The sequence below is a fragment of the Nonomuraea sp. NPDC005730 genome (assembly GCF_040630865.1).
Taxonomy (GTDB): domain Bacteria; phylum Actinomycetota; class Actinomycetes; order Streptosporangiales; family Streptosporangiaceae; genus Nonomuraea.
Window position 1 is genome coordinate 389,730 of the sequence record NZ_JBEXYK010000002.1, and the last position, 57,671, is coordinate 447,400.

General features: G+C 74.3%; 45 protein-coding genes (2 of these 45 cut by a window edge). 26 read left to right on the forward strand and 19 right to left on the reverse strand.

The genetic code is table 11. From position 1 onward, the window contains the following. A protein-coding gene (locus tag ABZ444_RS04545) for an MFS transporter (protein WP_357992567.1) crosses the window boundary here: on the forward strand, positions 1-656 show its end. It extends 805 nt beyond the left edge of the window; 656 of the gene's 1,461 nt are visible here — the last part of the coding sequence; its start codon lies off the left edge, out of view; the stop codon is at positions 654-656. Here the strand turns inward: ABZ444_RS04545 and ABZ444_RS04550 are convergent. After that, positions 649-1,845, reverse strand: a complete 1,197-nt coding sequence (locus tag ABZ444_RS04550; RefSeq protein WP_357992570.1) for a TerC family protein — start codon at positions 1,843-1,845, stop codon at positions 649-651. The two genes, ABZ444_RS04545 and ABZ444_RS04550, sit on opposite strands and share 8 nt — an antisense overlap. Positions 1,846-1,860: 15 nt before the next feature. Then, entirely contained in the window at positions 1,861-3,315 is a 1,455-nt protein-coding gene (locus ABZ444_RS04555; RefSeq protein WP_357992573.1) for an LLM class flavin-dependent oxidoreductase, read from the reverse strand. Between the two features lie 207 nt (positions 3,316-3,522). Between ABZ444_RS04555 and glnII the strand changes: the two genes are divergently transcribed. After that, positions 3,523-4,542: a glutamine synthetase gene (gene glnII, locus ABZ444_RS04560; RefSeq protein ID WP_357992576.1), complete on the forward strand. Its 1,020-nt coding sequence runs from the start codon at positions 3,523-3,525 to the stop codon at positions 4,540-4,542. A gap of 53 nt (positions 4,543-4,595) precedes the next feature. Here the strand turns inward: glnII and ABZ444_RS04565 are convergent, their stop codons facing one another. The 7 genes from ABZ444_RS04565 to ABZ444_RS04595 form a co-directional block, all read right to left on the reverse strand. Beyond that, positions 4,596-6,107, reverse strand: a complete 1,512-nt coding sequence (locus ABZ444_RS04565; RefSeq protein WP_357992579.1) for an aldehyde dehydrogenase family protein — start codon at positions 6,105-6,107, stop codon at positions 4,596-4,598. A gap of 113 nt (positions 6,108-6,220) precedes the next feature. After that, positions 6,221-7,111: an aminoglycoside phosphotransferase family protein gene (locus ABZ444_RS04570; protein WP_357992582.1), complete on the reverse strand. Its 891-nt coding sequence runs from the start codon at positions 7,109-7,111 to the stop codon at positions 6,221-6,223. Between the two features lie 82 nt (positions 7,112-7,193). Further along, positions 7,194-7,457, reverse strand: a complete 264-nt coding sequence (locus ABZ444_RS04575) for a DUF1876 domain-containing protein (RefSeq protein WP_357964681.1) — start codon at positions 7,455-7,457, stop codon at positions 7,194-7,196. 59 nt (positions 7,458-7,516) lie between these two features. Then, on the reverse strand, positions 7,517-8,113 hold the full coding sequence (locus ABZ444_RS04580; protein ID WP_357992585.1) for a hypothetical protein: 597 nt from the start codon (positions 8,111-8,113) through the stop codon (positions 7,517-7,519). Positions 8,114-8,192: 79 nt separating this feature from the next. Beyond that, positions 8,193-9,119 carry a hypothetical protein gene (locus tag ABZ444_RS04585; RefSeq protein ID WP_357992587.1) on the reverse strand — a complete coding sequence of 309 codons (927 nt, stop codon included), beginning with the start codon at positions 9,117-9,119 and terminating at the stop codon, positions 8,193-8,195. A 235-nt stretch (positions 9,120-9,354) separates the two neighbouring features. Next, the gene (locus ABZ444_RS04590) at positions 9,355-12,597 is read right to left on the reverse strand and encodes an NACHT domain-containing protein (RefSeq protein ID WP_357992590.1); all 3,243 of its coding nucleotides are present in this window, start codon (positions 12,595-12,597) and stop codon (positions 9,355-9,357) included. 27 nt (positions 12,598-12,624) lie between these two features. Then, a complete protein-coding gene (locus ABZ444_RS04595; RefSeq protein WP_357992593.1) occupies positions 12,625-13,176 on the reverse strand; it encodes a cupin domain-containing protein in 552 nt (183 codons plus the stop codon). Positions 13,177-13,276: 100 nt separating this feature from the next. Here ABZ444_RS04595 and ABZ444_RS04600 point away from each other — a divergent pair, with 100 nt between their 5' ends. From ABZ444_RS04600 to ABZ444_RS04620, 5 genes are read left to right on the forward strand one after another with little or no spacing between them, the layout of a single operon-like run. Continuing rightward, positions 13,277-14,707: an SWIM zinc finger family protein gene (locus ABZ444_RS04600; RefSeq protein WP_357992596.1), complete on the forward strand. Its 1,431-nt coding sequence runs from the start codon at positions 13,277-13,279 to the stop codon at positions 14,705-14,707. Next, positions 14,704-16,041: a DUF5691 domain-containing protein gene (locus ABZ444_RS04605; RefSeq protein ID WP_357992599.1), complete on the forward strand. Its 1,338-nt coding sequence runs from the start codon at positions 14,704-14,706 to the stop codon at positions 16,039-16,041. Before ABZ444_RS04600 ends, ABZ444_RS04605 begins: the two co-directional genes overlap by 4 nt. Then, positions 16,038-17,102: an AAA family ATPase gene (locus ABZ444_RS04610; RefSeq protein WP_357992602.1), complete on the forward strand. Its 1,065-nt coding sequence runs from the start codon at positions 16,038-16,040 to the stop codon at positions 17,100-17,102. Before ABZ444_RS04605 ends, ABZ444_RS04610 begins: the two co-directional genes overlap by 4 nt. Continuing rightward, positions 17,099-19,474, forward strand: coding sequence for a DUF5682 family protein (locus tag ABZ444_RS04615; RefSeq protein WP_357992605.1), 2,376 nt, complete (start codon positions 17,099-17,101; stop codon positions 19,472-19,474). The genes ABZ444_RS04610 and ABZ444_RS04615 overlap by 4 nt, the downstream gene beginning before the upstream one ends. Positions 19,475-19,478: 4 nt before the next feature. Continuing rightward, a complete protein-coding gene (locus tag ABZ444_RS04620; RefSeq protein WP_357965849.1) occupies positions 19,479-20,618 on the forward strand; it encodes a VWA domain-containing protein in 1,140 nt (379 codons plus the stop codon). A 60-nt stretch (positions 20,619-20,678) separates the two neighbouring features. Here the strand turns inward: ABZ444_RS04620 and ABZ444_RS04625 are convergent, their stop codons facing one another. After that, on the reverse strand, positions 20,679-22,127 hold the full coding sequence (locus ABZ444_RS04625) for a DHA2 family efflux MFS transporter permease subunit (RefSeq protein WP_357992608.1): 1,449 nt from the start codon (positions 22,125-22,127) through the stop codon (positions 20,679-20,681). A gap of 98 nt (positions 22,128-22,225) precedes the next feature. On the opposite strand from ABZ444_RS04625, the gene ABZ444_RS04630 reads away from it, so the two are divergent. From ABZ444_RS04630 to ABZ444_RS04645, 4 genes are all read left to right on the forward strand, one after another. Continuing rightward, positions 22,226-22,954 carry a TetR/AcrR family transcriptional regulator C-terminal domain-containing protein gene (locus ABZ444_RS04630; RefSeq protein WP_357992611.1) on the forward strand — a complete coding sequence of 243 codons (729 nt, stop codon included), beginning with the start codon at positions 22,226-22,228 and terminating at the stop codon, positions 22,952-22,954. A gap of 62 nt (positions 22,955-23,016) precedes the next feature. Continuing rightward, positions 23,017-24,408, forward strand: a complete 1,392-nt coding sequence (locus ABZ444_RS04635) for an MFS transporter (RefSeq protein ID WP_357992614.1) — start codon at positions 23,017-23,019, stop codon at positions 24,406-24,408. A gap of 100 nt (positions 24,409-24,508) precedes the next feature. After that, positions 24,509-25,513 carry an enolase C-terminal domain-like protein gene (locus tag ABZ444_RS04640; protein WP_357992617.1) on the forward strand — a complete coding sequence of 335 codons (1,005 nt, stop codon included), beginning with the start codon at positions 24,509-24,511 and terminating at the stop codon, positions 25,511-25,513. Continuing rightward, positions 25,510-26,199: a class I SAM-dependent methyltransferase gene (locus ABZ444_RS04645; protein WP_357992620.1), complete on the forward strand. Its 690-nt coding sequence runs from the start codon at positions 25,510-25,512 to the stop codon at positions 26,197-26,199. The genes ABZ444_RS04640 and ABZ444_RS04645 overlap by 4 nt, the downstream gene beginning before the upstream one ends. Here ABZ444_RS04645 and ABZ444_RS04650 read toward each other — a convergent pair. Beyond that, a complete protein-coding gene (locus tag ABZ444_RS04650) occupies positions 26,196-27,170 on the reverse strand; it encodes a BtrH N-terminal domain-containing protein (protein ID WP_357992623.1) in 975 nt (324 codons plus the stop codon). The genes ABZ444_RS04645 and ABZ444_RS04650 overlap by 4 nt on opposite strands. 104 nt (positions 27,171-27,274) lie before the next feature. Here ABZ444_RS04650 and ABZ444_RS04655 point away from each other — a divergent pair, with 104 nt between their 5' ends. Next, the gene (locus ABZ444_RS04655; protein ID WP_357992626.1) at positions 27,275-28,156 is read left to right on the forward strand and encodes an alpha/beta hydrolase; all 882 of its coding nucleotides are present in this window, start codon (positions 27,275-27,277) and stop codon (positions 28,154-28,156) included. On the opposite strand, the gene ABZ444_RS04660 is transcribed toward ABZ444_RS04655, so the two are convergent. Together ABZ444_RS04660 and ABZ444_RS04665 are read right to left on the reverse strand one after the other, a co-directional pair. Continuing rightward, complete coding sequence (locus ABZ444_RS04660) at positions 28,142-28,414, reverse strand: hypothetical protein (RefSeq protein WP_357964656.1); 273 nt, start codon at positions 28,412-28,414, stop codon at positions 28,142-28,144. The two genes, ABZ444_RS04655 and ABZ444_RS04660, sit on opposite strands and share 15 nt — an antisense overlap. A gap of 70 nt (positions 28,415-28,484) precedes the next feature. Then, on the reverse strand, positions 28,485-29,951 hold the full coding sequence (locus ABZ444_RS04665) for an LCP family protein (protein WP_357992629.1): 1,467 nt from the start codon (positions 29,949-29,951) through the stop codon (positions 28,485-28,487). A 120-nt stretch (positions 29,952-30,071) separates the two neighbouring features. Here ABZ444_RS04665 and ABZ444_RS04670 point away from each other — a divergent pair, with 120 nt between their 5' ends. Then, positions 30,072-30,932, forward strand: a complete 861-nt coding sequence (locus ABZ444_RS04670) for an enoyl-CoA hydratase-related protein (RefSeq protein ID WP_357992631.1) — start codon at positions 30,072-30,074, stop codon at positions 30,930-30,932. A gap of 1 nt (position 30,933) precedes the next feature. After that, on the forward strand, positions 30,934-31,881 hold the full coding sequence (locus tag ABZ444_RS04675) for an alpha/beta hydrolase (RefSeq protein ID WP_357992633.1): 948 nt from the start codon (positions 30,934-30,936) through the stop codon (positions 31,879-31,881). Here the strand turns inward: ABZ444_RS04675 and ABZ444_RS04680 are convergent. Continuing rightward, positions 31,854-33,347, reverse strand: a complete 1,494-nt coding sequence (locus tag ABZ444_RS04680; protein ID WP_357992636.1) for a prolyl oligopeptidase family serine peptidase — start codon at positions 33,345-33,347, stop codon at positions 31,854-31,856. The genes ABZ444_RS04675 and ABZ444_RS04680 overlap by 28 nt on opposite strands. A gap of 107 nt (positions 33,348-33,454) precedes the next feature. On the opposite strand from ABZ444_RS04680, the gene ABZ444_RS04685 reads away from it, so the two are divergent. Together ABZ444_RS04685 and ABZ444_RS04690 are read left to right on the forward strand one after the other, a co-directional pair. After that, positions 33,455-34,564 (forward strand): exonuclease SbcCD subunit D, encoded by a 1,110-nt coding sequence (locus tag ABZ444_RS04685; RefSeq protein ID WP_357992638.1) that lies wholly within the window; start codon positions 33,455-33,457, stop codon positions 34,562-34,564. Further along, positions 34,565-38,092 carry an AAA family ATPase gene (locus tag ABZ444_RS04690; protein ID WP_357992641.1) on the forward strand — a complete coding sequence of 1,176 codons (3,528 nt, stop codon included), beginning with the start codon at positions 34,565-34,567 and terminating at the stop codon, positions 38,090-38,092. An 8-nt stretch (positions 38,093-38,100) separates the two neighbouring features. On the opposite strand, the gene ABZ444_RS04695 is transcribed toward ABZ444_RS04690, so the two are convergent. Next, positions 38,101-39,150, reverse strand: coding sequence for a LacI family DNA-binding transcriptional regulator (locus ABZ444_RS04695; protein ID WP_357992644.1), 1,050 nt, complete (start codon positions 39,148-39,150; stop codon positions 38,101-38,103). Between the two features lie 75 nt (positions 39,151-39,225). Between ABZ444_RS04695 and ABZ444_RS04700 the strand changes: the two genes are divergently transcribed. Further along, a complete protein-coding gene (locus tag ABZ444_RS04700; protein WP_357992647.1) occupies positions 39,226-39,420 on the forward strand; it encodes a hypothetical protein in 195 nt (64 codons plus the stop codon). A gap of 64 nt (positions 39,421-39,484) precedes the next feature. On the opposite strand, the gene ABZ444_RS04705 is transcribed toward ABZ444_RS04700, so the two are convergent. Further along, entirely contained in the window at positions 39,485-40,111 is a 627-nt protein-coding gene (locus ABZ444_RS04705) for an HAD family hydrolase (protein ID WP_357992806.1), read from the reverse strand. A gap of 129 nt (positions 40,112-40,240) precedes the next feature. On the opposite strand from ABZ444_RS04705, the gene ABZ444_RS04710 reads away from it, so the two are divergent. Both ABZ444_RS04710 and ABZ444_RS04715 read left to right on the forward strand, forming a co-directional pair. Then, positions 40,241-41,530, forward strand: coding sequence for an MFS transporter (locus tag ABZ444_RS04710; RefSeq protein ID WP_357992650.1), 1,290 nt, complete (start codon positions 40,241-40,243; stop codon positions 41,528-41,530). A 74-nt stretch (positions 41,531-41,604) separates the two neighbouring features. Further along, complete coding sequence (locus ABZ444_RS04715; RefSeq protein WP_357992652.1) at positions 41,605-42,921, forward strand: FAD-dependent oxidoreductase; 1,317 nt, start codon at positions 41,605-41,607, stop codon at positions 42,919-42,921. Positions 42,922-42,941: 20 nt separating this feature from the next. Here the strand turns inward: ABZ444_RS04715 and ABZ444_RS04720 are convergent, their stop codons facing one another. The 3 genes from ABZ444_RS04720 to ABZ444_RS04730 are packed head-to-tail and all read right to left on the reverse strand — an operon-like array spanning position 42,942 to position 48,576. Continuing rightward, positions 42,942-45,974: a chromosome partitioning protein ParA gene (locus tag ABZ444_RS04720; RefSeq protein ID WP_357992655.1), complete on the reverse strand. Its 3,033-nt coding sequence runs from the start codon at positions 45,972-45,974 to the stop codon at positions 42,942-42,944. A 44-nt stretch (positions 45,975-46,018) separates the two neighbouring features. After that, positions 46,019-47,380 carry a hypothetical protein gene (locus ABZ444_RS04725; RefSeq protein ID WP_357992658.1) on the reverse strand — a complete coding sequence of 454 codons (1,362 nt, stop codon included), beginning with the start codon at positions 47,378-47,380 and terminating at the stop codon, positions 46,019-46,021. After that, positions 47,377-48,576: a hypothetical protein gene (locus ABZ444_RS04730; protein WP_357992660.1), complete on the reverse strand. Its 1,200-nt coding sequence runs from the start codon at positions 48,574-48,576 to the stop codon at positions 47,377-47,379. The genes ABZ444_RS04725 and ABZ444_RS04730 overlap by 4 nt, the downstream gene beginning before the upstream one ends. A gap of 151 nt (positions 48,577-48,727) precedes the next feature. Here ABZ444_RS04730 and ABZ444_RS04735 point away from each other — a divergent pair, with 151 nt between their 5' ends. From ABZ444_RS04735 to ABZ444_RS04765, 7 genes are all read left to right on the forward strand, one after another. Then, the gene (locus tag ABZ444_RS04735) at positions 48,728-50,875 is read left to right on the forward strand and encodes a hypothetical protein (RefSeq protein WP_357992663.1); all 2,148 of its coding nucleotides are present in this window, start codon (positions 48,728-48,730) and stop codon (positions 50,873-50,875) included. Positions 50,876-50,889: 14 nt separating this feature from the next. Then, positions 50,890-51,888, forward strand: coding sequence for a MoxR family ATPase (locus ABZ444_RS04740; protein WP_357992666.1), 999 nt, complete (start codon positions 50,890-50,892; stop codon positions 51,886-51,888). After that, the gene (locus ABZ444_RS04745) at positions 51,889-52,977 is read left to right on the forward strand and encodes a DUF58 domain-containing protein (RefSeq protein WP_357992669.1); all 1,089 of its coding nucleotides are present in this window, start codon (positions 51,889-51,891) and stop codon (positions 52,975-52,977) included. Next, entirely contained in the window at positions 52,974-55,130 is a 2,157-nt protein-coding gene (locus tag ABZ444_RS04750; protein ID WP_357992672.1) for a DUF3488 and transglutaminase-like domain-containing protein, read from the forward strand. Before ABZ444_RS04745 ends, ABZ444_RS04750 begins: the two co-directional genes overlap by 4 nt. Before the next feature lie 8 nt (positions 55,131-55,138). After that, positions 55,139-56,161 (forward strand): winged helix DNA-binding domain-containing protein, encoded by a 1,023-nt coding sequence (locus ABZ444_RS04755; protein WP_357992675.1) that lies wholly within the window; start codon positions 55,139-55,141, stop codon positions 56,159-56,161. Positions 56,162-56,235: 74 nt separating this feature from the next. After that, positions 56,236-56,820: an RNA polymerase sigma factor gene (locus tag ABZ444_RS04760; protein WP_357992678.1), complete on the forward strand. Its 585-nt coding sequence runs from the start codon at positions 56,236-56,238 to the stop codon at positions 56,818-56,820. Continuing rightward, positions 56,813-57,671: the 5' portion of a hypothetical protein gene (locus ABZ444_RS04765; protein WP_357992679.1), read on the forward strand. Its footprint extends 200 nt past the window's final position; only the first 859 of its 1,059 coding nucleotides appear in the window; its start codon is at positions 56,813-56,815; its stop codon lies off the right edge, out of view. Before ABZ444_RS04760 ends, ABZ444_RS04765 begins: the two co-directional genes overlap by 8 nt.

Consider the following 57,671-nt stretch of genomic DNA (forward strand, 5'->3'; position numbering starts at 1 on the left):
CGTTGTTCCGCACGTACCCGGAGCGCTCGGTGCTGGGGGCGACGCTGATGATCTGCCAGTCGTTCCTCTACAACGCCGTGTTCTTCACCTACTCGCTGGTGCTGACGCACTTCTACGGCGTCCCGGCGGGCTCGGTGCCGCAGTACATGTTCGCCTTCGCGGCCGGGAACCTGCTCGGGCCGCTGCTGCTGGGCAGGCTGTTCGACACGGTCGGGCGCAGACAGATGATCTCGGCCACGTACATCACCTCCGGGCTGCTGCTGGCGGTCACCGGATGGCTGTTCAAGGAAGGGCTGCTGACGGCGGTCACGCAGACCGTGCTCTGGTCGGTGATCTTCTTCATCGCCTCGGCGGCGGCCAGTTCGGCGTACCTGACCGTGAGCGAGATCTTCCCGATCGAGCTGCGGGCCCAGGCCATCGCGATCTTCTTCGCGCTCGGGCAGGTCGCGGGGGCGTTCGGGCCGACGGTCTTCGCCTCGCTCATCGGCGACCAGCGCAACCCCGACCCGACCAGGCTGTTCTGGGGCTACTGCTTCGGCGCGGGGATGATGGTGGCGGCCGGGCTGGTGGAGATCGTCTTCGGGGTGAAGGCCGAGCGCACGCCGCTGGAGCACATCGCGGCCCCGCTGACCTCCCGCCAGGCCACCCCTACCTAGCCGGGTCCTGCCCGGCCTGGTGCCCGGTCAGGTGCTCGGCGTGCGCCCGCGCCACCAGGGCCGCCAGCCGCTCGTCCCGGGCGACGCCGGCCCGCTGCCGCTCCGGCAGCTCGCCCAGCCGCGCCTCGGCCGCGAGCAGGTCGCGGTAGACCTCCTCGCGCCGCTCCGGGTCCTTCTCCACCTCCAGGTAGTCCTGGGCGTGCCGGCGGACGGCCGAGACCACGTTCTGCGCCCGGCCGCGGGGGCTGGCCAGCGAGGCGGCCACGGTGACCAGCAGCACGCCGACGATCACCGACAGGGACAGCCCGGTGCTGATCTCGGTGACGTTCACCGGCTCGCCGCCGTTGACGAACGGCACGTTGTTCTCGTGCAGCGCGTGCAGCCCGAGCTTGACGCCGATGAAGGCCAGGATGACCGCCAGCCCGTAGGCGAGGTAGATGAGCCGGTCGAGCAGGCCGTCGATGAGGAAGTAGAGCTGCCGCAGCCCCAGCAGGGAGAAGGCGGTGGCGGTGAAGACGAGGTAGACGTTCTGGGTGAGGCCGAAGATGGCCGGGATGGAGTCGAGCGCGAACAGCACGTCGGTGCCGGCCAGGGCGACCATGACCAGCAACATCGGCGTCATCACCCGCCGGCCGTCCCGCACCGTGAACAGCCGGTCGCCGTCGTAGGTGTCGGTGGCGCGGAACAGCCTGCGGGCCAGGCGGACCATGATGTTGTCGGTGTGGCCCTCGCTGGCCTCGGGCCGCAGCAGGTTGCCCGCCGTGAGCAGCAGGATCAGGCTGAAGACGTAGAACACCCAGGCGAACGTCTCGATCATCGCGGCGCCGAGGAGGATGAACCCGGTCCGGGCGACCAGCGAGAAGGCGATGCCGAACAGCAGGGCCTTCTGCTGGTCGGCGCGCGGCACCCGGAAGCTCGCCATGATGACGAGGAAGACGAACAGGTTGTCGACCGACAGCGCCTTCTCGGTCACGTAACCGGCGAAGTACTCAGCGCCCGGCTCGGCGCCGCCGAACGCCCACACGCCCACGCCGAACAGCAGGGCGATCCCGACGTACAGGGCCGACCAGACGGCCGCCTCGCGCAGCGTGGGGACGTGCGCCTGCCGCACGTGGAAGAAGAAGTCGAACAGCAGCAGGCCGGCGATCCCCAGGATCGTCAGCCACCACACGGGCGCGGACACGTCCACGAACGCTCCTCGGGGCTAGAGGCGGATCTCCAAGCGGCCGACCGGCTCGGCCAGTTCCTCCTCCTCGTAGGCGAAGTGCGAGGCGAGGGCCTGCGAGAGCCGTTCGACGCCGGCCCGGACCCGGTCGATCCTGGCCGGGTCGGCGACCATCTCCGCGCACGCCCGGTCCAGGCGGGCCAGCAGCTCGGCGATGACCTCGTGCTCCTGCTCCAGCTTCTTGACCACCGGCTCCAGGGCGGGGTCGCGTTCGGTGAGGGCGGGGAAGGTGCTGCCGTGCTCGACGTCGTGGTGCACGGTCAGCAGGCGGCGGAAGGTCGCGCAGAACACGCCGAGCGTCCAGTGGTTCTGGCGCACCGCGAGCCGGTCGCCGTCCGGGTGCGGGGCCGCGGTCTCGGCGGCCACCTGTTCGACCGCGTCCCTGACCTGGCGGAGCTGGGCGCGGTAGCCGTCGTGCACGTCCACCAGGCGGCGGCCCAGCCGGGCCTGGTCGGGATCCAGGGCGGCGGGGTCGCCGCCCGTCGTCCTCGGACGGCCGGCCTCGTCCAGGTCGGGGATCGTCACCGGCCGGCGGACCGGCTCGGGCGCGGGCCGGCCGCGCTCCCTGGCCACGGCCGCCCGGACGGCGGGCGCGACCTCCTCGGCGAACACCCGCAGGTCCCGCTCGGCCTCCACCCCCGGGGCCAGCACGAAACCGCTCATGCCCGCCTCGAACACCAGCTCCGTGAGCTGCTCGGCCCACAGGGCGGCGGGACCGTCGAGGAAGCCCGCGCCGGGCAGCGGCGACAGGCTGCCGCCGAGGTTGTAGACCTTGCGGATCGCCGCCGGGTCGCGCCCGGCGTCCGCGGCGGCCGCGTCGAGGATCCTGGCCTGCGCGGTCACGGCCTCGGGCGGGCTGTGGAAGGAGGAGGTCAGCCAGCCGTCGCCCATCCGGCCGGTCAGCTCCAGCATCCGCCGCTTGGTCGCGCCGACCCAGATCCCGATCGGATGCGCCGGGAACGGGCCGGGGCGCGCGCCCGCCAGCCGGTGGTGGGCGCCGGAGAAGGTCACCGGGTCGCCCGGCGTCCACAGCGCCCGGATGACGGTGATCGCCTCGGCCAGCGCGTCGATCGACTCGCCGGGGGAGAGCCGGGGGCCGCCCATGGCGGCGATGGCGTCCCACAGCGCGCCCGCGCCGAGCCCCAGCTCCACCCGGCCGCCGCTGAGGATGTCCAGCGAGGCGGCGGCCCTGGCCAGCACGGCGGGCGGGCGCAGCGGCACGTTGGCCACGTCGGGCACCAGCCGGACGCGCTCGGTGCGCTGCGCGATCGTGGCCAGCAGGGTCCAGGAGTCGAGGAAACCCGCCTGGTAGGGGTGGTCCTGGACGCCGACCAGGTCCAGGCCGAGCCGGTCGGCGAGCTCTGCGTGCCGCAGGACCCGGTCGCCGTCCGCCGCCTCGGGCGCGAGCAGCGCGCCGAACCAGACATCCTCCATGATCATCATCCCCCGGCCTCGATCGTCGTACGGCCGCCGTCCCCCCGGACGGCCGACCTGCCCCAGCTAACCGTCTTAATTGGATTTACCCCCTAATAGCGGGACGGGTGGCGGCACGATTAACACGGCGTTCACATTCGGGCAAAAACCGGGAAATGGCCGTCCATAAGACTCGGCGTGGCTGAGAGAAATCCCGAAAGGATCACCGTGAGCTACAAGGCTGAGTACATCTGGATCGACGGCACCGAGCCCACGGCTCTGCTGCGCTCGAAGACGAAGATCCTGGCCGACGGTGCCGAGCCTCCGGTCTGGGGCTTCGACGGCTCCAGCACCAACCAGGCCAAGGGCCACGCCTCCGACCGCGTGCTCCGCCCGGTGTTCACCTGCCCCGACCCGATCCGCGGCGGCGACGCCGTGCTCGTCCTGTGCGAGGTCGAGGAGATCGACGGGCAGGCCCACTCCAGCAACACCCGCGCCCTGCTGCGCCCGATCGCCGAGCGGTACGCCGACCAGGAGTCCTGGTTCGGCATCGAGCAGGAGTACACCTTCTTCAAGGGCAGCCGCCCGCTCGGCTTCCCCGAGGGCGGCTTCCCCGCCCCGCAGGGCCACTACTACTGCGGCGTGGGCGCCGAGGCCGTGTTCGGCCGCGACATCGTCGAGCTGCACCTCGACCGCTGCCTGGCGGCCGGCCTCGCCGTCTCCGGCATCAACGCCGAGGTCATGCCCGGCCAGTGGGAGTTCCAGATCGGCCCGGCCGGCCCCCTCGAGGTCTCCGACCACATGTGGGTCGCCCGCTACCTGCTCTACCGGACGGCCGAGGAGTTCGGCGTCGAGGCCACCCTCGACGCCAAGCCCGCCCGCGGCGACTGGAACGGCGCCGGCGCGCACACCAACTTCTCCACCAAGGCGATGCGCGAGAGCTACGACGCCATCATCACCGCCTGCGAGGCGCTCGGCGAGGGCGACAAGCCCATGGAGCACGTCTCCCAGTACGGCGCCGACATCGAGCTGCGCCTGACCGGCCACCACGAGACCGCCCCGTGGAACAAGTACACCTACGGCGTGTCCAACCGCGGCGCGTCCGTGCGCATCCCGTGGCAGGTCGAGGTGGACAAGAAGGGCTACATCGAGGACCGCCGCCCGAACGCCAACGTCGACCCGTACGTGGTCACCCGCCTGCTGGTGAACACCTGCTGCGAGGCCCTGGAGAAGGCCGGCCAGGTCTGATCCGCCCGCACACGTGAGAAGCCGCCCCCGGGCCAGGGGCGGCTCTTTCCGTGTCAGATCCGGAACTCCAGGTCCGGGACGATCTCCGCCACGTCCATCTGCGCCTTCTGCAGGCGGCCCGAGAAGTCCCAGTTCATCGCCTGCCAGCGGGTGAACTGGTCGAGCACCCACATGCCCGACTGGCGGCTGCCGTTGCCCGACTTGCCGTTGCCGCCGAAGGGCAGGTGGGCCTCGGCGCCGGAGGTGGAGTTGTTGACGCTGACCATGCCGGCCGAGATGCCCTCGCGGAAGCGGAAGGCGTGCTTGGGGTTGGTCGTGTAGATCGAGCTCGACAGGCCGTAACCGGGGCGGTTGGCCAGCTCGACGGCCTCGTCCAGGGTGGAGAAGGTGGTCACGCCGACGATCGGGCCGAACGTCTCCTCCAGGAACAGCCGGTCGCCGGGCCGTACGCCGTCGACGATGACCGGGTGGTAGTAGAGGCCGCCGTCGCCGTCGAAGTCGCCGCGCGGGTTGTCCTTGGTGATCCTGCCGGTGCTGCCCGAGACGACCTCGTGGTGGGGCTGGATCCAGGTCAGGTACTCCTCGTACCGGTCGGCGAACTTCTGGTCGAGCAGCGGGCCGGCCAGCACGTCCTGCTCCGGGTCGCCGATCCTGGCCGCGCCGGCCGCCCGCGCGAACCGCTCGACGAACTCGTCGTGCACGCTCTCGTGCACGATGACCGTGCCCAGGCTGGTGCAGCGCTGGCCGGCGGTGCCGAAGCCGGCGAACAGCGCGCCCTCGACGGCCAGGTCGAGGTCGGCGTCCGGCATGATCACCATCGGGTTCTTGCCGCCGAGCTCCAGGCACGCCGACTGCAGGTGGCGCCCGGCCAGCTCGCCGACCTTCCGGCCGACCTCGCTCGACCCGGTGAAGCCGACCTTGTGCACGCTGCCCTCCTCCAGGGCCAGCTCCAGCCCCGCGAAGGTCTGCGCGCCGTCGGCGAAGACCACGTTGAGCACCCCGTCGGGCAGCCCCGAGGCGGCGAACAGCCGGTACATGGCCTCGGCGGAGGCTGCGGCGTACTCGGCGGGCTTCCACACCACGGCGTTGCCGCACAGCAGAGCGGGCACGAGATACCAGGACGGCACGGCCACGGGGAAGTTGCCCGCCGTGATCACCGCGGCCACCCCGACCGGGTTGCGGAACGTGAACAGGTTCTTGTCCGGCATCTCCGACGGAACGGTCTGCCCGTAGAGCCGGCGGCCCTCGCCCAGGAAGAAGTCGCAGGTGTCGACGATCTCCCGTACCTCGCCCAGCGCCTCGGCGTACGGCTTGCCGATCTCCCGGGTGACCAGGCGGGCCAGGCTCTCGGCGTTGGCCTCGACCAGCCGCCCGATGGAGGCGATCACCCGGCCGCGCACCGGCGGCGGCACCTTGGCCCACTCGCGCTGGGCCTCCTTGGCGGTGCGGCAGGCGGCGGCGAACGCGGCGGCGTCGGCCAGGCCGACCCGGGCCACGACCTCGCCGGGGCGGGCGGGGTTGGTCGACTCGTACACGCTCTCGCCGGTGGTGTCCTTCCCACCCACGATTGACACGATCTGACGGCTCACCGGTGGCCTCCTCGTAGTTCCTCCGGACAGACAATCATCTCGCCGGAAAAAACCCAAGAAACCCGTCAGCGTGCGATTCTGTGTGCGGTTCAGCGTGCGGGGCTGCCGAGCACCTCGCGGATCACGTGCCGGGCGTTGGCCGCCATGGCCGGGTTGCTGTCCTTGTAGTAGGGGAGCTGGATGAGCGCCATGGACAGGGCCCGGCCGCGGCCGCGTGCCCAGGTGGCGTCCTCGGCGCCGAGCGCGGCCCGGAAGACCTCCCGGGCGGCCGGCGGCAGCAGGTTCCAGGCCGGGATCAGGTCGCAGGCCGGGTCGCCCGCGCCGGCCGTGCCCCAGTCGATGACCCCGCTCAGCCGCCCGTCGCGAACCAGCAGGTTGCCCGGCATCAGGTCGGCGTGCACCCAGACGGGGCCGCCCCGCCATTCGGGCGCGCTCAGCGCGTCCTGCCAGGCGGCCGTGGCGGCGGCGGTGTCGATCATGCCGTCGAGCTCGCCGATCGCGGCCCGGGTGGCCTTGTCGAGGCGGGACAGCGGGCCGCCCCGGTAGGCGTCGGGCGCGCCGGCGGGCTCGACCTCGCGCAGCGCGGCGACGAACGCCGCCAGGTCGGCGGCCAGCGCCTCCCCGCCGGAGAGCGCCCCGGCCTCCGGATTGTCGCCGTCGAGCCACCGGCACACCGACCACGGCCAGGGGAAATCCTCGCCCGGCAGGCCCTGACCGAGCACCGAGGGGATCGGGACGGGCAGCGCGGGGGCCAGCAGCGGCAGCCACCGCCCCTCCCTGGCGACGTCGCCGACGCCCTGCCTGACGCGCGGCAGGCGGACGGCCAGGTCGTCGCCGAGCCGGAAGACCGCGTTGACGGTGCCGGAGGAGGGGAAGCGGCGCAGCGGGAGACCGGCCCACCGCGGGAACTGCGCGGCCAGCAGCCGCCGGACGAGGGCCTCGTCGATGTCGGCCTCGTCCGCGTGCATCCTGCCGCCCATGCGCATCCCCTTCGGTCCGTACGATCCGCGGGGGCCATGTCAGCGGACCGGGGGCGGGCGCGTCAAGTCGTTACTTCCGCCCTCACCAGGACCTGGTCGGCACCGGGCCGCCGTCGCCGAGCTCGTGCCGGGCGTCACTGGACAGCCGGCCGGCCAGGTCGGCCAGCGCCCGCGCGACGGCCAGCTCGTCCCCGACCTCGGGCATGGACGGGTCGGCGGGGTTGCGGCGGGCGTGTCCCGAGCCCTCGACCCGCGTGCCGTCCGGGACGGTCAGGACCGCCCGCGCCGAGGTGTCGTCGCCGTCCTCGGCGAGACTGATCCGGACCGTCCACTCCTTGGCTTCCATGGCGCGCCTCCTCCCGCGTACGGCTGCCCGGACACACGGCGGTAAACCGGACGGCCCGGCTACGGGCGGCGCGGGCGGCGCCACCGGTCGTCGGCGCGGATCCAGGCCGCGTCCCAGTCGGCGTACCTGCGCCGGTCCAGCAGCCGGCGCAGCGCCGCGACGGCCCCCAGGACCAGCAGGAAGGCCAGCACCTGGACGAACGCCGCCATGCCCACGCCGCGCAGGACCACGTCGGTGCGGCTCGGCGGCGTCGTGGGGTCGCCCGCACGGTCGATCCACAGGGGGACGGTCGCGCCCGCCCGCGTGCCGGCCGGGACCTGGACCTGCCCGGTCCTGGCCACCCCCGCCGGGGTGGTCCAGCTCGCCGGGACCATGGTGGTCGCCGCCTCGCCGAACGACGGCCGCACGGGCCGCGGCTCCCGCAGCGTCGTCGCGGTCACCTGCTGCCGGAAGCCGGGGCCCACGCGGGCCTCGCGCAGGCCGCCCTCGTAGGTGACCCGGCCGGCCAGCACTGCCGGCCAGACGCTCAGCAGCACGAGGAGCACCGCCACCGCCAGCCCGGCGCTCTCCAGCCGGTCGGAGCGGCGGCGCAACGGGTTGCGGTCCGGCCGGTGCCTGCGGATCCGCAACAACGCGGCGTTCATGACGGCCCTCATCGCGCACCTCCCACGGTCACCTTCTCCTCCTTCCCGCAGAAACGGCCGGTAGCCCGCGCGCGGGCAGCCGCCGCGCCGGTCAGCTCCAGGGCGCCGTCGGGTACCAGATGAGGTCGCGGCGGGCCAGGATCCGGACGTCCCAGTACAGAAGGGTGAAGACGCCGGCCACCACCAGCGCCGCGCCGGTGATGAGGGCCAGCCGGGCCGGGGTGGCGGTCAGCCAGCGGTGCGCGCGGCCCCCGGTGGCCAGGGCGAGCAGCACGAACAGGACCGACATGACGACGATGTTGCCGGCCGACTGCAGCATGAACGCCAGCGCGCCGTACAGGGGGTTGTGGCTCTCGGCGGCGTCCCGGAAGAGTTGGCGGAACAGCGGGAACGGGCGGCCGATCAGGAAGCCGCCGATCAGCGCGCCCATGACGGCCATGCGGGCCCTCGGATGGCGGGCCAGCGGGTCGGGCAGGTAGCCGAGCGCGGCCAGGCCCAGGTAGAGGAAGGCCAGCCCGATCAGCCCGAACGTGACCATCGCCTGGACCAGGCCGGGGGACAGGGTGCCCGGCGCGGGCCTGGCCGTGGCGAACTGCGGCATGGCGGTGCCGACGATCCCCACCACGACGCCGTACGCGCCGGACACGGCCAGCGCGCCGGCCGCCAGCCAGCCGAGCGGGCGCAGCGTCCCGCGGATCCGTTCGCCGACCGACGGCCTGGCCCCGACCAGGGGCGCGACCGCGCCGAGCGCGGCGATGTTGCAGGCGGTGAACGAGCCCGCCAGGCCGGAGGCGAAGGCGAACACGATGCCGGAGAGCGTCCCGGCGATGGGGGTGGCGTCGGCGTCGCGGCCGAGCATCGTGTCGGCGACCGTCGAGCCGATCGTCTGGTCCACGAACTCGGCCGACCACACGACGGTCAGCAGGAATCCCGCCAGGGCGCTGAGCAGCAGCACGAGTCCGCGGCGGCGGGCGGGGGCGGGTTCGACGGCGGTGGTCGCGGCGAGGGGCAGGGTCATGGTGGTTCCCCTTCTCGTCCAGCGGGAGGCGGCGCCCGCGCACGGGCGGAGGCCGGGCGTCCCGGGGGGGGTGAACGTGTACACGCCGTGCAAGTTCTGTGACGACGGCCTGGACGGTGAGCAGGGCAGGGCGCCAGGCCGGACATGCCGGTTGATGGGAACTCCGAACGGGATATAGCCACGTTTAGCACGAAATTCCGAGTAGATAAAGCGATCTTTCACCGGCCGCCGGCCGTCACACCCTCCTGATCCGCACGCCGTCCCCGTTGACGACCCGCTGCGAGTGCCCGAGCCGGACGGTGAGCCCCGCCATCCCGGCCAGCGGGCTCACGTCGAGGTCGTGGGGCATGAGGAACAGGCTCAGGCTGCGGAGCTGAGGGAGCGCGGCGAGCGGCGAGAGGTCGGTCACGCCGGGGCACAGGGCCAGGGTGAGGGAGGAGAGCCGCGTCTGCCCGCGCAGCGGGGTGAGGTCCGTCAGGGCGGGGCAGTGGCGCAGGCGCAGGCGGGTCAGGGAGAACCGGTCGACCGGCGCGAGGTCGAGCCCGCCGACCCCGTCGAGGGACACCTCCGTGACGGCCGGGCAGGACCGGGCGGCGGCGTCGAGGCAGGCGCCGGCCTCCGCGAGGTCGTCCAGCCACAACCGCTGCAGCCGCCGCATCCCGGACAGGACCGTGCCGGGCAGCGGCAGGCCCTCGCGCCTGACGTGCAGCGACTCCAGCTCGTCCTGCCGGGCGAGCGGCGCGTGCCAGGAGTCCCGATCGTCGTCCAGCAGGTCGAGGGAGAGCTTGTTCAGGCGGGGCAGCCGGTCGAGGAAGGACGGATCGTCGAGCCGGACTCCCCACAACCCCAGGTCGCGCAGATGTCGCGACTTGTCCAGGCAGGCCACGTCCACGGCGTGCGGCTCGCTGTAGAAGTACAGTCCGAGATGGGTCAGCCGGGGCAGCGACTCCACCCCGTCCAGGGACCGGATCGGGGCGTCCTGCACGCTCAGCGACTCCGTCTGCGGCAGGTCGCGGAGGAACCGCAGGTCGGCGAGGGGAGTGGGCACGGTGACGCGCACGTCTGTCGCCTTCAGCAGGCAGGCGCTGCGGAGATGGCGGGCGCCGGTGAAGGTGACGTCCTCCATGTCGGCCAGGACGCGCCGGGCGTAGACGTCGGCGTCGAAGTACTCCCAGCCCTGGCGAAGCTGCTCCCGTACCTGCCACCGCGGGTCGGACGCGTAGCCGGCCAGGCGGTCCAGGGCCGCCGGGCCGTTGATCAGGAACGTCGTGCGGACCGTCCACGCCGCGCGCTGCACCGGCAGGCCCGTCAGGTCGCGGGGCAGGCGGCGCAGGATCTCCTCGCCCGCCGCCGCCAGCAGGGTCGCCTCCTCCTCCGTACGCGGCGGGATCACCTGCGCCAGACAAGCCTCGACCCGGTCGCGCAGCCCGGCCGGGATCTCCTGGACGGTCTCCAGGCAGGCGGCCACCAGCAGCCGCAGCCGGCGGGCGTGCTTGCCGCCCTGGTCGGCGCGGTCCAGCAGGCCGCTCAGCAACTCCCCGCGCAGCCGGCCGTTCGCGTGCCCGGCGGCCATCACCACGACCTCGCGCCACTGGTCCAGGTGGGCCCGCTCGACCGCGGCCTCGACGTCCTCGTCCTCCACGAGCTGCCCGGCGGCCAGGTACTCCTGCACGGTCCGGTGCGCGAAGTCGATCCGGCCGGGCACCGGCTCGCGCAGCACGCCGCTCCTGCGCAGCAGGTGTTCCAGCACGTCGGAGGCGGTGTGCGAGACGCGGGTCATCGAGGCGAGCTTCTGCTCGACCCGGCGCAGCGCGGTCGCCTTCGACAGCTCGGAACGGCCCATCGACACCAGCCGCCAGGCCAGGTCGCGCAGGATCCACACCTTCTGGCCCGGGTCGAGGGACACGTCGTCGTCGATCCGCCGCTCGGCGTCGCGGCGTTCCAGCAGCAGGCTGAGCACGGCGTCGTAGAAGCCCATCCGGCTGCGCGGGAGCTGGGTGCGGCGGTCGAGGTTGAGCGCGCACAACATGGCGGCCAGCAACGGGGTCGAGGCGACCACGCCGAGGTGCGGATTGGACTCCATGCGGGCCAGCAGGGCGACCTCGTAGCCCTCCAGCTCGCCGGGCTCGCACGGCAGGCTCGGGCAGTCGCGGATCGCCACGTGCCACTGGCGGATCAGCTCCCGCTGGTCGTCGGGCGTCATCGGCTCCAGCGTCGAGGCCGCGAACCCCTCGTCGGCCAGCCAGCGGGCGTCGGCGGCGGTCGGACGGGAGGTCACCACGACCCGCAGCCCCGGATAGGCCGCCAGCAGCCGCGACAACCACTCCCGAACGGCCGGCCGGTGCCGGACGAGCAGCTCGTCCACCCCGTCGACCAGCAGCAGCCCGCGCCCTGAGTCCAGCACGCGCTCCACCCAGCCGCGCGGCATGCGCCCGGCGACCTCCCGGGCGACGTCGTCGAGGAAGGCGGCGGGGGCGGGCAGCCGTCCCGACGAATGGCTCCTCAGCTTGATCATCAGCGGCACGCAGCCGTTCCAGGTGGCCAGGTCGCCCGAGAAGCCGCCGCGCGCGGCGGTCACCGCGAGCCAGCGCAGCAACGTGCTCTTGCCCGAACCCGCGTCGCCGCGCAGCAGCGTGAGCCGGGCGCGGCCGAGCGCCGACTCGATGCGCTCGGTGCCGCGCTCGGCGGGGTGACCGCCGGTGAGCGCGGCGATCGACAGCCGCTCCGGCGCGCGCGGCCCGCGCTCGCCGGAGGAGACGTTGAGGCTGATGTAGGCCATGCTCAGTGACGTGCGCGGGCGGTAGGTCTCCACCCGGACGCCGAACAGCTCGACCTCGTCGAGGGTGCGGCTGGCGAAACCGAGGTAGAGGCGTTCGAACGCGGCGTCGTCCTGGCTGCCCTCCGGGGCCTCCAGCGTGCGCTGCGGCATCCTGGCGAGCAGCCGTTCCACGCCCTCGGCCAGGCCGCTGAGCCTGCCCAGCGTCTCGGTGGCGGCGCGCGGCACGTACTGGGGGAGCTGCCGCATCAGGCCGACCAGGCAGTCGACGGACTCGGCGAGCAGGACGGCGTACAGGCGGTCCTCGGCCTCCCCGAGGCGCGGTTCGGGGAGGGCGGCCAGGACGCGCCCGGCCAGCTTGGCCGGGTCGGCGTCGGACGCGAACAGCGCCTCGTCCGACAGGTCGGCGGCACGCAGCGCGGCCACGGTCTCCAGCAGGACGGCGGCCCGCGCGGACTCGTCCAGCCCGCGGAACTCCTGCTCGATGAGCCGCGACAGCCGGCCCTCGACGGCCAGCGCGATGCCCTGGAGCTGGTTGTCGATCTTCCGGGGCGCCAGCCGGTCGCGAAAGCCGCTCTGGACCAGGTCCTTCAGCTCACTCGTCCGGTCTTTGCGCGCGGCCCGGACGGCCAGCCATTCGCGCATGGCGCGCTCGGCGACGCTCTTCCCAGCGGCGGTCAGGGCCGCCTCGATGCCCGGCATGCCTTCTATATAAGACGATCTTTACGATCACGCGGTGAAATCGGCGAAGTCGAACCCCGGCGACACGACGCAGCTCACCAGCACCGCCTCGTCACCGGCCGGGCGCGCGGACTGCCACACGCCGCCGGGCACGATCGCCTGCGGCACCTGCCCCCGCTCGACCAGCGACCCCAGGACGACGTCGCGGTCTCCCACGGTCAGGCTCAGCGGGCCGCCCCGGTGCCACAACCACACCTCGTCCGACCTGACGACGTGCGGGACGGACTCCTCGCCCGGCTGGAGCAGGAAGTAGATGCCGGTGGCGCTCGCGCGCGGGCCCGGGTAACCGTCGGGCCGGACCGTGACGGGCGAGCGCCAGGTCTCGCGGTACCAGCCGCCCTCCGGATGGGGCAGCAGGTCGAGCGCGGCGGCCACGGGCGGGCGCTCGGCGAAGCCGACGGGCCCGCCGGTGACGTCGCGCCGCAGGAAACGGGTGCCGTCGAGGACGGCCTGGCCGTCGAGCGCGGCGGCCAGCGCCAGGGCGGCGGCCTCGTCGGCGACCTCGGTGGGCGCGCCGTCGGGATAGATCCTCAGCTCCACACGGCCGATCTTACGAGGGTCCGCGGTGCGCGGGGACCACGTCCGGCGGACGGGCCGCCCGCCGCGCGAACTGTCGGTCGCCCTGGCTAGTCTGCGGCAGGTGATCGAACGGTGGAGCCGTGATCAGGTGCTCGCCCTCGCCCCCGACGCGCCGTCCAGGAAGGCGGCTCAGGGGGTGGCCGCGGCGGGCAAGTGGTCCTCGCGCGGCACGACGGGCAGCGTCCTCTACGGCGAGTGCGAGGGCAGCGGGTCCAAGCCCTATCTGGCGTGCGTCGACCTGACCGAGCCCGCCTACCGGTGCAGCTGCCCCAGCCGCAAGTTCCCCTGCAAGCACGCGCTGGGCCTGCTGCTGCTGTGGTCGGCCGACGGCGTGCCCGCCGAGGAGGCCGCGCCGCAGTGGGTCACCGAGTGGCTCGACGGCCGCGCCGAGCGCGCCGCCAGGTCCGCGGCCCGCGTCGAGACCGCTCGCGACGATGCCGCCGCGACCGGGAGCGGGACTGGGACCGTGACCGGCGCCGGGACCGGCGCCGGGACCGGCGCCGGGACTGGCGCCGGGACTGGCGCCGGGACTGGCGCCGGGACTGGCGCAGGGGCGGCAGGGGCGGCCGGGGCGGGGAAGGCGGAGTCGGTGCGGCAGGCGCGGGTGGGGGCCGGGCTGGCGGAGCTGGAGCGCTGGCTGGCCGACCAGATCCGCCAGGGCCTCGCGTCCTCCGCCGAGCACGACTGGGACGGCCTGGCCAAGCGCCTCATCGACGCCCAGGCCCCCGGAGTCGCGGGCCTGGTGTCCCGGCTGACCCAGGTGCGCGCCGACGACGACTGGCCCGGCCGGCTCCTGGAGGAATACGCCCTGATCAACCTCCTCGCCGTCGCCTACCGCCGCCGCGCCGAGCTGCCCGCCCCCCTTGCCGAGACCGTCCGCATCCGCACCGGTTTCCCGGTCACCCGGGAAGAGGTGCTGGCCGGGCCGGTGGTGCGCGACCACTGGCACGTGCTCAGCAGCCGCGACGACGAGCACGACCGGCTGACCGCCCGCCGCGTCTGGCTCAAGGGCCGCGCCACCGGCCGGGCGGCGCTGATCCTCTCCTTCGCCCCGCCCGGCCAGACCCTCGACGCCTCGCTGGTCACGGGCACCACCATCGACGCCGACCTCGCCTTCTACCCGGGAGCCGCCCCCCTCCGCGCCCTCGTCGCCACCCGCCACCCCACCGACCCCCTTCCGGGCGGGGGCGCCATGTCGGCCGGGGTGCCGGCCGGGGTGCCGGCCGGGGTGCCGGCCGGCGAGGCGCTGGAGGAGGTGGCGCGGGTACTGGCCGACGATCCCTGGACCGAGTCGTGGCCGGTGGTGCTGGCCGGCGTCGTCCCGGGCCGCACGGCGGTCGGCGGGCTGCCGCTGCACCCTCGGGCCCGCGACCCCTGGCGGCTGATCGCCGTCTCGGGCGGCCGTCCCGTCACGCTGGCCGCCGAATGGACCCCGCAGGGCCTGCGCCCGCTCACCACCTACGACGACGAAGGAACGGCGGTGCTCCTGTGACCTGGGACGACCTGGCCTCCACCGCCCTGGTCGGCACCGACCGCCGGCCCTACCAGGGAGACCTGCTGGCGGCCGCCGCCGTCGAGACGGCCCGGCGGCGCGCGGGCCGCGGCCCGGTCGAGGCCGCGCCGCCGGCCCCCGCCCCCGCCGAGGAGCTGCCCGCCGTGGGCAGGCGCGCGGCCGGGCGGCTGGTCCGGATCATGGGCGGCGACTACGACCGCCTGCTGCCCGAATGGCTGGCCGCGGCCGCCGCGACCGGCCGCAGGGTGCCCTGCGACGTGCTGCCCGACCTGCTCGAAAGAGGCAGGCGCGACCGCTCGATCCGCGCCCATCTGGGCGTCCTGGCCGGGCAGCGCGGCCGCTGGCTGGCCGGCCTCAACCAGGCGTGGGGCTACCTGCTGGCGGAGCCCACCGGCGAGACCTGGGAGCTCGGCGGCCCCGCCGACCGCCGCGCCCACCTGCGCGCCCTGCGCGCCGCCGACCCCGCCGCGGCCAGGGAGCTGCTGGAGAGCACCTGGGAGCGGGAGACGCCCGACGACCGGGCCGAGTTCGTCGAGCTGCTGGCCGACGGGCTCGCCATGGGCGACGAGCCGTTCCTGGAGGCCGCGCTCGACGACCGCCGCCGGGAGGTCCGCCAGGCCGCCGCCAACCTGCTGACCCGGCTGCCCGGCTCCCGCCTGTCCAGGCGCATGGCCGAGCGGGCGCGGGCCTGCGTGTCGATCTCCGGCTCGGCCATCGCCGTCGAGGCGCCCCTGGAGTGCGACCGGGCGATGGAGCGCGACGGCGTGCGTCCCAAACCGCCGCGCGGCATCGGCGAGCGGGCCTGGTGGCTGCAGCAGATCCTGGCCCGCGCCCCGCTGGGCTTCTGGGGCCGGCCGCCGTCCAGGCTGCTGAAGATGCGCATCCCCGACTGGGACGCCGAGGTGAAGGCCGCCTGGGTCCGGGCCGCGGTGCTGCAGAAGGACCCCGAGTGGGCGCGCGCGATGTTCGGCTGGGACCCGATCGCCGACCTGCTCGAAGCGCTCCCGCCCGCCGAGCAGCAGGAGCTCGCCGCGGGCTTCGTCAACAAGCACGACCTCGACAGCCAGTTGATCATGGTTCTCGGCGGCGTCTCGTCCCACTGGCGGGAGGGCCTGGCCACGGCCGTCCTGCACAAGATCGTCAAGGTGGCGGCCGTCCAGCCGTGGAACCTCGGCGAGCTGGTCAAGCTGGCGGGCGAGCACATCGACCCCGCGCTGTTCCCGCTGGCCGAGAGCTACTCGCCGGTGGCGCCGATCCAGCAGGTCGCCGCCCTCCTGCGTTTCCGTGCCGACATGTACAAGGAGCTCGCATGACCGTCCTGCGTCCCCACGCCGAAGACCAGTACGCCGAGGAGCTGGCCTACCTGGCCAAGGACGACGACCGCCCGCGTCCCCCCGGCTGGAAGTTGTCGCCGTGGGCGGTGACCCGCTACATCCTGGGCGACGACGACCGCGTCACCCCCAAATACGTCGGCGCCCGCCGCATCGTCGAGGTCGCCGTGGCCACGCTCGCCACCGACCGCGCGCTGCTGCTGCTCGGCGTGCCCGGCACGGCCAAGACGTGGTTGTCGGAGCATCTGGCCGCCGCCGTCAGCGGCGACTCGACGCTGCTCGTCCAGGGCACCGCGGGCACCGCCGAGGAGGCCGTCCGGTACGGCTGGAACTACGCCAGGCTGCTGGCCGAGGGCCCCTCGTTCGAGGCGCTGACCCCCTCGCCGGTGATGCGGGCCATGGCCGAGGGGCGGATCGCCCGCGTCGAGGAGCTGACCCGCATGCCCTCCGACGTCCAGGACGCGCTGATCACCGTCCTGTCGGAGAAGACGCTGCCGATCCCCGAGCTCAACCGCGAGGTCCAGGCCGAGCGCGGCTTCAACGTCATCGCCACCGCCAACGACCGCGACCGGGGCGTCAACGAGCTGTCCAGCGCCCTGCGCCGCCGGTTCAACACCGTCGTGCTGCCCGTGCCCGCCAGCGCCGAGGAGGAGGTGCACATCGTCGCCCGCCGCGTCACCCAGCTCGGCCGCTCGCTGGAGCTGCCGGAGACCTCCACCGGCCTGGCCGAGATCAGGCGCGTGGTGACCGTCTTCCGCGAGCTGCGCGCCGGCGTCACCGAGGACGGCCGCACCAAGGTCAAGTCGCCGAGCGGCACCCTGTCCACGGCCGAGGCGATCTCGGTGCTCACCAGCGGCATCGCGCTGGCCGCCCACTTCGGCGACGGCGTGCTGCGGCCCTCCGACGTGGCGGCCGGGATCGTGGGCGCGGTGGTGCAGGAGCCGGTCTCCGACCGGGTGGTGTGGCGCGAGTACCTGGAGACCGTGGTGCGCGAGCGTCCCGACTGGCGCGACTTCTACCGCGCCTGCCGCGAGGTGTCATGAGCGCCGTCTCCGTGCTGGGCGTGCGCCACCACGGCCCCGGCTCGGCCAGCGCGCTGCGGCGCGAGCTCGAACGCCTGCGTCCCGACGCGATCCTGGTCGAGGGGCCGCCGGAGGCCGACGCGCTGGTGGCGCTCGCCCCCGACCTGGAGCCGCCGGTCGCGCTGCTCGCGCACGTGCCCGGCGCTCCGGCCAGGGCCGCGTTCTGGCCGTTCGCGCAGTTCTCGCCCGAATGGCAGGCGATCCTGTACGGCGCCGCGGCCGGCGTCCCGGTGCGCTTCTGCGACCTGCCCGCCGCCCACTCCCTGGCCGACGACGGTGACCACGAGGACGACGGTGACGGCGACGAGGAGACCGGCGACGGGCTGCGGGCCGACCCGATCGGCGCGCTGGCCGCCGCGGCCGGGCACGACGACCCCGAACGCTGGTGGGAGGACGTCGTCGAGCACCGCGGCGACACCCCCTTCGAGGTGATCGCCGAGGCCATGGCCGCCGTGCGCGAGGGGCACCTGCCGACCGGCCGGGAGGCCAGGCGCGAGGCGTACATGCGCAGGACGCTGCGGGCCGCGATCAAGGAGGGGTTCGGCACCATCGCGGTGGTCTGCGGCGCCTGGCACGTGCCCGCGCTCAGCGGGCCGCTGCCCCCGGCCGCGGCCGACAACGCGCTGCTGCGCGGCATGCCGAAGGTGAAGGCCGAGCTGACGTGGGTGCCCTGGACGTACGGGCGGCTGGCCTCCTGGAGCGGCTACGGCGCGGGCATCACCTCGCCGGGCTGGTACCACCACCTGTTCACCGCCCCCGACCGGCCGGTCGAGCGCTGGCTCACCGAGGCCGCCGCCGTGCTGCGCGAGGAGGGGCTGCCGGTCTCCTCCGCGCACGTCATCGAGTCCGTCCGCCTGGCCGCCACCCTGGCCGGGCTGCGCGGCAGGCCGCTGGCCGGGCTGGGCGAGGTGACCGAGGCGGCCAGGGCGGTGCTGTGCGAGGGCGACGACCTGGCCGTCGAGCTGATCCGGCGGCGGATGGTCGTCGGCGACCGGCTGGGCCACGTCACCGACGGCACCCCGATGGTCCCGCTCCAGCGCGACCTGCGCGAGCAGCGGCGGCGGCTGAAGCTGCGGCCCGAGGCCCTCGACCGGGAGCTCGACCTCGACCTGCGCAAGCCGCTCGACCTGGAGCGCAGCCATCTGCTGCACCGGCTGCGGCTGCTGGAGGTGGGCTGGGGCACGCCGGGGCAGGCGCGCGGCAAGGGCACGTTCCGCGAGTCCTGGACGTTGCAGTGGCGGCCCGAGCACGACCTCGCGCTCATCGAGCACGCCGCCCTCGGCACCACCGTCGCCGCCGCGGCCGCGCGGCGCGCCCGCGACCTGGCCGGGGCCACGTCGGCGGCGCTCGCCGACCTGACCACGCTGGTGGAGCAGTGCCTGCTGGCCGACCTGCCGCAGGCGCTGCCCGGCGTGCTCGCCGCGCTGTCGGCCAAGGCCGCGCTGGACACCGACGTCACGCACCTGATGGCGGCGCTGCCCGCGATGGTCCGCGCCCACCGGTACGGCGACGTGCGCGGCACCTCGGCCGAGGGGCTGGCGGTGATCGTGCGTTCGATGCTCGACCGGATCTGCGTCGGGCTGCCGGTCGCGGTCACCGCGCTCGACGACGACGCGGCGGCCGGGCTGCTCAAGCACGTCGACGCCGTGCACGCCGCCGTCGCCCTGCTCGCCGAACCCCCCACCGGCCCGCCGCCCCCCACGGCACCCCCCGAGGCGGCCCCCGAGGCGGCCCTCGCGACGGCCGACGCGGACGGCGGGGGCGATGCGGCGGAGGCGGCCGATGTCGACGGCGGGGGCGATGCGGCGGAGGCGGCCGACGAGGGCGGGGCGGGCGGTTCGCCGCGTGCCCGGTGGCTGGGCACCTTGCGGGGCATCGCCGACCGGCAGGACCTGCACGGGCTCATCGAGGGCCGGCTCACCCGCGTCCTGCTCGACTGCGGCGAGCTTGCCGACGCGGGCGACCGCATGGCCAGGGCCATGTCCCGGGGGCAGACCCCGGTCAGGGCGGCGGCCTGGGTCGAGGGGTTCCTGGCCGGCGGCGGCCTGCTCCTGGTGCACGACCCGCGCCTGCTGGGCCTGGTCGACGCCTGGCTGACCGCGCTGCCCGCCGACCAGTTCACCGACGTGCTGCCGCTGCTGCGCCGCACGTTCGGCGGCTTCGCCGTGCCGGAGCGGCGGGCCGTCGGCGAGCGGGTGCGCGCGGCGGGCCGCGCGGGCGGCACCGGCGGCACCGGCGGCACCGGCGGCGCGGACCAGTCGCACATCGACGAGCGGCGCGCGGCGGGAGCCGTGGCGACCGTGCTGGCGATCATCGGGAGAGACCGTGGATGAGCGCATGCGCAGGTGGCGGCTGGTGCTCGGGGGCGGCGACGCCGACGGCACCGGCTGCGCCCTGCAAGGTGCCGACGCGCAGATGGACGCGGCCCTGGCCGCCGTCTACGACCACGACGGCCGCGAGGGGCAGAGCCGGCGCGAGGGCGGCCTCGGGGCGTCCGCGCCGCGGGTGGCCCGCTGGCTGGGCGACATCCGCACGTACTTCCCGTCCACGGTCGTCCAGGTCATGCAGAAGGACGCGATCGAGCGGCTGAACCTCACCAGGCTCCTGCTCGAACCGGAGATGCTGGAGGCCGTGGAGCCCGACGTGCACCTGGTCGGCACGCTGCTCGCGCTCAACCGGGTGATGCCCGCGCAGGCCCGCGAGTCGGCCAGGGCGGTGGTGCGCAAGGTCGTCGAGGAGCTCGAACGCCGGCTGGCCGACCGTACGCGGGCGGCGGTGACGGGCGCGCTCGACCGTTCGGCGCGTACCCACCGGCCCAGGCGGGTGGCCGACATCGACTGGGACCGGACGATCCGGGCGAACCTCAAGAACTACCTGCCCGACCGGAACACGGTCGTCCCGTCGCGGCTCGTCGGCTACGCGCGCCGGCAGCGGTCGGTGCAGCGCGAGGTGGTGCTCTGCATCGACCAGAGCGGTTCGATGGCGGCCTCGGTGGTGTATTCGAGCGTGTTCGGGGCGGTTCTGGCCTCGATGCGGTCGCTGAAGACGTCGCTGGTGGTGTTCGACACGGCGGTGGTCGACCTGACCGAGCAGTTGCACGACCCGGTCGAGCTGCTGTTCGGCACCCAGCTCGGCGGCGGCACCGACATCAACCGGGCGATCGCCTACTCACAGGGTCTTATCACCCGCCCGGCCGACTCCGTCTTCGTCCTGGTCAGCGACCTGTACGAGGGCGGCGTGCGCGAGGAGATGCTGCGCCGGGTGGCGGCGATGACCCAGGCCGGCGTGCAGGTGATCGTGCTGCTCGCGCTCTCCGACGAGGGCGCGCCCTTCTACGACCACGACAACGCCGCCGCGCTGGCCGCGATGGGCGTGCCCGCGTTCGCCTGCACCCCCGACGCCTTCCCCGACCTGATGGCCGCCGCCATCGAACGCCGTGACATCGCGCGGTGGGCCGAACGCCACGTCAGCACCTGACCGGGGCACGCGAACGGCCGCGGCTCCACCCCCGCCGGGGAGCCGCGGCCGGGTCGGTGCTCAGTGGCCGGCCTGTTCGGGGCGGGCCCTGCGCGGCATGAGGAACGACAGGGCGAAGGTCACGGCCAGCAGCCCGACCTCGACCCAGACGGTCACCTGCATCGCCGAGCCGAAGCTCCACTCGTCCTTGAGCAGGTTGAAGAAGAGCGTGCCGAGCACGGCGGTGCCGAGCGCGCCGCCGAGCTGCTGGACGGCGGTCATCGTGCCCGAGGCCGACCCCGACTCGTGCGGCTCGACGCCGGCCAGCACGATGTCGAAGAACGGCGCCATGGTCAGGCCCATGCCGATGCCGACCAGCGCCAGCCCGGGAGCGAGCTGCCAGACGCCGACGTCGGTGCCGGCCAGCTGGATGGTCACCCCGAGCACGGCCGCGCCGGCGGCCATGACGACCACGCCGATCTGCAGCAGCCCGCGGCCCAGCTTCTCCTGCAGCCCGGACATGGCCAGGCCGAAGCCGAGCACGCCGCCGACCGCCTGGGGAAGGCTGGCCAGGCCCGCCTTGAGCGGGCTGAAGTGCAGGCCGGCCTGCATGTAGATGCTGAAGACCAGGCTGAGGCCGATCATGCCGGAGAAGAACGCCAGACCGGCCACCAGGCCGCCGGAGAAGGCCCGCTTGCGGAACAGGCTGGGCGTGACCAGCGGGTCCTTGCCGGACGCGGCGCGGCGCGACTCGTACCGGCCGAACAGGGCGAAGACCACCAGCGAGGCGGCCATCGAGACGAACGTCCAGGCGGGCCAGTCGAGCTCGCGGCCCTGGATCAGCGGGTAGATCAGCAGGAATCCGGCGACCGAGACCAGGCCGACGCCGACCAGGTCGAGCCTGGTGGCGTTGGAGAGGCGGTACTCGGGCAGGAAGCGGATGCCGGCCAGCGCGGCGGCCAGGCCGATCGGCAGGTTGATCAGGAAGATCATGCGCCAGCCGGTGCCGAAGAAGTCGGCGTCGACCAGCCAGCCGGCCAGCACGGGGCCGCCCACCGACGAGATCGTCATGACGGGCCCGAACATGCCGAACGCCTTGCCGATCTCCTGCGGCGGGAACATCTCCTTGATCAGCCCCAGCCCCTGCGGCAACATCACGGCGCCGAACAGGCCCTGCAGCACGCGGCTGGCGATGAGCATCTCGGGGCTGCCCGCCACTCCGCACAGCAACGAGGCGGCGGTGAAGCCGAAGGCGCCGATGAGGAACATGCGCTTGCGGCCGAACAGGTCGCCGAGCCGCCCGCCGGTGACCAGGCCGACGGCCATGGCCAGCGTGTAGCCGGCGCCGAGCCACTGCACGAGGCTGTCGCTGCCGCCCAGGTCGGCGCGGATGGTGGGGGCGGCGATCGTGGTGATCAGCGCGTCGAGCAGGTCCATCACCTCGGCGGCCAGGATCACGAAAAGGGCGGCCCAGCGCCACCGGTAGGGCGCGACGGCCTCCGTGGCCTGCCCCGCATTGGTCACTGTCACAGGAACTCCTTCAGAACGCCGTTCTTATCTACGAACACTGTTCGTTACGAACACCGTTTTAGTGGCGAACGGTGTTCGTGTCAAGTACAGTGTTCGCCATGGGGAGCAAGGAAGAAGCCGTGCCGGTGCCGCCGTGGCGCAAGTCCCGCAAGCAACCGCAGATCAGGCGGCAGCTCAGCCAGGACCTCATCGTCGAGACCGGGCTGCGCGTCCTCGACGCCGAAGGGTTCGACGCGCTCAGCATGAGACGCGTCGCCCAGGAGCTCGACACCGGCCCCGCCTCGCTGTACGCGCACGTGGCCAACAAGGAGGAGCTGCTCGAGCTGGTCTACGACCGGGTCCTCGGCGAGATCCGGCTGCCCGAGCGCGACCCCGGCCAGTGGAAGGGCCAGCTCAGGTCGTACGCGCTGGAGGTCTACCGGGTGCTGAACAAGCACGCCGACGTCGCCAGGGCGGCCCTGGCGAACATCCCCACGGGCGGCAACTCGCTGCGCACCGGCGAGTTCGTCTACGGGCTGCTGCTGGAGGCCGGCATGCCGCCGCGCGAGGCCGCCCTGTGCCTCGACCGCCTGTCCCTCTACCTCATCGGCGACGCCTACGAGGGTTCGGTGCACGTCAGCCGGATGCGCGCCGCGGACATGTCCTCGCCGCAGGAGTACTTCGCCTCCTTCGTCGGCCAGATCGCCGACTACTACCGCGCCCTGCCGCGCGACCGTTTCCCGTACCTGGTCGAGCACATCGACGACCTGATCGCCGCCGACGGCGAGGAACGTTTCCGCTACGGCCTCGAACTGCTGCTCGACGGCATCGAGTCGCGCATGCCTTAGGCCCAATTGCCTAGGCCCCGCGCCCGATGTGCCGGCCCGGGGTTCCTCGTAGCTTTGCGGTCATGACTACGACTGTTGATCCGATCGAGGACGTCGCCCCGGCCCCGGCCGGGGTGTTGTCCGCGCAGTACCGGGCGCTCAGCGTCGGCCTGGTCGCGCTCGTCATGCTGGTGGCCTTCGAGGCGATGGCGGTGGCGACCGCGATGCCGATCGTGGCCGGCGACCTGGGCGGCATGGGCCTGTACAACCTGGCCTTCAGCGCCACCCTGGCGGCCAGCGTGATCGCGACCGTGCTCGGCGGCAGGTGGAGCGACGTGCGGGGGCCGGTGCAGCCGATCGCCGTCGGCGTGGTCACCTTCGTGGCCGGGCTGCTGGTCGCCGGGCTCGCGCCCACGATGGAGGTGCTGGTCGCCGGGCGGTTCGTCCAGGGGCTGGGCGCCGGACTGATCCAGGTCTCCCTGTACGTGCTGGTCGCCCGGGTCTTCCCGGGGGCCATGCATCCCAAGGTGTTCGCGTTGTTCTCGGCCGCCTGGGTGGTGCCCTCCATGATCGGCCCGGCCATCGCCGGGTTCGTCGTGGAGAACGTGAGCTGGCGATGGATCTTCCTCGGCGTCTCCGCGCTGGTCATCCCCGCGGCCCTGCTGCTGTGGCGCGGCACCGCGGGCCGTTCGGCCGAGCGCGGTTCCGCCGAACCCGCCCCCGGCCTCGGCCGCAAGCTCGTCTGGGCCACGCTGACCGCCGTCGCCGCCGCCCTCATCCAGTACGGCAGCGCCGCGAAGCTGGCCGGCCTGCCGCTGCTCGTGGCCGGCGTCGTCCTGCTGGCCGTGGCGCTGCCCAAGCTGCTGCTGCCCGGCTCGCTGCGCGCCGCCCGCGGCCTGCCGACCGCTCCCGTGCTGCGCGGCCTGGCCTACGGCTCGCTCATGGCCGCCGAGGTGCTCATCCCGCTCATGCTGATCCAAGAGCGCGGCCTGACCGCCACCGGCGCCGGCGTCGTCCTCACGGTGGGCGCGCTCGGCTGGTCCACCGGCTCCTGGATCAAGGGCCGCGGCACGATCAGCCACATGGCCGCCATCCGCGGCGGCGCCGCGATGATCGCCGTCGGCATCTCGCTGGTGTCGCTCGTGCTCGTCGACTTCCTGCCGATCGCGGTCGCCTACGTCGCCATGGCCATCTCCGGCCTCGGCATCGGCGCGCTGCACCCCACGGTGTCCGTGCTGGTGCTGGAGATGTCCAAGGAGGGCGAGGAAGGGCAGAACAGCGCGGCCGTGGGCGTCGGCGAGTCGGTGTTCACCGTCGTGGCCGTCGCGGTCAGCGGCGCCCTGTTCACCGCCACGGGCGAGAACTACGCCGTGGGGCTCGGATTCACCGTCGTGCTCGCCGTCCTGGCCGTCGTGCTGGCCCCCCGTTTTGTGCAGTCCGCCAAGGCAGGCACTATGGAAGGGACCGCGTCATAGTGATGAGAACGTCATAGTGCTGAGAACGCTGCCAAACGCATCGGCGTGGATGGCCTTCACCAGGCGCGACGACTCTCTCGTCATGGCTTAAGGGGGGTTCATGCCGCGAGTGCGGGAGCTGGAGGTCTTCCGGCTGGTCCTGCCGTACGGCGCGAGGTCGGAGAGCCTGCTCGTCAAGCTCACCGACCACGGCGGCATGACCGGCTGGGGCGAGGCCGTCTCGCCGGAGCCCAAAGCCTGGTCGCGGCTGGAGGAGTCGCTGGCCGCGCTGCTGATCGGCGTCGACTGGGAGCACCCCGACGCCGTGCCGAGCGGCGATCCGGCCGTCGACATGGCCTGCTGGGACCTGTGGACCAGGATGCGCGGCGTGCCGCTCGCGCACGCGATCGGCGGCACCCGCACCTCGGTGATGGCCACCGTGCGGCTGGCGCCCGACCCGTCCGTCGAGAGCCTGGTCGCCCGCGTCAACCAGCAGGTCTGCGCCGGCTACGGGCACGTCACCCTCGACATCAGGCCCGGCTGGGACGTCGAGCCCGTACGCGCGGTGCGGCGGGCCTACCCCGCCCTGACCCTGGCCGTCGACGGCGGCAACGCCTACACCGACCTCGGCCAGCTCGTCGCCCTCGACTCCTATGGCCTGGAGGTCATCGAGCGGCCCTTCCCGCTCGGCGACGTCCACGCGCACGCCGCGCTCCAGGACGAGGTGGCCGCCTCGGTCGCCGTCGAGGTGCGCTCGACCGCCGAGCTGGACGACTACCTGACCCTGCGCGCCGCCAGGGTGCTCCTGCTGCGCCCCACCGCCTTCCCGTCGTTGTCGGAGGCCCGGCGGGCGCACGACCGGGCCGCCGCCGCCGGCTGGGACATCCAGTGCGCGGGCGGCCAGGGAGCAGGCCTGGCCAGGGCGGCCACGGTGGCGATCGCGAGCCTGCCCGGCTGCACGCTGCCGTGCGACGTCACCCAGCCGCCGAAGCAGAACCAGATCGTCACGCCGCTGGTCGGCGCGAACGCGGGCGTCATCGCCGTCCCGCTCACCCAGCCCGGCCTGGGCCACACGATCGACGAGAGCCGCCTCGGCCGCCTGGCCAAGGAATCCTTCCACGCATGACCGACCCGCAGCACCGCCCCGGGAAGCCGATGACCGAGCGCGACCCCGACGCCGACGCCAGGCGGCTGGCCGCCCGATCGCTGGCCGCCGACGACCCGACCGGCTGGTTCGAGCACCTCTACGCCGAGTCGGCGACCGGCGACGCGATCGTGCCCTGGGACTCGCGCACCCCGCACTTCCTGCTCGCGGAGTGGACCGCCGGACGCGGCCACGGCGGCGGGCGGGCGCTCGTGGTGGGCGCGGGCCTGGGCGACGACGCCGAGCACGTGGCGGCCCTCGGGCACGCGACGGTCGCCTTCGACGTGAGCGCGTCGGCCGTGCGCCTGGCCCGCGAGCGTTTCCCGGACAGCCCGGTCGACTACGTCACCGCCGACCTGCTCGACCCGCCCGCCGCCTGGCGGCACGCCTTCGACCTGGTGGTGGAGATCATGACCGTGCAGGCCCTCCCGGAGGAGCTGCACGCCCGCGCCACCGAGAGCGTCGCCGGGTTCGTCCGCCCCGGGGGCACGTTGCTGGTGATCGCCTCCGGCCGCGAGGACGGCGGGCCGGTCGGCGCCCCGCCGTGGCCGCTGACCGCGACGGAGATCGCGGCGTTCGCGACCGGCGGGCTGACGGCGGAGCGGATCGAGGACCTGCGCGACGGCGGACGCCACCGCTGGCGCGCCACCTTCCGCCGCCCCCGCTAAGCCGCCTCGTACAACGTCTCCATGGCCAGCCGCTCGCGCACGGCCAGGTCGTACAGCAGCGCCCCGGCCTGGTCGAGCGGCTGCTGCCGGCCGGTCTCCCCGGCCTGGGCCAGCAGGTCGGCCACCTCGCTCCACTTGGGCGCCAGCGCCATGTACGCCTGGCAGGCCGTCTCCAGGGCCTTGCCGGGCGCGATCGTCTGGGCCTCGGCCAGGAACTCGGTGTAGAGGTTGCGGAAGAACGCGCCGCCCGTGCCGCCCCGCTCCATGAGGTTGGCCGTACGCGTGAGCTGCGCGGTCGGCCCGCGTTCCAGCCAGGTGGGGATGAGCGCGGCGGCCTGCTCGATGCCCCGGTAGCCGACGTTCCTCATCGCCGGGTTGAGGAAGGCGGCGGCGGTGGACCGGACGGCCGCCCTGATGGCGTGCGGCAGGTCGGGCTCGGCGCACGGCCCCAGCGTGTACGACAGGTTGTGCGCCGTCATCGGCCCGGTCGCCGCGCGGGCCCGTTCGAGCGAGTCGAGCGGGACCCGGTTGCGGGTGCCCTGCTGGGCGGTGTCCACGAGGTGGGCGTGGCCCTCGTCGTAGCCGACCATCGCCACGTAGTGGCCGCCGAAGTGGTAGGGCGTCCGCACGTAGTCGAGGTGGAAGCAGTCGAGCCGGATCCCGACCGGGACGCCCTCGTCGAGGTGCCGGCGGACGTTCGACCAGGCCGTGATGGGCGAGGAGGTCTCCTGCGTGTCCAGCGTGAACCCGAGCGCGGCGGCCAGCTTCTCGGTGAGCGCGTGCGGCTTGACCCGCCCGCCGATCAGCGGGACGTCCAGCGAGCCGCTGTCCCAGTAGATGAAGCTCAGCCCCTCGCCCAGCCCGAACAGCATCGCCTCCGACAGCTCCACGCCCGCGTGCCGCAGCAGCGTGCCGGCGGTGGTCGTCTCACAGTGACGCCCTTCGAAGGGCGGGACCAGGTCGATGAGCACAAGCCCAGTGTGCAGGATGACCTGCGGATTCACCCGCCGGCCGGCCCGGCGTGCCACGGAAAACCGGTGGAGACACCCCGAGGTGCGCACGAGATGATGGGCGCATGAACGCCTTGGTCGCACGTCCTGCCCGCACGGGCACCGAACGGCTGCCCGATGGCCGCCTCCTGGGCTGGGCCGAGTGGGGGCCGCCGGACGGGAGGCCGGTCCTGCTGTCCCCGGGGGCCGCCACCAGCCGCCGGCTCGGCATGGGCGCGGCGGCGCCCGACGACCTCGGCGTGCGCCTGATCTCCCTGGACCGGCCCGGACTGGGCGCCTCCACCCCCGCGCCGGGCCGCACGTTCGCCGGCTTCGCCGCCGACGTCGAGGTCTTCGCCGGGCTGCGCGGCCTCGGGCGTCCGGCCATGGTGGGCAACTCGCAGGGCGCCCCGTTCGCGCTCGCCTGCGCCGCCGCCGGTGTGACCGGCGCGCTGGCCCTGGTCTCGGCCGCCGACGAGGTGGCCGCCCCCCGCTTCGCCGGCGTGCTGCCCGCCGAGCTGCGGCAGTTGACGGACCTGTCCACGCACGACCCGGAGGCCGCCGAGCGGGTCTTCGCGGGCTTTACCCCGCAGGCGATGTGGGACCTGGTGATGGGCGGCAGCCCGGCCTGCGACCTGGCCGTCTACCAGCGGCCCGAGTTCGCCGCCGGATACCGCGAGGCGCTGGGGGAGGCGTTCGCGCAGGGGCCGGCCGGTTACGCCCGCGACACCGTCCTGGCGATGGGCCGCTGGGGCATCGACCTGTCGTCGATCACGGTGCCGGTCGACGTCTGGTACGGCGAGCACGACGCCACCCACTCGCCCGACCAGGGGGAGGGCCTGACCACCCGCATCCCGGGAGCCGTGCGGCACGTCGTGCCCGGCGCCGGCGGCGCCCTGCTGTGGACGCACCCCCACCGGATCCTGCGCGCCCTCCTGGACCGCCTTCCCGCCTCAGCCCACCGGTGAGTCCTGAGCGAAGGTGATCACCATGTAGCGGCCGTTGGAGTAGCTGACCACCGGCCGGCCGAGCAGCTCGCCGACCTTGCGGGCGACCCCCTGGAACACCTCCACCAGCTCGGCGCTGTCGGCGCTCACCCGGAACCGGCCGTTCTCGGCGAGCTGCTGGGCCACGAGGGGCACGAAGCCGGCCTCGGCCCGTACTCTCTCCTCGGCGTCGAGAGGGGTGTGCCGGACGGCGGGTGAGCTGCCGAGGGGGTGGGACATCGCGAATCTCCTCCAGATTTGCCGGTCCACCCAGCATGCCATCCGCGACCGAGTCATCAGGGCGTCCGGCTCAACCCGCGCCGCATCCCTCGGTGAGCCCCTTGGTCGGCGGCGCGGAGGGCTGGGTGGACGGCTTGCCGGACTTCCTGGGCGACGAACCCTCCGTCGCCGACGGGCTCGCCGACGGGCTCGCCGAGGCGGCGACGGCGGACGTGGCCGCGGCCGAGTCGCGCACGGCCTTGGCGGTCAGCCGGCGGATCTTGTCCCAGTCGGGGTAGCCGGTGCGGATCAGCGGCGGCACGAACTGCAGGCTCGTCACCTTCGCGTTCTTGACCCTGAGCGCGAGCGGCACCAGGTTCGTCAGCATCGAGCGCGGGATGTCGGTCCTGATCAGCTCCTTGGCGGCCAGCGCGATCCGGTTGAAGCGGGCCAGCACGGTCGCCGGGTCGGCCTGGTCCAGCAGCGCGCCGAGCACGCAGCGCTGCCGCCGCATCCTGGTGTAGTCGTCGCTGTAGGTGCGGGAGCGGGCGTACCACATCGCGTCGGCGCCCTTGAGCTTCCTGGTGCCGGCCTTGACCAGGCCCTCGTTGTACTTGCCGAACACCACGTCCTGCTCGACGGTGAGCGTGATGCCGCCGATGGCGTCGATGAGCCGGGCGAAGCCCCACATGTTGACCAGGGCGTACCAGTCGATCTTCAGGTCGAGGGTGTAGCCGATGGTGTCCATGAGCACCTGCGGGCCCTGCTGCCGGCGGCCGCCGAAGATCTCCGGGTGGGCGTCGGCGTACTCCCAGACGCTGTTGAGCAGGTCGCTGCGGCCGCCGCCGGGGTCGGGCGGCAGGCGGAAGCCGTCCGGGAAACGCTGGGCCATGGGCGTGCCGGGGCGGAAGCGCACGTTCTCCAGGTTGCGCGGCAGGCTGACCAGCACGGTGTTGCCGGACTTCACGTCGATGCTGGCCACGTTCATGCTGTCGGTGCGCACGCCGGTGCGGTTGTCGTCGGCGTCGCCGCCGAGGAGCAGGATGTTGACCCGCTCCCGCCCGGCCCACGGGTCCTGCGGCGGCTCCTGCCCGGCCGGTACGGCCGGTTCGGCCGGTTCGGGGCCGGTGAAGATGTCGCCGAGGGTCTTCTGGTACGTCCACACGTTCTGCGCGACCAGCCCGAACGGCACCACCACGGCGACGGCGAGCAGCCCCGCGAGGGTGCCGGCCAGGATCTGGCCGTTCTGCGGCAGCCGCCCGGGACGCAGTACCACGAAGGAGTGCACGATCACCGCGAACCAGGCGACGCCCAGCGCCGCGGCGCCGACGACGATCGCGGTCAGCCACGAGTCCTGGGTCAGCGAGCCCAGCAGGTTGTCGGTCGTCAGCGCCAGCGCCAGCAGCGCCAGCAGGCCGGCGAAGTAGCACGACAGCAGGATCAGGCCGGCCGTGCGCCGGCCGGCACGCAGATGCGCGGCCCCGGGCGCCAGCGCCGAGAGCGCCAGCCAGCCGAGGACCGCTCCCGCGCTCACCGGTTCCTTACCCTGCACGGCCATCCCCGTTCCCCGAACTCCACCGTAACCCGCAGGTACGGACAGCGCGGGCAGCCTACGCATCGAATGCGAAATATGTCTTTATCGGAGGGTGAACATCGGTAACCGAATAAGATTCGGGTCATGGCCTTCTCCGAGATCGAGTACCACGTGGCCGATCGCGTCGCCACCATCACACTGTCTCGCCCCGAGCGGCTCAACGCGTTCACCTTGACCATGCGCGCCGAGCTGATCAGCGCGTTCGACCTCGTCGACGCCGACGACGACGTGCGCGCGGTGGTGGTCACGGGAGCCGGGCGGGCCTTCTGCGCGGGGGCCGACCTGGGCGGCGGTGGTGGCACGTTCGGCCACCGGGAGGGGGCCGAGCTGGTCGAGGGCGCGCCGCGCGACGGCGGCGGCACGGTCGCGCTGCGGATCGCCGCCTCGCTCAAGCCCGTCATCGCCGCGATCAACGGCCCGGCGGTGGGCGTGGGCGTCACGATGACGCTGCCCATGGACGTCCGGCTGGCCGCCGAGAGCGCCAGGTTCGGGTTCGTGTTCGCCCGGCGCGGCATCGTCACGGAGGCGGCGTCGAGCTGGTTCCTGCCCCGGGTGGTCGGCATCTCCCGGGCCATGGAGTGGGCCGTGACCGGCCGGGTCTTCCCCGCCGCCGAGGCACTGGAGGGCCGCCTGGTGTCGCGGGTGCTGCCGGACGAGGAGCTGCTGCCCGCCGCGTACGCGCTGGGCCGCGAGATCGCCGACAACACCTCGGCCGTCTCCGTCGCCGCCGTGCGCAGGCTGATGTGGTCGGGCCTGTCGGCGGCCTCGCCGTGGGAGGCGCACGCCGCCGACTCCAGGCTCATGGCCGAGCTCGGGGGCGCGGCCGACACGGTGGAGGGGGTGACGGCGTTCCTGGAGAAGCGCCCGGCCGACTTCCCGATGAAGGTGAGCACCGACCTTCCATCCGGCGTCCCCACATGGCCGGACAATCCATATTCTGTCTGATATGTACGAGATCACCGTTCTCCCCATGCAGCCCGACTTCGAGGGCGAGGTCGTCGCGACCCTGATCTCCAGGAAGACCGGTTCGCGCAGGGCGGTGCTCTACGTCCACGGGTTCACCGACTACTTCTTCCAGGACCATCTGGCCGACCACTACGTCCAGCGCGGCATCGACTTCTACGCCCTCGACCTGCGCAAGTACGGCCGCTCCCTGCTCCCGCACCAGACCAGGGGGCTGATCAGGAGCGTCACCGACTACTTCCCCGAGATCGACGAGGCAGTCCGCCTCATCCGCCGCGACCACGACGAGCTGACCGTCAACGCCCACTCCACCGGCGGCCTGATCGCCGCGCTGTGGGCCGACCGGGCCCGCGGCCGGGGCCTGGTGCAGGGACTCGTGCTCAACAGCCCGTTCCTCGACCTCAACGTGCCGGCCCCGCTCCGGCTGGCCGCCGACCTGCTCAAGACCCCGATGTCCTACGTCCGGCGCCCGCTGCCCCTGGGCATCAGCACCGCCTACGGCCAGAGCCTGCACCGCACCGAACAGGGCGAATGGGACTATGACCTGGAGCTCAAGCCGCTGGTCGGGTTCTCCGTGCACGCCATGTGGCTGGCCGCCATCCGGCGGGCCCAGCGGCGGCTGCACCGCGGGCTGGCGGTGGACGTGCCGGTGCTCGTCCTCGCCTCCTCCACCGGCCTGCGGGTACGCGACTTCGTGCCCGAGGCGCGCTCGGCCGACATCGTGCTCGACCCGGAGCACATGGCCCGCTGGGCCACCTCGATCGGCCCCCACGTCACCTGCGTGCGGATCCAGGACGGCGTGCACGACCTGGTGCTGTCGGCCGAGCCCGCGCGCAAGCAGGTCTTCGCCGAGCTCGACCGCTGGATGAACGCCTACCAGGGCACTTCCTACCGGGGCACTTCCTACCAGGGGAACGAGAACAGGCCGTAGTAGGCCGCCGCCACCAGGAGCAGCCCGGTGCCGCCGAGCACGCCGCCGATCGCCACGTACTGCCACCGGGTGGGCTGCATGCCCTCCCGCAACGCCGACACGTACGCGGCCACCGCCGTGACCTCCTGGACCAGCATGAGCGCGGCCAGCACGCGGACCACCAGCCAGCCCGCCAGCACGGCCGGCCAGGCGCCCGCCTGGTTCACCGAGAACAGCACCAGCAGCATGATGAACGCCACGACCGAGGCCAGCAGGCCCAGGCCCGTCCACGCCATCCTGCGCAGCCTGCGCCTGATCGGCGGCCACAGCCGGGCGTTGGTCTCGACCGGCGGCCTGCCGTGGCCGCGCAGCCGGACGACCATCGCCGCCACCGGGCCCGCCACGTACCCGACGGCGGCCAGGCAGACGGTCAGCCCGAGCATCGTGCCCCCCGCGTACCAGGGGGCCGCGGGCACGTCGCTGGCCTCGAACCGCTGGACCGGCGTGCTGCCCGCCATGTGCGCCGCCGGCCTGGCGGTGGCCGGCAGGCCGGTGATCCAGTTGGCCAGCGTCTCCAGGTAGCCCTTGGTGAACGGGCCGCCGTTGACCCGCATCGCGTGGTCGCCATTGCCCATGAAGCGGATCGTGTACCGGTCGTTGCCCGCCTCGGCGAGCGCCGTGACCAGCGCCTTGGTGGACTCCACGAAGGGGATCGAGGGGTCGGTCGTGCCGTAGAACGCCAGGACCGGCTGCTTGACCTGCCGTAAGGCCGGCATCGCGTCGTAACGCAGGAAGGTGAGGCCGACGCCGCCCATCGCCCTGGTCAGCAGGTCGCGGGCGCCGATGGGGGCGTGCAGCCGCAGCAGCTGCTCGTTCAGGGCCCAGGCGACCTGCCGCAGCGGCGAGACGTTCGGCGAGGAGACCAGCACCGCGAAGCCCACCGCCGCGCTCTTCGCCGCCGCGATCGGGACGACCCAGCCGCCCTCGCTGACCCCCCACAGCCCGACGCGGGAGGCGTCCACCTCCGGCCGGGTGCGCAGGTACTCCACCATGCGCAGCGCGTCGTCGGCCAGCAGCCCGAAGTCGCGGTCGCGGAAGTCGTAGCCGACCGTCCGCTTGTCGAACGCGATCGTCGCCACGCCCGCCCTGGCCAGGAACTCCGCCTGCGGCGTGAACTCCGTCCGCGACCCGTTGCCCGACCCCGACACGAACACCATCGCCGGGTGCGGGCCGGGCGAGAGCGGCACGCGTAAGGTGCCCTCCAGCCGCTGGCCCTCGGCCGGCAGCGAGATCTCCTCCCGCCGCACGGGGGCGGCCGCCACCACCGGGCGCAGCTCGTCCGCCGGTTGCGGGGGGATCGCCGCGAACGCCGGGTCCGCCTTCAGCGGCGGCGGGTCGAACGCGGGCGGCAACACGTAGCCGACCGACGCGAGAGCCACCAGCGCCAGGCCGGCGGCGACGCTCAAGGTGCCACGGCCAGTGCGCATCGGCCTCCCCATGTGCGTTGGTTTGCCCGCTGATCATCCAGCCTACTCCCGGCTTCTGTGACGGGAGGGGCCGCATTTGTCGGTGAGAGATGTTAGCTTCCTGCGACATGCGGATCCTGCACACCTCCGACTGGCACCTCGGGCGCTCCTTCCATCGGGAGAGCCTGCTCGGGGCGCAGGCCGCGTTCGTCGACCACCTGGTCGAGACGGTGCGCGCCGAGCGGGTCGACGTCGTGGCCGTCTCCGGCGACGTCTACGACCGCGCCCTGCCGCCGGTCGACGCGGTGGCCCTGCTCTCCGACGCGCTCGCCCGCCTGCGCGCCGCCGGGGCGCGGGTGGTGCTGATCAGCGGCAACCACGACTCGGCGCTGCGGCTGGGGTTCGGGTCGGCGCTGTTCGAGTCCTCGGGGGTGCACGTCCGCACCGAGCCCGCGCAGTCGTGGGAGCCGGTGCTGGTCGGCGACGTCGCCTTCTACGGCATCCCCTACCTGGAGCCCGAGCTGGTGCGCACCCCCTGGCAGCTGCCCGACCGCGGCCACACCGCCGCGATCTCCCACGCGATGAGCCGGGTCCGCGCCGACGCCGTCCGCCATCGGGCCGCCGTCGTGCTGGCCCACTGCTTCGTGACCGGCGGGCAGGCCAGCGACAGCGAGCGCGACATCAGCGTGGGCGGCGTGTCCCACGTCCCCCTGGCGGCCTTCGACGGCGTCGACTACGTCGCGCTCGGCCACCTGCACGGGCGGCAGCGCATGTCCGAGACCGTGCGCTACTCCGGCTCCCCGCTGGCCTACTCCTTCTCCGAGACCGGCCACGTCAAGGGCTGCTGGCTGGTCACGCTCGGCTCGGGCGCGGAGTTCGTGCCCGCGCCCGTGCCCCGGCCGGTCGGGCGGCTCCGCGGCGACCTCGACGACCTGCTGACCCTGCCCGCCTTCTCCTCCTACGAAGACCACTGGCTGCAGATCACCCTGACCGACGCCGTCCGTCCCAAGCAGGCCATGGACCGGCTGCGGGCCCGTTTCCCGCACGCCCTCGCCCTGTCGTTCGAGCCGGTGGGCGCGGCGCCCGCCGCCGGGCCGGTGAAGGTCAGCGGGCGGCCCGAGGCAGAGGTCGCCCTCGACTTCGTCCGCGAGGTGCGCGGCGAGCCCGCCGCGCCCGAGGAGGAAGACCTGCTGAGACAGGCGGTCGAGGCGTCGCGGGTGAAGGAGGCGATGGCGTAGATGCGGCCGCACCAGCTCTCCCTCACGGCCTTCGGGTCCTTCCCCGGCACCGAGACGGTCGACTTCGACGCCCTCACCGAGGCGGGCCTGTTCCTCATCCACGGGCCCACCGGGGCGGGCAAGACCACGATCCTCGACGCCCTCTGCTTCGCCCTCTACGGCGTCGTGCCCGGCCAGCGCAACAGCGCCCGCAGCCTGCGCTGCGACCACGCGCCCGCCGGCACCGGCCCTTCGGTGACGCTGGAGGTCACGATCCGGGGCCGTTCGCTGCGCATCCGGCGGTCGCCGTCGTGGCAGCGTCCCAAGTTGCGCGGCACCGGGTTCACCGAGGAGAAGGCCAAGGTCGTCGTCGAGGAGCGCCGCGGGGCCGCCTGGCAGGGGCTCACCACCCGGCTCGACGAGGCGGGCGACCTGGTGGGCGGGCTGCTCGGGATGAACGCCGAGCAGTTCTGCCAGGTGGTCATGTTGCCGCAGGGCGACTTCGCCAAGTTCCTGCGCGCCGACGGCGACGACCGCGCCCGGCTGCTGGAGCGGCTGTTCACCGTCAAGGTGTTCACCCACGCCGAGGCGTGGCTGGCCGAGCGGCGGCGGGCCACGGGGCGGGAGGAGCAGGAGCTGGGTCGCGAGGTGGCCTTCGCCGTCGAACGCCTGGAGGAAGCCGCCGGCCCCGTCCTCGCCTCCGCGCCGGACGGTGGTGCCGGGGAGGGGGATCCGCCCTCGGCGGCCGACGATCCGCTCGGATGGGCCGGCGCGTTGCTGGACGCGGCGCGGGCCGTCGTCCACCGGTGCGAGGAGCGGCACACCGCCGCGGGCGAGGCCGTACGTGCGGCGCGGTCCCGGTTCGAGCAGGCCGCCGCCCTCGCCGAACGCCGCCGCCGCCACGCCGAGGCCCTGACCCTGCGCCGCACCCTCGACGAGCGCGCCGACGAACGCGCCGACCTCCAGGCCGTCATCGACGACGCCGCCCGCGCCGACCGCGTGCTCCCGCTCATCACGGCCGCCGGGCAACGCGCCGAGGCCGCCGCCAAGGCCCGCGCCATGGTCGCCGACGCCCTGGCCCGCGCCCGCCCCCTCCTCGCCCGCCGCCCCGCGCCGAGCGTCGAGGGGCCGGCGGGCGGCGGGCAGCCGTCGGTGGAGGAGCTGGAGGGCCTGGAGCGGGAGCGCCGGGCCGAGCTGGCCCGGCTGTCCGAGCTGCTCACCGAGGAGGCCCGGCTGTCGGTCGTCCGGCGCGACCTGGCGCGGGTGGAGCAGGAGCTGGCCGAGCTGGTCAGCGCCGACGAGACCGTCGCCGCGCGGCTCGCCGTCCTGCCCGGCCTGGTCGCGGACGCCGAGGGCAGGCTCGCCGGGGCGCGGGTGGCCGCGGCGCGCATCCCGGCGGCCCAGGCCGTCCGCGACGCCGCCGCCGACCTGATCGACGTCGACCGGGAGCTCGCCGCGCTGGCCGGTGAGCTCGAAGCGCTGGCCCAGCGCGAGGCCGAGGTGGCGGCGGCCGAGGCCGAGCTGCCCGCCCGGCTGGCCGCGGCGGGCGCAGCCCTGGCCGAGGTGCGCGCCGAGGCGGCGGCCGTGCCCGCCGCCGCCGCCCGTCTCGACGCAGCCCGTGCGGTCCTGGAGGCCGCCCACCGCCGCGACGCCCTCGCCGCCGACCTGGAGTCGGCCGCCGCCGCCCACCAGGTCCTGGTGGACCGCGCCCAGGAGACTCGCGAACGCTGGCTCGACCTGCGTCAGGCCAGGATCGACGGCATGGCGGCCGAGCTGGCCCGCGATCTGGCCGACGGGCGTCCGTGCGCGGTCTGCGGCTCCGAGCACCACCCCGTGCCCGCGGCCCCGGCGCCCAGTGCGCCCTCGCCCGATGACGAGCACGCCGCCGAGACCGCCCACGAGGCCGCCGCCGCCGACCGGGAGGCCGCCGAACGTGCTCTGGCCTCGATCGAGTCCCGGCTCGCCGACGCCTCTGAGGCCACCGAGGGGCTGTCCGCCGACACCGCGGCCGGGCGCGTGCTCGCGGCCGAGGAGGAACTGGCCCGGCTGCGGTCGGTCGCCGATCGGGAGCCCGCCCTCGCCGACGCGCTCGACCGCCTCGAAGGCGATCGTGACCACGTCCGCGACCGGGCCAGGGAGATCGCCGAGGCGCTCGCCGCCCACCACGCCCACCGCACCCGGCTCACCGCCGAACGCACCCGCCTCCACACCCGCCTCGCCCAGACCCTGCACCCCGGGACCCTGCTCGTCGAGCGCCCGCTCACGGCAGATCCCCTTCCTGAGACCCCGGGTGGGGTCGACGGGAGGCGGGTGCTGGCCGCGGCCGAGGAGGAGTTGCGGCGGCTCGCGGCGGTGGCGGCCAAGGAGACGAGGCTGGCGGCCGAGGTCGCCGCGCTCGGCCGCGAACGTGCCGAGCTGGAGGAACGCGGACGCCGCATCGCGGCGCGGGTGGCGGCCGGGCGTACCAGACATGAGGAGCTGAGCGCGGACGCCGGGCGGCTGGGCGCACGGCTCGACGCGGCCCGGGGCGGGGACACGACCCTGACGGCCCGCCTGTCCAGGCTCAACGACGAGGCCGAGCTGCTGCGCGAGGCGCTGGAGGCCACCAGGGCGGCGGTCGCGGCGGCCGGTGAGCTCGACGCCGCGGCCGAGGCGGCCGGGCGGGCGGCGGCCGAGGCGGGGTTCGCCGACGTGCGGGAGGCCGAGGAGGCGTACCGGAGCCCGGCCGAGCGGGAGGGCAAGACGGAGCTGCTGCGGCGGCTGGACGACCAGCACGCCGCCGTCACCGCCCTGCTCGCCGACCCCGAGCTGATCGCCGCGGCCGCCGAGCCCGAGCCGGACCTGGCGGCGGCCGCGGCCGGCAGAGACGCGGCGGAGGAGGCGCACACACGGCTGGCGAGCGAGCGCGACCGGGCGGTGGCCAGGGCCGCCCGCCTCGCCGAGCTGCGCGATGAGCTGGCCGCGCGCATCGAACGGTGGCGTCCCGCGGCCGAGCGGCACCGGCTGGCCGAACGGATGGCGGCGCTGGCCTCGGGCACGTCCGGCGACAACCAGTGGAACATGAGCCTGACCTCGTTCGTGCTGGGGGAGCGGCTCAGGCAGGTGGTCGACGCCGCCAACGAGCGCCTCGACCACATGTCGTCCGGCCGCTACCTGCTCCGGCACGACCTGCGCAAGACCGCCGGATCACGGGCCCGGTCCGGCGGCGGCCTGGGCCTGAAGGTGGCCGACGCCTGGACCGGAGTCGACCGCGACCCGGCGACCCTGTCGGGCGGCGAGAGCTTCATCACCTCGCTCGCGCTCGCGCTCGGCCTGGCCGACGTGGTCACGGCGGAGGCGGGCGGCGCGGAGGTCGGCACGCTGTTCGTGGACGAGGGCTTCGGCACCCTCGACGAGGACACCCTCGACGACGTGCTCGACATCCTCGACGGGCTGCGCGACGGCGGACGCGCGGTCGGCATCGTCAGCCACGTCGGCGAGCTGCGTACCCGGATCCCCGTGCAGCTCAAGGTGGGCAAGACCCGCAGGGGCTCGACCCTGGTCGGCTAGGCGTCTGGTCAGCCAGGCGGCGGCGCGGTCGAGGCGCGCACGATCAGCTCGTACGGGAACAGCCGCCGCTCCGGCCGGGCCGCGGCCCCCGACAGCAGCAGCCGCCCGGCCGCCTCCCCGATCTCCTGCTTGGCCTGCCGGATCGTGGTGAGCCCCGCCTCCTCGGCCGCGCTGTCGGAGAACCCGACGACCGACAGCTCACCCGGCACGTCGAGGCCCAGGTCGGCGGCGGCGTCGAGGACGCCGAGGGCGAGCACGTCGGTGTTGGTCAGGATCGCCGTGGGCCGGGGGTCCAGCCGCAGCAGCGCGTGGCCGGCCTTCCTGCCCGCCTCCCGCGAGTTCCTGGCGACCTCGTAGCAGGGCACGTCGTCCCAGTCGAGGCCGGCCTGCTCGCAGGCCGTCTGGTAGCCGCCGCGCCGGGCGCGCATCGCCGCGAACACCGCACTTTCCTGGCGGGCGCGGTCGGCCCAGCCGGTGTGGCCGTCGTCGTGCAGGCCGACCATGGCCACCGCGACCCGCCGGTGCCCGAGGCCGAGCACGTGCGCGGCGGCGGCGGCCCCGGCGGCGGGCTCGTCGATGCCGACGAAGGGGTGGCCGGGCACGTACGGCTCGTCCACCACCACGACGGGCAGCTTCCTGGCCAGCACCTCGGCCAGCGCCGGATGGCCGTCGGGCAGCGAGACCACGCAGAACGCGTCGACCACCGCGTCACGCACGGTGTCGCTGCGCCGGTCGCCGTGCGGCAGCGGCAGGATGAGCAGGCCGACGCCCGCCTCCTCGGCCGCCGTGGCGAGCCCCTGGAAGAACCCGAGCGCGTACGGGTCGGCGAAGGCGTAGGCCAGCGTCTCGCTGAACAGCAGGCCGAGCGCGCCGGCGCGGCCGAGCCGGAGCGAGCGCGCCGTCGGGTTGGGGCCCGCGTAGCCGAGCTCGTCGGCCACCTCCAGGATGCGCCGCCGCAGCCCGTCGCTGAGCTGGTCGGGCCGGGAGAAGGCGTACGACACGGTGGCGCGGGACACGCCGAGCCTGTCGGCGATCGTCTGCAGGGTGACCCTTGCCATCGTCCAACCGTATCGAACGGCCTTGCCGGTGCGTTCTTAATTGATTAAGGTCTTAATTGATTAAGGAGGAGAGACATGGATGCCATGCAGGTTCTCGCGCACCGGACGGCGATGGGGTTGCGCGGCTCGCTCGACGCGGCGCTGCCGGGGGCGCCGCGCAGGCGGGACCCGGAGCGGGTCGCGGTACGGGCGCGGCTCGCGCACTCGCTACGCCGCACCGCCGACCGCCTCGACCCCACCTGCCCGCCCACCCGATACGGCGAGGTGTGACCGCCCCTTCTCGGGGCGCCCTCGGGGCCGGTCGGGAGGGGCGGGGGCCGGGCCGGTCGGGGTGTCAGGGGAGGTCGGCTATGAGGTCGGGGATCGTGGTGGGGTCGTGGAAGAGGGTGGCGCCCAGGCCGGACAGGCGTGCGGGTGGTGTCAGGCCGCCCGCGAACGCCAGGCAGCGCATCCCCGCGCTCATCGCCGCCCGCACCCCGAACGGGCTGTCCTCGATCACCACGCACCCCTCCGGCGCGGCGCCCATCGTGGCCGCGGCGTGCAGGAACAGGTCGGGGGCCGGCTTGCCGCGGGCCACGTCCTCGGCGCTGAAGACGCGGCCGTCGAAACGCCGGGCGAGGCCGGTCAGCTCCAGGCTGTTGCGGACGTTGGCGTGCCGGCCGTTGGAGGCCACGCAGTAGGGGATGTCCAGGCGGTCGAGGGCGACCTCGATGCCCTCGATGGCACGCAGCTCGGCCTCCATCGCGGCCAGGTACTCCTGGGTGATCTGGTCGTGCCAGCCGGGGGGCGTCTCGCCGACCTGCTCGTCCCAGTACTCGTTGCTGCAGCCGACGAAGCGCTCGGCGTACTCGGTCTCGTCGATCGTCCAGCCCAGGCGGCGCAGGGCGGCGGTGCCCACGCGTACCGAGATGCGCTCGCTGTCGACGAGCACCCCGTCACAGTCGAAGATGACCAGTTCCACGGCCAAGGTGCGGTCCTCCCAAAAGACGACGTTTGCGGTCGAATCTATCGGGCGGCTGTGTGACATTGCGCAGGTGGTAGCGTCGTTGTACCGCTTGACAAGATGTCAGTCCGGATAGTGAGACATGAAGTGAAGACTTCCCCCCGGGTCTCGGCGCCCAGCACGACCAGGATCGCCATGGCCAGCCTCATGGGCACCGCGATCGAGTTCTACGACTTCTACATCTACGGGACCGCCGCCGCGCTGGTGCTCAACACCGCGTTCTTCCCCGGCATGGACCCCGTGGCCGGCCGGCTGGCCGCGTTCTCGACGTTCGCGGTGGCGTTCGTCTCGCGTCCGCTCGGGTCGGCGCTGTTCGGTCACTGGGGCGACCGCGTCGGGCGCAAGTCGATGCTGGTCGTCTCGCTGCTGGTGATGGGCCTGTCCACGGTGGCGATCGGACTGCTGCCCGGGTACGCGGCCATCGGCGTGGCCGCGCCCGTGCTGCTGGTGCTGCTGCGGTTCACCCAGGGCGTCGGCCTCGGCGGCGAGTGGGGCGGCGCGGCGCTGCTGGCCACCGAGCACGCCCCACCCGGCAGACGCGGCCTGTACGCGATGTTCCCGCAGCTCGGCCCCGCGGCCGGGTTCATCGTGGCCAACGGGCTTTTCCTGATCCTCGGCGAGACGCTGACCGACGAGCAGTTCGGCGGCTGGGGCTGGCGCCTGCCGTTCGTGGCCAGCCTGCTCCTCGTGGTCGTCGGCCTGTACGTGCGGTTGCGGATCTCCGAGACGCCGGTCTTCCGGGCCGCCCTGGACCAGCGCCGCATCGCCAAGGTGCCGTTCGCCGGCCTGATGCGCCACCAGTGGCGGCGGGTGCTGCTCGCCGCCGGGGCGATGACCGTCGCCTACACGCTCTTCTACACCGCCACCACCTACTGCCTGTCCTACGGCACCGCCACCCTCGGCATCCCGAAGACCACCATGCTGACCCTGACCATGGTCGGCGTGCTGTTCATGGCGGCGGGCACGGTCGTCTCGGCGCTGGTCAGCGACCGGCTGGGCCGCCGCCGCACCCTCCTCACCGGCACGGCCGTCGCCGTCGCGTGGGGGCTGGTGATGTTCCCGCTGATGGAGACCGGGTCGGTCGTCCTGGCCGGGGTGGCGCTGGCCGGCGCGCTCGGGCTGATGGGGCTGATCTTCGGGCCGATGGGGGCGTACCTGCCCGAGTTGTTCAGGACGGAGTTCCGCTACAGCGGCGCCTCGGTCGCCTACAGCCTCGGCGGCGTGCTAGGCGGGGCGGTGCCGCCGCTGATCGCCACCAGCCTGCAGACGAGCGGCCTCGGCGTCATGGGCGTCGGCCTCTACGTCTCGGCGATGGCCCTGCTGAGCCTGCTCTGCCTGCTCGCCCTGCCGGAGACCGGCGACATCTCACTCCGGTAGTCCGGCTTTTCCTGTCACATCCGCCGGGGCTGTCTCGTCCTCCTGGTGAAGAACCTGATGAGGAGGAGCGGACGATGAGCAAGCACATTCTGATCGTCGGCGGTGGATATGTCGGGATGTACACGGCCCGCGGGCTGCGGCGGCTGATCCGGTCGGGCGAGGTGACGGTCACCGTGGTCGATCCGCGGGGGTACATGACGTACCAGCCGTTTCTGGCCGAGGCGGTCGGCGGGACGATCGAGCCCCGCCACGTCGTCGCCCCGCTCAACCGGGTGCTCAAGGGCGCCCGCGTGCTCACCGGCAACGTCACCCGCGTCGACCACGAGGCCCGCACCGCGCGGTTCCAGCCGGTCCAGGGGCCGGCCAGGACGCTCACGTACGACATCCTCGTGATGGCGGCCGGGTCGATCACCCGCGCGCTGCCCGTCCCGGGGCTGGCCGAGCACGCGGTCGGGTTCAAGAGCCTCGGCGAGGCCGTGCACCTGCGCAACCACGTCCTGGCCCAGCTCGCCGCGGCCGCCTCGACCGACGACCCGCTGGTGCGGCGCAGGGCGCTGACGTTCGTGGTGGTCGGCGGCGGGTTCTCGGGCGTCGAGGCGCTGGCCGAGATGCAGGGGCTGGCCGACGAGGCCCTGCGCTACCACGACGGGATCGCGCCCGCCGACCTGAGCTGGACCCTGGTCGAGGCGACCGGCGGCATCCTGCCCGAACTCCACCCCGGCCTCGGCCGCTGGACCGTCGACGCGCTGCGCACCCGCGGCGTGTACGTGCGGCTGGAGACCCGGCTGAACTCGGCCGAGGGCGGCGTGGCCAGGCTGTCGGACGGCACGTCGATCGAGGCCGGAACGCTGGTGTGGGCGGCCGGCGGCCGGCCCGGCCCGCTCGCCGCCGACAGCGGGCTGCCCGTGGACGAGGCCGGACGGCTGCGGGCCACCGAATACCTGACGGTGGCCGGGCTGGAGGACGCGTTCACGGCCGGCGACGGCGCGGCGGTACCCGACCTGACCCGTCCGGGCACGTTCACCGCGCCCAACGCGCAGCACGCGGTGCGCCAGGCCAAGCTGCTCGCCCGCAACCTGGCGGCCCACGTCAGAGGACGCCGGCTGAAGGCGTACCGGCACGCGTACCTGGGGTCGGTGGCCGGGCTCGGCCACCACCAGGGCGTGGCCCAGGTGCACGCGATCCGGCTGACCGGGTTCCTGGGGTGGCTGGCGCACCGGGCGTACCACCTGGCGTGGGTGCCGACGTTCAACCACAAGGCGCGGGTACTGGCGGACTGGGGGTTGTCGATGGTGTTCCGGCGCGAGGCGGTGCAGCTCACGGCCATCGAGCACGCGGGGGAGGACTTCCGCCGGGCCCTGGCGGCCGACGAACTCGGCCGCGCCGCCTGACCCGCCCTCCCCGGTGCCTGCTACACCGGCTGCTCGACCGGCTGGCCGCGGTCGACGTACGCGGCCAGCGCGCGCACCCGCTCGGCGTGCTGGTCGTGGCCGACGATCACCGGTGGCTCGTTGTACGGCATCGCGTCCGACGACCGCCGCAGCTTGACGTACTGGCCGCAGGCGTCGATGGCGTACGGCTCCATGTCGTCCTGCAGCGCCCCGATCACCGTGATGCCGTACGTCTCGCCGATCCGCCGGAACAGCGCGACCGCCTCCCTGCGGTGCTCCTTGCCCAGGTTGCGGCCGAGCTCGTCGAGCACCAGGCACAGATGGCCGCCGCCGGAGGAGGCGATGGCCGCCGCGCACACCAGCTTGACGGCCTTCTCGTCCATGAGCGCGGTGTTGGCCCGCCGGTTGTACGGCACGAACCCCTGCCCCTCGCCCCGCCGCCACTTCGGCGTCACCCGCCACTGCCAGCGCTGCTCGGGGTCGGCGGGCGCGGGCGGCACCGGGAACTCCAGCGTCGCGCCGTAGCCGCCGTAGGAGGTGTCGAGCTTCTCGAACTCCTCGGCCACCCGCGTCAGCCTCGCCTTGATGGCCGCCGTCAGCGCCGCCCGGTGGACGGCCGTGGACTGCGCCGCCTCCTCGGCGCCCCGGGCCGCCGCCGCCAGGTCGCGCTGCCGGGAGACGACCTGCGCCTCGATCTGCCGCCGCTGGTGCTTCTCGTACTCCTCCTGGCCGCGCAGGTAGGAGGCCAGCGCCCCGCACACCGCCGCGAACGTCGCCTGCTCGCGCGCCGTGCTGCCGCCCCGCTCCGACAGCAGGAACGCCAGCTCCTCCGGGATCTCGGCGTCCTCCTCGGGGAAGGTGTCGCGCAACGCCTGGTCGAAGTGGCGTTCGGCGACGCGCCACCACTCCTCGGCCGCGCGCGGGCGCTGCTCCTCCGGCAGCGCCGCGATCCACTCGCGGGCGGTCTCCACCGTGCCGCCCCAGTCGGCGGCCAGCGCGTCGAGCCTGAGCGCCTCGCGCTCGGCGGTGACCTTGGCCTCCTGCTCGCGAGCCTGCGCCCGCTCGCTCTCGTGCCGCTGCCGCCGCCCGTCGAGCCGCTCGATCTCCATGTCCCGGGTACGGGCCCGGAAGTCGAGCGCGCCCGCCTGCCGCTCGGCCTCGGCGACCTTCGGCGCCAGCTCCTCGATCGCCGCGTTGAGCCCGACGAGCCGGTCACGCCGCTCGGCCAGCCTGGCCTCCAGCTCCGCCAGCCGCACCCCGGCCCGCGCGCCCTCCAGCCGCCGCTGCGCCTCGGCGACGGCCTCCTCGGCCTCGCGCACCACCGCCGCGGCGTGCTCCTGGGCGTCTTCGGCGCGGTTGAGCCGCTGGCCGGCGGCCTTGATGCGGGCCTCCCGCCCGGTCGCCACCCCGTCGAACGCCCCCACCACGCTCACCCCGGCCGCGCTGACCAGCACGGACCCCGGCAGCTCGGCCAGGGCGCGGGCCGCCTCGCCGAGCCGCGCGGCGTCGACGATGACGGCGTGCTCGTGCGGCCAGCCGCGCAGGCCGGCGCCGGGAAGGGCGGCGTCGCGGGCCTGCTCGGCCACGTCGAGGGCGTCGAGCAGGCCGGTCGCCCCGACCCCCGCCGCCGACAGCGCGTCGAGCTGGGCCGCGGCCGGGCCGCCCTCCGCGTCGTCGAGCGCCGCCCGCGCCGAGGACACCTCCTGGTCGGCCACGCCGAGCGCCTTGAGTGCCTCGTTGAGCCGGAGCCCGGCCTGCCGCAGCTCGCCCTCGGCGGCGGGCACGTCACGCCCGTCGGCGAACCTGCGGGTCTCCTCCAGTGCCGGGATCGCGGCACGCAGCTCGTCGGCGGAGTTCTCGGCCACCGCGCGGTCGGCGTCGAGCTTGGTGCCACGGGCCTGCAGGGCGGCCAGCTCCTTGCGTGCCTGGGACACCTGGCGGTCGAAGGTGTCCTCGCGCAGCGTGGCGATCTCGGCCTTGACCAGCGCGATCTCCTCGGTCGCCGACTCGCCCGCGGCGCGGTGGCGGTCGAGGTCGGCGGCCAGCAGCTCGTCTTTGGCGGCGGCGTCGGCGAGCTTGCGCGCCTGCCTGCCGCGCCAGCAGCGCAACGCCTCGGCCAGGCGTACCCGGGCCTGGTCGCGGCGGTCGAACGTGCCGAGCAGCGCCTTCGACTCCACCTCGAACTCGGCCAGCCGGTCGGCCGCCTGCGCCGCCCGCACCCGCTTGGCGTGCTCGTCGCGCCGGGCCTCGCGCTCCTGCTCCAGCTCGGCGTCGAGGCCGGTGAGCGCCGCGATGGCCTCGAAGACGCGCTCGGGGGAGATCTCGTTGAGCGGCTGGGAGAGCAGGTTGGTGGCGACCTTGCTGCGCACGGACGTGGACAGGAACGACACGCACCTGACCCGGTCGCCGTAGAGCACCTTGGTCAGGTCGCGGGCCACGACGTCGCGCTTGCCCGCCGACCTCGGCAGCGACGCCCAGATCTCGTCGGCCCGCGCCACCCGCTCGGCCTCGGACGGCGAGGCGGCCAGATGGACGCCCTCCCGCCAGCGGATCTCCAGGTGCGGAGCCTCCTGGTTGACCTTGAGCCACACGGTGATCGCGCCGCCCGAGGTGTCGGGCACCTCGAACAGCTCCCCGCTGTCCTCCTCGCCCTCATCGGTCAGGGTGAGGTCGGCAGCGGCGACCGGCTCGGCCGGGACCGGGGCAGGCGGCGGGGCGAAGGAGTCCATGCCGGGCGGGCCGAAGACGCCCACGATGTAGCCGTGGTCGGCGCTGGCCCACTGGCGGGCGCCCGCGCCGCTGGCCAGCTCGGCGTTGAAGAGCAGCTCGGAGACCGCCTTGGCGCCCGAGGCGAACCGCCACTGCTCGTCGCCGAGCAGCGCCGTGATGGAGGCGATGAACGACGACTTGCCCGCGCCGTTGGAGTCTTTGGGGCCCGCGCCCGCGACGACGATGAGCGTGCCGGGGACCGTGGGCACCGGATGGGTCGAGAGCCGTGAGATGTTGACCGCCTGCACGGCGATCAGCACCCGGTCTCCGACGACGTTCTCCATCTGCGACACCCGAACCCCCGTAACCCTTCCATCTGTCCTGACGTTCAACGCGCCGACCTGCGGGCGCGTACGGCCGCCGCGAGCGGCGTGTGCGGGCCGGCGGCGAGGATCAGCTCCTCCTGCAACCGCCGCCGGGCCGCCGGCGTGAGCCGGTGGAACTGCGGGCCAGGGACGTAGCCGCCCGCCTCCTCGCCGGCCTTCACCTGGGCCAGCAGGCCGGCGTGCCGCAGCGTGCGCAGCGCCGACTCCAGCTCGCCGATCGGGACCTGGGTGTGGCGGCGCAGCTCCTCGACCGGGGTGGGGTGCGGCGACAGCCAGGAGTCCTCCGGCAGCAGGCCCTCGGCCCTGGGGATCGCGACCGAGTGCACCAGCACCAGCGTCAGCACCGCCCGCTCGCTCACGCCGAGCCCCGCGCCCCCCGCGACCGCCGGCGGGCGATCCGCCGCCTCCGCGCCCGCCGCCTCCACGCCCGCCGCCTCCGCGCCCGCCGTCTCCAGGGCCGCCTCCGGCTCGGGGGCGGGGGACGGGGGCTGGACCAGGGCGGCCGTGTGGGCCTCGTCGTAGCCGGAGGTCCAGCGTTCGCGCAGCTGGATGAGGGCACGGCCGCGGCGGGCCAGCATCTCGCCCAGCGTGTGGCGCAGCGCCGGATCGCGCAACGCGGCGAAGCGGCCCTCGGCGACCGGCTCGGCGGCGTGCTCGACCACCATGAACGCGGCCACCAGCTCGGCCCGCCGCCGCTCGTCGTAGGCGCCCAGCAGGTCGTCGAACTCCGCCACGCCTAGCTCGGCCCGCCCTCCCGCGCCGGGCAGCGGCAGGACCGCGGCGGCCACGATGTCGGCGTCGCCCACCACCGTGAGCTCCGGCCGCTCGGGCTCGGGCAGGCGGCGGACCAGCTCCTGCAACTGGGCGTGCGACTCCACCGGCCACAGCGCGCAGCGCGGCCCGAGCGTCACCACCCCGTCGTCGAGGACGATCCACGCCGAGTCGTGCAGCCGCCGCAGCGCGCCCCGCGCCCAGTTGCGCATCAGGTCGTCGGTACGCCCGATCAGCGCCCGGTAGGTGTCGAGCACCAGCTCGACGGGCGCCGGGTCGCCGGGCCACGGGTCGACGGAGAGATCGTTCCAGCAGCACTTGAGCGTGGCCGCCAGCACCCGCCGCGTCTCGCCGGCCCGCTCCACCGGGACGGCGGCGACCTGGTACTCCTCCAGCAGCGACGGCGTCATCCCGTCGGGCCACACCGGCAGCGCGTGCCCGGTGGAGTCGGGCCGGGTCAGGCGGGTCATCCCGGCGGGCGCGGGCACGCCCGCCCCCAGCCGCAGCGGCCCGCCGGAGCGCGCCCGCGCGTGGGCGAGCGCCTGGCCCGCGGACCGGCCGCGCTCGGAGGCCGGAGAACCGGTGGACGTCATGAGGTGCGCTCCAGGTAGCCGTGGGACAGCCAGGCGGGCTCGCCGTCGGGATCGACGGTCAGGCCGTCGGACCAGGCGAGCCGGTAGGGGAGCTCGGGGCGCAGGTCGGCGGTGGTCAGGTCGGCGAGCAGACGGCGGGCGGCGGGCCAGTCGCAGCCGATCACGTCGGCCAGCGCGACCCGCGAGGCGGTGCCGAGCAGCGACTCGGCCACCTGAGTGAGCCGCTCGACGGCGGCCCCCGGCGAGGAGTCGAGCGAGCCCTCGGGCCCGGGGTCGGGCAGCGCCGAACGCGGAGGAGTGGGCTGGACGGGAGCCGGCCGCGGCGCCTCGTCGACCGCCCGCGCGACGGCGGCCGGATCGTGCCACGGCGCGGGCGCGTCGAAGACGAACCCGTCGAGCACCGAGGCCAGCCGCTCCTTGGAGGCGGTCTGGGCGAACGTGCGCCACGTCTCGGTGGGCAGCAGCGTCAGGTTGCGGGTGGTGCCCGCCGAGTCGGCCAGGCGGCCGGCGGCGCGGCGCGAGGCGTCGCTGTAGGAGTAGATGGAGGCCCGCAGGTCGGTGCAGACCCGGTCGAGCTCGGGCCAGCGGGTCAGGATCGTGCCGTGCAGGCCCTGCGCGCGCCGGGCGATCTCCTCGGTGCCCCAGAGCTTGGGGGCCTGCTCGCGCAGCTCCTCGATGGTGCCCGTGGTCAGCGTGATCAGCTCCAGGGCCCAGAGCCGGAACGCGCGCGCCAGGTTGACCGCGCTCTGCCGGGCCTCCTCGCTCGTGGTGCGGGGGTCGGCGACGTTGAGGTCTTCCAGGGCGAGCAGGCGGTGCATCTCGGACTGGCCGCCGTCGTCCATCATGCGGCGGATGAACATCAGGCCGACGACGCTGGTGAACGAGGCGCGGTAGCGGAGCTGGTTGGGCTTGGGGAACACCTCGCGGATCGCGCCGAGCCCCTTGAGCACCCGCAGCCGGTTGTCGAACTGGTCGCCGGGGTAGGCCCGGCAGGCGAAGCGCATCTGCTCGTGCGTCAGCCACTCCTCGCCCGCCTCGGCGAACGCCGCGAACAGCGTCTCGGCGATGTCGACCAGGGCGGGGTCGTCGACCACCGCGCCGCTGTCGCGGGCCAGCGCGGCGAACATGCGGCGGTAGGTCGACAGCACCGCCTCCTCGGAGAGGGCGGCGTCGAGGGTCAGGGGCTGTTCGGACACGCGCACTAAGGTACGGCTTCAGACCGACAGACTCGGAACCCGGCGCGGGCTACCAGTCGGTACGGACGCAGATGGGACTCCTGCCCGCTAGGGTGATCCCGGTTAAAGCGGGGCAAACTCTCTGTGATCGCACATACGGGGTGAGTGACGGTTGTCCATCCGTGTGCTCGGCGGGGACCGGGCGACGGCCCTGATGGCCGGTGGGGCGGCCATGATCCTGGTGGCCGCGGCGGCGTGGTTCGGCGTGGGCGTCTCCAGCGCCAACCCGGAGCTGGCCGACGTCGGCGCGTGGCTGTGGACCAAGGCCAGGGGCAGGGTCGTGCACGTGAACGGCCTGTCGGGCGAGGTGGACGGCTACCTCGACGACAAGGCCGGCAAGCAGTTGCGCGTCGTCCAGGACGGCACGAACGTGCTGCTCGTCGACGACCGCACCGGCTTCGTCAGCCGGGTCGAGCCCAGCCAGCTCACCGTCACCCAGACCCGCGACCTCGGCGCGGCCGGGATGCAGCTCGCCGTCTCCGGCGGCACGGCCTACGCCGTCGATCCGGCGGCGGGCCGCGTCCAGCGCATCGACCCGGTGACGCTGAACGCCGTGGGCGCGCCGGTCACCCTGCCCGGCCCGCTCGGCGCGGCCAGGATCGACGGCGGCGGCCGGTTGTGGGTGCCGGTGACCGCCAGGGGCGAGGTCGTGCCGGTGTCCGGCGGCGTCGCCGCGACCCCCGTCAAGGTGGGCGAACCGGGCGAGGAGCTGGCCGTGACCATCGCCGGCGGCCTGCCCGTCGTGGTCAACACGCGTGCCGCCACCGCCGTCACCATCGGCGCGGACGGCGGCGTCGGCGAGATCGCCCTGCCCAAGGAGGTCGCACGGGCGGCCAAGGGCGGCGTGCTCACCCCGGCCACGACCGAGGGCCCGCTCGTGCCGGTGCTGACGCCGGGCGGCTCGGGGCTGCTCGTCGTGCTCGACACCTCCTCGAACGCCGTGCTCAGCACCAGGTTCTCGATCGACGACCCCGCCGGGCTCGGAGTGCCGCAGGTGCTCGGGTCGAAGGTGTACGTACCGGACAAGAGCCGTGGCGCGCTGATCGTCTGGGACAGCGCCGCCGGCGGGCGGCCCACCACGCTCCAGGTGGCGGACGGGCCGGGCCCGGTGGACGTGTTCGTCAAGGACGGCCTGCTCTGGGCCAACGACGAGAACGGCGACAAGGCCCTGGTCATCGACCCCGAGGGCCGCAAGCACGACGTGGACAAGGACGACTCCGACGTACCGGGGCCGACCAACACCCCCAAGCCCAAGCAGACCCCGCGCCCCGACCCCACGATCACCGACCCGCCGCCGGACGATCCGCCCGAGACCAGCGAACCCGACCCGACCAGGACGAAGGACGCCGAGCGGCCCCGCCGTCCGGCCAGGACGGCCACGCCGACCCCCGCGACCACCCCGACCACCCCGACCCCGACCCCGACGCCCACCCCGACGCCCACCACGCCCGGCGCGCCCGGCGCGGTGACCGCGCGATCGGGCCCCGGCCGGGTCACCGTCACCTTCAGCCCGTCCACCGGCGGCAAGGTCGAGCGCTACACGCTCAAGGCGTCCGGCGAGGGACGGCCGGAACCGCAGTCGGTGGACGGCGACGGGCCGTTCCAGTTCGAGTTCACCGGCGGCGACTGCGCCCGGGAGTACACCTTCGTCGTCGTCGCCCACTGGCCGGGCGGCGAGGTGGAGTCGGAGCAGAGCGCGGGGGCCAGGCCCTGCGTGGCGCCCGGGGCGCCGTCGAACTTCGCCGCCAAGCCCAGGAACCGGGGCGCCGAGCTGACCTGGAACGCCCCCGAGAACGGCGACGCGGGCGTGACCTACCAGCTCAGCGGCGGGGCCGCGAACGACGCGATCAAGGGGACGTCGTTCACCGTGGACGGGCTGAAGAACAACGCGAAGTACGCCTTCAAGCTCAAGGCCACGAACGCGGCGGGGGAGAGCCCGGACGTCGCCACCGCCGAGGTGGACCTGACCTACCCGAGGCAGCAGTACAAGAACGCCAACAACAACGTGGTGGACACGCTGGTCCGCCCCGCCGCGACGAAGACCGGCGAGGCGGGCCGCATCCCCAAGGGGCAGTACCTCTCGCTCACCGTCATCTGCCAGGTCAAGGGCCAGAGCGTCACGGAGGACGAGTCCAAGGAGACCAGCGACGTCTGGAACAGGATCGAGTGGAACGGCGGCGTGGCCTACCTGAGCGAGACGCTCATGACCACGCCCCGCGGCTCGTTCCCGGCGCCACCGCTCTTCGAGTGCACCGACTGAGGAGGGGGACCCGGTTGACCCAGTACAACTACCCGGACCAGATGGCCCAGGCCCAGCAGCCCGCCGCCCTGGCCGGCCAGTTCGCGCAGCGGTTCCAGCTCCTGGCCGGCAACATCGAACGCGTCGTCCGCGGCAAGCACGAGGCCGTCGAACTGGCTCTGATCTGCCTGTTCGCCGAGGGCCACCTGCTCATCGAGGACGTCCCCGGCACCGGCAAGACCACCCTCGCCCGCTCGGTCGCGGCCAGCGTGGACGCCGAGTGGCGGCGCATCCAGTTCACCCCCGACCTGCTGCCGAGCGACATCACCGGCGTGTCGATCTTCAACCAGGCGCACCAGAAGTTCGAGTTCCACCAGGGCCCGGTGTTCGCCAACATCGTGCTCGCCGACGAGATCAACCGGGCCTCGCCCAAGACCCAGTCGGCCCTGCTGGAGGTCATGGAGGAGCGCCGGGTCACGGTGGACGCCGAGCCGCACCCGGTGCCGCGGCCGTTCCTGGTGGTGGCCACGCAGAACCCGGTGGACATGGACGGCACGTACCCGCTGCCCGAGGCCCAGCTCGACCGGTTCCTGATGAAGATCTCCGTCGGCTACCCCGACCACGTGTCGGAGGTCGAGGTGCTCAAGGGCGGCCCGACCGGGCCGCAGGTCGAGCGGCTGCCGGTGGTGGCGCGGGCGACGGACGTGGCCGGGATGATCGACTTCGCCTCCCGGATCCACGTGGCCGACCCGGTCTACGACTACATCGTCGGGCTGTGCGCGGCCACCCGTACCAGCCCGCACCTGCGGCTGGGCGCGAGCCCTCGGGGGAGCCTCGCGCTGCTGCGCGCCGCCCGCGTCAGGGCGGCCGCCGCCGGACGGCACTACGTGGTGCCCGAGGACGTCAAGGCGCTGGCCGTCCCGGTGCTGGCACACCGGCTGATCGTCACGCCGGAGGCCGAGCTGCGCGAGATCGGCGCGGCGTCCGCACTCGGTGAGATCCTCGCCGGGATGCCGGTGCCGCAGGCGGCGTAGATGCGGCTCACGGCCCTGTTCACCCCGCTCGGGTGGGCCACGCTCGCGGGCTCGGCGGCGCTCTACGCCGCCGGGTTCGCGCTCGGCTACCCCGAGCCGGTCGTGCTGGCCACCGGCGGCGTGCTCGCCCTGGCCGCCGCCCTCGCCTGGACGGCCCCCGCGCCCGACCTGGAGGTGCGGCGCGAGGTGACGCCGCTCAAGGTGCCGAGGGGCGAGGCGGCGGTCGCGGTGCTGAACGTGGTCAACCGGGGCCGGCGCGGCCTGTCGGGGCTGCGCGTCCAGGACCGCGTCGGGGCCTCGGAGCACCTGATCGGCCTGCCGCGGCTGCCCAGGAACGCCGCGCGCACCGTCTCCTACCCGCTGCCCACCGACGTGCGCGGCGAGATCCCGGTCGGGCCGCTGCTGCTGGTCCGGGCCGACCCGTTCGGCCTCACGCGCCGGGTGCGCCGGTACGGCGACGCCGTCACCCTCCTGGTCCGCCCGCGCACCGTCGCGCTCTCCGTGCCGCCGTCCGGCCGGGCCCACCACCTGGAGGGGCCCACCAGCGACAACGCCCCCAGCGGCACCGTCACCTTCCACACCCTGCGCGAGTACGTGGTGGGCGACGACCTGCGGCACGTCCACTGGCGCTCCAGCGCCAGGACCGGCACGCTGATGGTGCGCCAGCTCATCGACGCGAGCCTGCCCACCACGACCGTCGTCCTGGACACGCGGGAGCTGACCGAACTGGCGGTGGACGCTGCGGCGTCCGTGGCGGTGGCGGCCGCCCGCGCGGGCTTCCCGGTGCGGGTGCTGGCCGGCGGGCGGGCGGCGGCCGACGCCGATCCCGACGCGATCCTCGACCGGCTCGCCCTGGCGCGGCCGGGCACGGCGGGCGTGGGGGAGACCATGCGGCTGGCGCGCGGCGGCGGGGCCCTGGTGCTGGTCACCGGCGACGCGGCCGAGGTGGGACGGGCGGCGGGCGTCCGGCGGCGCTTCGACCGGGTGATCTGCGTGCACACCGGTCCGGGGCCGGTGAGCGTCCCCGGCGTCACGGTCGTCCCGCTCACCGACCTGGCCGCCCTCCCCTTCGCCTGGACCCCCCGATGACGCCCCCAGCACCCTCCACGCCCGCCCCTGTCCTGCCCGCGCCCGCCCTTCTCGCGCCCGCCCCTGTTCCGCCCGCGCCCGCGCGCGCGGCCGGGGTGGGGTGGCGTGGGGGCGCCGGGCTGGTGGTGGTGGCGGCCGTCGCCGGGGTCGCCGGGTGGGGATTCCACCGGGTCTTCCCCGGCACGGAGCTCCTGCTCGCGATCGCGCCCGCCGCCGTCGCACCCGTCCTGGTGGCGGCGCTCACCGCGCGGCGGCCCCTGTGGCTCGCGCTCGCGCTCGACCTCGTCGCCTGGATCGCCGGGACGATCCCGCTCTACCACGGCCTGGCCCCCGGCGTGCTCGCCGACGTGGCCGACGCCTGGCACGCGCTGCTCACCACACTGCTCCCCGCCCAGCCCGAGCCGCGCCTGCTCGTCCTCGTGCACACGCTCGTCTGGGCCGCGGCCGTCATCGGCGCCGAGACCCTCACCCGCACCCGCACCAGGATCGCCGCCGCCGTCCCCGCCCTGGCCGTGTTCGCCGCCGCGCTGCTGCTCGGCGTGGACGGCGAGGGCTCGAACCTGCCGGTCGCCGCCGCCCTGTTCGTGCTCGTCGCCGCCCTCGCCCTGGTCCGCGACGACCGCTCGCCGCTCTGGCTGCTCGGCGGCCTGCCCGCCGCCGCCGTCCTGGCCGCCCTGGCCCTGGTGGTGGGGCCGCTGCTGCCCGTGGCGGCGCAGCCCTACGACCCGAGGCGGGACGCCGAGCTGCCGCCGCCCCGGCGGGTGGACAGCGTGAGCCCGCTCGACCGCGTGTCGGGCTGGCTGCAGATCCCCGACAGGGAGCTGTTCACCGTCCAGGCGGACAAGCCGCTCAACTGGCGGCTGGCCGTGCTCGACCGCTACGACGGCGTGCGCTGGACGTCCGGGGCCCGCTTCCGTCCCACGGGCGGCCGGATCCCCGAGGGGGAGTGGACGGGGGCCGCGCGGGTCGTCCGGCAGCGGGTGACCTTCACCGGGCTGCCGGGGACGTGGCTGCCCGCCGCCGAACGGCCGGTCGAGGTCGACGGCGTCCCCGGGCTGGCCGCCGACCCGCAGAGCGGCGCCCTGCTGGCCGACCCCGCCGCGGGAACCGGCAGGCGTCCCGGCAAGGGCTTCGCCTACGAGGTGACGTCCAAGGTGCCGGAGCCGTCCAAGGAGGACCTGCTGGCGGCCACCCCCGCGCACGAGGACGCCGCGCTGACCGCGTTCCCGCCGGGGCCGCAGGAGAAGCTGTTCCGCGAGCTCGCGCAGGAGGCGACCAAGGGCGCGGACGCGCCGATCAAGCAGGCGTACCGGCTGCAGAGCTACCTGCGCACCAGCGCCTCCTACGACGTCACCGCGCCGCCCGGCCACTCGCTCAAGGGCCTGGAGTTCTTCCTGCGGACCACGCACCGGGGCACGTCGGAGCAGTTCGCGGCGACGTTCGCGCTCATGGCCAGGACACTCGGGCTGCCGTCGCGGGTGGTGGTGGGCTTCCGGCCGGGACAGGCGTCCGGCGGGATCTACCACGTCAGGTCAGGGCACGTCATGGCGTGGGCGAAGATCAAGTTCGAGCGGCTGGGCTGGCGGCCGTTCTACCCCACGCCCGGCCGCAGCGGCGCCAAGGACGACCACGACGTCGTCTCCTCGGCGATCGAGGAGAGCGAGCAGCTGGAGGGCGAGTTCACGCGCGGGGGCGGCGACCGGTCCGGCACGGCCCGGCCGAAGGCCGGGGAACAGGGCGCGCGGCCCGGCGGCGGGCCGTCGCCCTGGGTGCTCGCCGCCGTGGGCGGGGGCCTGCTGGTGGCGTACGCGGTGACGGCCGCCGTGCTGCCCTGGTGGCGCAGGCGGTCCAGGAGACGCGGCGGGGCGCCCGGCGACCGAGTGCTCGGCGCCTGGCGGCAGACCTGCGACGACCTGCGGCTGGGCGGCAGGCGGACGCTGACCGCCGAGGACGTCCTGACCGGCCAGCCACCCGACATCACCACCCATCTCAGGCCGTTGGCCGAAATTTCGAACTTCGTCCGGTACGCCCCCGACGACGTCACCGACGCCGACGCCGCCCGCGCATGGGACAGCAGCGACGCCGTCCGCCGCGCCGCACGCTCGCGCACCCCCCTCCCCACCCGCCTGCGCGACCGCCTCCTCCTGCGATGATCCAGGCCATGAGAAGCGTCGAGGCCCAGCTCCTGCACCGCCCGTCCGGCCTCACCGCGGCCGACGTCGTCCGGCACCTGACCGCGATCCAGGCCCAGGACGTGCCCTCCGCGCTGCTCGCCTTCCGCGCCCGCTCGGCCACCCTCGCACCGTCCGGCATCGAGGCGGCCTGGCAGGCCCGCGAGATCGTCAGGACGTGGGGCCCGCGCGGCACGCTGCACTTCGTGCACGCCGACGACCTCCCCTGGATCCACACCCTCACCAGCAGCGACACCGCGGCCCTGCGCCGCCTGCGGCAGGAGGGCGTCACGGGCGACGACCTGCTCCCGCTCGCCGAGGGCGCCCTCGCCGGACAGGGCCCGCTGACCAAGGCCGAGCTGACGGAACGCCTCGGCGGGCGGGCCCGCGGCCAGGGCGTCGTGCACCTCATGGCGCTGGCCGCCCATCACGGCCTGGCGGTGCTCGGCCCGTCCAGGGCGGGCAAGCCGACGTACGTGCACGCGGGCGACTGGCTCGGCGCGCCCGTCGTGCCCGAGCCCGACCGAGGGAAGGCGCTGAAGGAGCTGGCCGTGCGCTACCGCCGCGCCCACCACCCGGCCACCCCCGAGGACCTGGCCGCCTGGTCCGGCCTGCCGCTCGGCGAGGCCCGCGCCGCCTGGCGGACGAGCGCCGCCCAGGACCCGCCCGAGCCCGGCGAGCCCGTGCTGCGCCTCGCGCCCGCCTTCGACGAGTACCTGATGGGCTGGCACGGCAGGGACGGCGTCCTGGCTCCCGAGCACGCCGCGAAGGTGTTCCCCGGCGGCGGCGTCCTGCGTCCGGTCGTGTTGTTCGCGGGGACGGTCGCGGGCGTGTGGTCCAGGAAGGGCGCGCAGGTGAGCGTGCAGCCGTTCGGCGAGCTGCCCGAGGAGCTGGTCCGGGCGGAGGTCGAGGACGTCCGCCGCTTCCTCGGCGGACGCCCCACCCCGACCAGGGCGATGACCAGCTCCCCCATGCCGTCCGCCTGTCCGGGGAAGAGGGCGTGTGACCGTTGAGAGTGAATTGTCGTGAAAGCGATCCGGCGCGTCGGGTGATAAGAGAAGAACCACTTGACGCACGGAGGCAGGACATGACGGGGGAGACCATCGCGACGGCGGTGCCGTGGGCCGCCCGCGCGCCCGGCGAGCGCACGCTCGACGAGCGCTTCGAGGAGGTGTTCGACCGGTACTTCGGCGAGATCCACGCTTACGTCGCCCAGCGGCTCGGCCCCGACCACGCCGAGGACATCGTCGCCGAGACCTTCCTGACCGCCTTCCGCAAGCGCGCGCACTACGACCCGTCGCGGGCGGGCGTGCGCGCCTGGCTCTACGGCATCGCCACGAACCTCATCGGCAAGCAGCGCCGGCTGGAGGCCCGCACGCTGCGGGCGCTCGGCCGTTGCGGCCCCGACGGCGACGCGCCCGGCCACGAGGAGGCCGTCGCCCTGCGGGTCAGCGCCCAGAGCCTGCGCCCCAACCTGGCCGCCGCGCTGGCCGAGCTCGACCGGCGCGACCGCGACGTGGTGCTGCTCGTCGCGCTCGCCGGGCTGAGCCACGACGAGATCGCCACCGTCCTCGGCATCCCGTACGGGACCGTCGGGTCGCGGCTCAGCCGGGCCCGCAGGAAGCTGCGCGGCCTGCTCGGCACGCACGTCCTGGAGGCCACCCATGGCTGACCCCCGCGCCTCCCACTCACCCTCCACCTCCGAGCCCCGGCCCGCTGCCGACCCGCGTTCCGCCTCCGTTCCCGAGCAGTCCCGGCCTGATCACGACCCGCGCTCGGCTTCCGTTCCCGAGCAGTCCCGGCCCGATCACGACCCGCGCTCGTTCCCCGGCGGTGACGACCTGCGGGCCGTCCGCGACCTGTACGGGCATCCGGCGCCCGCCCCCTACGCCCAGGCCAGGGTGTGGCGGCGGGTGGCGGCCGCGCGCCGCCGCCGGCGCCTGGCGCGGTGGTCGGCGCTCTCCCTGGCCACCGCCGCCGCACTCGCCGCGGCCCTCATGCTGGTCAGAGGGACGCCGTCCGCCGTGCCGGGCCGTTCGATCCTGCTCGCGGCGGCCAGTACGGCGGCCTCCGGGCAGCAGGCGGCCTACTGGCACATCGGCCGGCTGCACGACGGCGACCGCCTCACCGAGCTCTGGGCCACCAGAGACGGCCGAGCCTGGACCTGCACCTCCACCCCGGCTCCCGACTCCGCCCTCACCATCACCTCCACCCTGGCCCCCACCTCCGCCCCCGCGCCCCTCTCGGGGCCGGCCTCCGAGAAGAGCTGTGCGGGGCGCGGGCGGGTCGTCCCGGTGACCGGCCGGGCGCCGTTCACCATGGCCGGCCGCGACCTGACGTTCCGCCAGATCCAGGAGCTGCCCGCCGACCCCGCGGCGCTCAAGGAGCGGGTGGCCGCGATGTTGCCCGCCGGTTCGGCGGACCTGCTGGCCGACGCGCTCAGCGGCCTGCTGTGGAGCAAGCCGTCACCCCCCGCCGTACGCGCCGCCGCCTACCGGGCGCTGGCCGACCTGCCCGACGTCC

Bases quoted from the DNA above. Each gene is read 5' to 3' on its own strand.
- ABZ444_RS04555 (WP_357992573.1), bottom strand. From the start codon at position 3,315: ATGGAGGATGTCTGGTTCGGCGCGCTGCTCGCGCCCGAGGCGGCGGAC.
- ABZ444_RS04570 (WP_357992582.1), bottom strand. From the start codon at position 7,111: ATGGGCGGCAGGATGCACGCGGACGAGGCCGACATCGACGAGGCCCTC.
- ABZ444_RS04575 (WP_357964681.1), bottom strand. From the start codon at position 7,457: ATGGAAGCCAAGGAGTGGACGGTCCGGATCAGTCTCGCCGAGGACGGC.
- ABZ444_RS04580 (WP_357992585.1), bottom strand. From the start codon at position 8,113: ATGAGGGCCGTCATGAACGCCGCGTTGTTGCGGATCCGCAGGCACCGG.
- ABZ444_RS04585 (WP_357992587.1), bottom strand. From the start codon at position 9,119: ATGACCCTGCCCCTCGCCGCGACCACCGCCGTCGAACCCGCCCCCGCC.
- ABZ444_RS04590 (WP_357992590.1), bottom strand. From the start codon at position 12,597: ATGCCGGGCATCGAGGCGGCCCTGACCGCCGCTGGGAAGAGCGTCGCC.
- ABZ444_RS04610 (WP_357992602.1), top strand. From the start codon at position 16,038: ATGACCGTCCTGCGTCCCCACGCCGAAGACCAGTACGCCGAGGAGCTG.
- ABZ444_RS04615 (WP_357992605.1), top strand. From the start codon at position 17,099: ATGAGCGCCGTCTCCGTGCTGGGCGTGCGCCACCACGGCCCCGGCTCG.
- ABZ444_RS04620 (WP_357965849.1), top strand. From the start codon at position 19,479: ATGCGCAGGTGGCGGCTGGTGCTCGGGGGCGGCGACGCCGACGGCACC.
- ABZ444_RS04630 (WP_357992611.1), top strand. From the start codon at position 22,226: ATGGGGAGCAAGGAAGAAGCCGTGCCGGTGCCGCCGTGGCGCAAGTCC.
- ABZ444_RS04635 (WP_357992614.1), top strand. From the start codon at position 23,017: ATGACTACGACTGTTGATCCGATCGAGGACGTCGCCCCGGCCCCGGCC.
- ABZ444_RS04640 (WP_357992617.1), top strand. From the start codon at position 24,509: ATGCCGCGAGTGCGGGAGCTGGAGGTCTTCCGGCTGGTCCTGCCGTAC.
- ABZ444_RS04645 (WP_357992620.1), top strand. From the start codon at position 25,510: ATGACCGACCCGCAGCACCGCCCCGGGAAGCCGATGACCGAGCGCGAC.
- ABZ444_RS04655 (WP_357992626.1), top strand. From the start codon at position 27,275: ATGAACGCCTTGGTCGCACGTCCTGCCCGCACGGGCACCGAACGGCTG.
- ABZ444_RS04660 (WP_357964656.1), bottom strand. From the start codon at position 28,414: ATGTCCCACCCCCTCGGCAGCTCACCCGCCGTCCGGCACACCCCTCTC.
- ABZ444_RS04665 (WP_357992629.1), bottom strand. From the start codon at position 29,951: ATGGCCGTGCAGGGTAAGGAACCGGTGAGCGCGGGAGCGGTCCTCGGC.
- ABZ444_RS04670 (WP_357992631.1), top strand. From the start codon at position 30,072: ATGGCCTTCTCCGAGATCGAGTACCACGTGGCCGATCGCGTCGCCACC.
- ABZ444_RS04675 (WP_357992633.1), top strand. From the start codon at position 30,934: ATGTACGAGATCACCGTTCTCCCCATGCAGCCCGACTTCGAGGGCGAG.
- ABZ444_RS04680 (WP_357992636.1), bottom strand. From the start codon at position 33,347: ATGCGCACTGGCCGTGGCACCTTGAGCGTCGCCGCCGGCCTGGCGCTG.
- ABZ444_RS04685 (WP_357992638.1), top strand. From the start codon at position 33,455: ATGCGGATCCTGCACACCTCCGACTGGCACCTCGGGCGCTCCTTCCAT.
- ABZ444_RS04690 (WP_357992641.1), top strand. From the start codon at position 34,565: ATGCGGCCGCACCAGCTCTCCCTCACGGCCTTCGGGTCCTTCCCCGGC.
- ABZ444_RS04695 (WP_357992644.1), bottom strand. From the start codon at position 39,150: ATGGCAAGGGTCACCCTGCAGACGATCGCCGACAGGCTCGGCGTGTCC.
- ABZ444_RS04700 (WP_357992647.1), top strand. From the start codon at position 39,226: ATGGATGCCATGCAGGTTCTCGCGCACCGGACGGCGATGGGGTTGCGC.
- ABZ444_RS04715 (WP_357992652.1), top strand. From the start codon at position 41,605: ATGAGCAAGCACATTCTGATCGTCGGCGGTGGATATGTCGGGATGTAC.
- ABZ444_RS04720 (WP_357992655.1), bottom strand. From the start codon at position 45,974: ATGGAGAACGTCGTCGGAGACCGGGTGCTGATCGCCGTGCAGGCGGTC.
- ABZ444_RS04725 (WP_357992658.1), bottom strand. From the start codon at position 47,380: ATGACGTCCACCGGTTCTCCGGCCTCCGAGCGCGGCCGGTCCGCGGGC.
- ABZ444_RS04745 (WP_357992669.1), top strand. From the start codon at position 51,889: ATGCGGCTCACGGCCCTGTTCACCCCGCTCGGGTGGGCCACGCTCGCG.
- ABZ444_RS04750 (WP_357992672.1), top strand. From the start codon at position 52,974: ATGACGCCCCCAGCACCCTCCACGCCCGCCCCTGTCCTGCCCGCGCCC.
- ABZ444_RS04755 (WP_357992675.1), top strand. From the start codon at position 55,139: ATGAGAAGCGTCGAGGCCCAGCTCCTGCACCGCCCGTCCGGCCTCACC.
- ABZ444_RS04760 (WP_357992678.1), top strand. From the start codon at position 56,236: ATGACGGGGGAGACCATCGCGACGGCGGTGCCGTGGGCCGCCCGCGCG.